We start from the raw sequence: 56,886 nt of genomic DNA on the forward strand, positions 1-56,886 counted from the left end.
GGCACGCTGGCTCACACTTACATCGATCCCCTGGGCTTCGAGTGCTTCGAGCAGTGCGAAACGGCGGTAGCCGCCCCAGTGCCGGCGGGCGGGGCGGTGGTGTTCTCGTCGCTCACCCCCCATCTGACCGGGCCGAATACCACCGATGAGGTGCGCAAGGCCTACATCCTCCAATACGCCCCCGCTGGGGCCGAGCTGCTCACCGGCGACCCGGCCCAGGGACCACCCACCGGCCGGGTGCCCTGCGACGCCCCGGAACGGCAGTACCCAGTTGCCCGCTCAGGGAGACCGATAACCCCCGACCGAATATGATCCCCTGAGCCGGGTCGGCCTGTCCGGCCCCGGCACCCATTAGGGGACCACAGAGGGGAAACCCCATGACCACCAAGACGACGCGCTGGTTGATCGCCATGCTCGTGGCACTATCCATGATCGCCGCGGCCTGCGGCGGCAACGACGACGATGACACCGGCACAGGTGAACCGGCGGCACCTGCCACCGAAGCCCCAGCGGCCCCAGAACCGGAGCCGGAAGCCGAGGAGCCAGAGCCAGAGGCCGAAGAGGCCGCTCCCCAAGAACCCGAGCCAGAAGAGTCTGAACCGGAAGAAGAGCCCGTGTTCGAACCGGCCCCCACCGAGGAGCCGGAGCCGGAGATCCCCCTAACCGCTACATGGCGAGGGGTTACCGCCGACACAATCACCATCGGCGTCACCTACCTCGACATGGAACAACTGGTCGAACTCGGTTTCTCCCCGGCCACCTGGGGCGACCAGGAGCTTGTCATCCAAGCACTGGCCGACGACATCAACGACCGGGGCGGCATAAACGGCCGCCAAGTCGAGGTCATCATGGACAAGTACAACCCCATCGGCGCGACCGAGGCCGAGGCCGCCTGCTTGCGGCTTACCGAGGACAACAAGGTATTCGCGATCTTGTTCGGGTTCCTCGGCCCTGCCGAGGTGGCCAACACCTGCATCGTCGGCACACAAGAGACGATCCTGGTAGGGGGAACCATTACCCCCGATCGGCTGGCCGATGCTCGGGCTCCCTGGGTTAACGAGCGGGTGACCCGCGACGTCAGTACCGGCGCCCTATTCACCCTGCTCGATGCGGAGGGGATGCTCCAAGGAAAGTCGATCGCGGTAGTCGCCGACATTTCTGCGGCCGCTCAGCTCGACGAGGTTGCCGGCCTGCTGCGGGAACGGGGAATCGAGCCGGTGCTTGAGATCTCCACCTCCTCCCAGGTAGCCGATCTAATCGCCCAGAACCAAGAGTGGTCTGCCCTGGCAGAACGCATCCGAGCCGCCGGATCAGACACGCTCTTGCTGGTTGGCAACGCATCGGCCGGCATCGAGAATGCCGCTCTCAACGGCCTCGAGGTAGATGTCTGGGCCACCGATGCCTCCGGGTTGGGCAGCAACATCGGCAGCAACGTCGACCCCGAGTCGGCCCGGGGTGTGATCACCGTGGGCGCCATGACCGGTTCCCAGATATACGAGACCGATCCCAGATTCAAGGAGTGTTTGGACGCGTTCAATGCCAAACATCCTGATATCGAGATCAAACACCCCGACACCCTTGAAGAGGGCGAGCCGCTGTGGTTCACCGCCCTGTCCGGCCACTGCCGGTTCTTCCAGATCTTCGAGTTGCTGGCCACCAAGGCCGGGCCCGACCTGACCCATGAGACCTTCGCCGAGGCCATCGCCAAGATCGGAGAGTTCTCGATTGCCGGCCAGCCCTACGCATCGTTGGGAACCGACAAATTGTCCAGCAACGACTCCTTCCAACTCTTGGAACAAGACCCCGACCTCGGCGCCCGAGGCCAGTTGGTTCCCATCGGCCCGATGCGCGACGCCACCCCCTGATCCGAAAGGAACTGTCCATGTCCGTCTTTGACGACGTCATCCCCACCCTCATAACCGCCACGCCGGCCGAGGGCCGTGAGCTGGCCATCATGATTGCCCGCAAGACCATCGGCGCCATCCAAACCGATGCCGACGTGCGAGGGAGCCTGCGCGACGATTACGCCCGCGACACCGCTCAACTCATCAGCTCGGCCCACGTCGTGGCCGTTGAGTTCCAGACCATCGCCGCGGCCAACAACTACTGGCGCTAGCCGACTGGTTGCCCCTGGCGGGGGATACGGTTGCAGCCATGAGCGACGCTGCACCCGCATCCCATCCGTTGGCCGATGCCTTCGCTTCGGGGCGCCCCGCGCTGGGCGCCTGGGCAGGGCTGCCCACGGCCATGGGCTGCGAGATCATGTCTAGAGCCGGTTTCGACTATGTGTGCATCGACATGCAGCACGGCCTGGCCGACTACTCCGACTCGCTGCCCATGCTGGCCGCTATAGACCTGGGCTCATCGACCCCGGTGGTGCGGGTGCCGTGGAACGAGCAGGGCATCATCGGCCGGATGCTCGACGCCGGGGCCATGGGCATCATCATCCCCATGGTCAACAGCCGGGCCGAGGCCGAGGCCGCAGTGCGATCGTGCCGCTATGCCCCCGAGGGGTCGCGCAGCTTCGGGCCCACACGGGTGGCACTGCGCGACGGAGCGGGCTATTTCGACGGGGCCAACCAGGCGGTGAAGTGCATTCCCATGGTGGAGACCATCGCCGCTCTGGAGAATCTCGACGATATCGTGTCCACCCCCGGAGTGGACGCCGTGTACGTCGGCCCGGCCGACCTGTCGGTGAGCCTGGGCCTGCCCCCCGGCAACAACGATGGCGAGGCGATGTTCGACGACGCCCTAGCAGCCATCGTGGCCGCCTGCCAGAACCACGGTGTCGTCCCCGGCATCCACTCCACCCCCACGCTGACCCCCACCCGGGTGGCCCAGGGCTTCCGCCTGATCACCGTCACCGCCGACAACGCCGCCCTCTCCGCCACCGTCGCCGCCCACCGCCAATCCGTCCTCGACGCCCTCAGCGGCAACACCCCGGCCACAGGCGCTGCCGGTGGAGAATCCCTCTACTGAGACGAAACAACCTCTGACGGCAGGCGTTTGGTCATCACGACGACATTGCAGCCCTGCTGCTGCTCGTACCTCACCGTGTCCATCACCTGGTAGACAAGAAACAGCCCCAGTTCGTCCAGACGCTCCTCATTAAGGGTCGGGTGTTGGCCGCCGCTGCTAGGCGGCCTCACCGAAAGCTCGATGCCGTCGTTGACGATCAACAGCATGATCTCCTGAGCATCCAAGTAGACCGCCACCTCGATTGGATGCACATCATCATCGTCATAGGCGTTTGCGATGCAGTAACTGAGGATCTCGTTGACCGACAGATCCACCGCGTAGCTGAGTTGCGTGCCCAATTCGCGGCCAGTGCAGAACTCGTCTATCGCCGCTGCTGCAGGTGCCAGCTCGCGCAGATCGTTGGTGAGGGAGAGCTCCAGCGCATTCTCGCTGCTCGGGCTAGAAGTGGGCACGGCCTGTTCGCCTCATTCTTCTCGGAGCGAGCGGTTGAAGAAATCCGTGATCGGCTTGACCAAATAGCTGATAACGGTACGCGACCCCGTGCTGATCTGGACCTCAGCCGGCATCCCCGGCACGAGGGCAAGCCCATCACCGTAGGCAACGGTGTCTGATAGAGGCTCGATGGCGAGCTCGGCCTCGTACCACGACTCGCCGACGTTGGGGTCGGTGAATGCGTCGGCCGAGACCCGCAAGACGCTCCCGGTCCGCTCGGGCGATGAGCGATAGGGAAAAGCCGTAAAGCGGATGGTCGCCTCCTGTCCGACACTGACCTGGTCGATATGGGCAGGACTGACCCGAGCCCGCACGATCAGCTCAGAGGCATCGGGCACAATCTGGAGCAGCGGCTCTCCTTTGAATACCACGTCGCCCGGTCCAGATACTGCGAGATCGAACACGGTGCCGGCCGTCGGAGCGTGCAGCGTGGCCCGTTGGATGCGGGCCGAGAGTTGGCGAATCCGCTCCTGGAGGAAATGCTCCTCAGGTTGAGCCGTGAGCAGCAGCTCCTCTGCCTCCGAGCTGCGGGCCGCCTCGAGCTGCGCTATCTGTGCCTGCATCTCCGCTAGCCGATTTCGGACTTCGAGGGCGTCGCCGGCTTCAAGCGCAGCGATTTCGGCCTCTGCTTGAGATACGTGCTCCTGCAAGATGGCGACCTGCCGCCGATGACTCGCCAGACCCTGATTGAACAGTGCTTGATCTTCGTCGACCAGTGCTTGCACTGCTGGATCGTCCTCTGCCAGCAGCAGCAGTGCTTCATCCCAGTCGATGGCGTCGCCACCGCGTTGTTCCGCCTCGAGGCGATTGCGCTGGGCCACCATGTCGGCATGATTCAGCTCAAGCCTGGCCAGATCGTCTCGCAGCGAGGCTTCGGCTATGCGAAGCAGCGGATCACCCCGGGAGACGCGGTCGCCGTTGCGCACGTAGACCTCGGCGACGGCACCGCCGTCTAGGTGTTCGACTGGCTGATTCCCTTCAGCGACCGCCACCTCGCCATTGGCGATCACCGCTCCGGCGATTTTGGCTGTCAAACTCCACACCACCAGCCCGCCGACCAGCACAACTATCCCCCCCAGCCCCAGCAGCACCGCTGACCGAGCCGAGTATCGCCGAGTCTCAGGCCCCTCGCTCACCGGTCGGCATCCCCGTCATTGGAGGCCTTATCGGTGTCGGATGAGGCGGCAACGCCGCGGCTTGCGGTGTGGGCCGATCCGCGGCGACGCCTTAACCGGGCAATGGCAGCGTCGGTGCGCTGCTGAGCCAGATTTGAGCCAGGATCGACGGGATCGGCAGCGTCATTTGAGCCGGAATTTGCGGGAGCGGCGGCGTCATTTGAGCCGGGATCGGCAGGCTCCTCAGGTGTGGCGTCTGCGTTTGGGGACGGGGATGACCCGGCTTTGTCCGACTCGGCACCCTCCAGGGAGCGGACGGGGTGGAAGCCGTCGCGTTGGCTGGCCGGCACGGGACGACCGTTCTCCATCAGATAGACCACATCGCACTGTGAGAAGGCACCGTGTCGGTGGGCAACGATTACCGCCGCACCACCGCGGCGTTTGTGACCCTCTACTGCCCGCGCCAATGCCATCGCGCCTTCCGCGTCGAGGTTGGAGTCGGGTTCGTCCATCACCACGATGACCGGTGAGCCGAAAAAAGCGCGGGCCAGCGCGATGCGCTGGCGCTGGCCGCCCGAGAGCGCTGCCCCACCAGCCGACACTCTGAAGTCATACCCGTCAGGCAGGCCAAGGATCATCTCGTGGGCACCGGTGCGCTTGGCGGCGCCAACTATTTCCTCATCGGTCGCATCAGGCGAGAGCCGGGCTATGTTCTCGGCCACCGTGCCGTCGAACAAGACCACCTCCTGCGGCAAATAACCGATGTGCTGGCCCAGATCATCGCCGTATTGGTCTAGTTCCGCGCCGTCGAGGCGAATCGAGCCGCCAACCGGAGCCCACACTCCCGCCAAGGCGCGGGCAAGCGTGGTCTTGCCAGATGCCGACGGCCCCGCGATACCGGCTGCTTGGCCTGGCTCCAGCCGCAGCGACGCGCCGCGCACCGTGGCATACCGCGCCCCAGGTGGCGCAACAACAACCTGCTGGGCCTCCAGCAGCGCTCGCGGCTTGGGCAAATTTGTGCGCGGCGTCGCGGCTGGGCTCTCTTGCAGCAACGAGGAGAGCGATCGATAGGCGGAGAGGGTCCGCTGAAGCAGAGGCCACTGGCCAATGGCCTGATCGATTGGCGCCAGCGCCCGGCCTAACAAGATGGAAGCGGCGATCATAAGCCCAGGAGTTATCTCGCCCCGAATAGCCAGCCAAGCGCCGATGCCGAGCATCAAAGACTGCAAGAACAACCGCAGCGTCTTGGACAACACACTGAAGAAACCCAGGCGGTCAGAGGCTGTCATGGTCTCGTCAAGCGCCGCACCGTTGAGTTGCCTCGAGCGGGCGACAACGGCATTCTGCATCCCCAGTCCGTGTACCGTTTCGCCACCGGCTCGCATCTGCTCAATGAAGAAAGTCGAGCGGTTGGCAGACTCCCAAAGCCTCTCCTGCAATCGCGCCGTGCGATATTGCCCAAACAGCGCAATCGCCACCAGCAAAAGGCCGGACAACACCGCCACCAAACCAAGAATCCAGTGGAAGACGAACAGGATGCCCAAAAAGACGGGCGTCCAAGGCATATCGAAGAAAGCGAACGGACCGGAGCTGGTAGCGAAGCGTTGGATCGCAGCGAGGTCTTGGGGACCGGTCGAGGGCAGCGAGCGTTCGCTGGGCGAGGTGGATCTGTCGATCACCGCACGCAGCACGCGGGGGTCGAGACGCTCATAGAGACGAGCGCCGGCGCGGGCCAGCACTCGACCGCGTGCATAGTCGAGCACGCCCATCATCATGAAGAGGAAGGCAACAATCGCGATCAGCGCCAACAGGGTGGCCTCAGAGCGCGAAGACAGGACGCGGTCGTAGACCTGAAGCATGAACAGCGGCCCAGTCAACATGAGCAGGTTGACGAAGACGCTGAATACGGCGCAGGCAGTGAAGAGCCTGCGGCTTTCCGATAGCACCCCCTGGATTTCTCGGGTACTGCCTCCTGAATCGGTCACCTTGGCTGGGGGCCTACTGGTCTGATCGGTTGACCTGACCCCGGTCGGCCATCGGCCAACTGAGGTTCTTGGTCAACAGCCCGGAACTAGCCGGCGTCTGCGTCGGACGCGCCGTTGAAGATAAAGTCACCCGAGTCCAGATCTGAGGCGTTGACGCCCAAAAGGTTAATCGTGCCACCGCCCTGCGCGTCTACGGAGACCACGGTGTGCTGGCCCTGCTGCTGGATGGTCAGGTCGGACAGCTCGGAGATCGAGCTGAAATGAGAAAGGTCGATTCGGTCTTCGTTGAGGTTGAAGTCTCGAACCGTGTCAGTCCCGTGGCCAGGCTTGAAGATGAAAGTGTCGAAGTCGGTTGCGCCCGCCAGCGCAATGTCTGAGCGAGTGCCGTCACCCCACAGGCTGTCGTCACCGGCCCCGCCGTAGATGCGGTCGTCGCCATCGCCACCAGCGATAGTGTCGGCACCCGCCCCGCCGTAGAGCTCGTCATCGCCTTCGTAGCCAAAGATGGTGTCATCCCCGGCTAGACCTCGTATCACATCGTCTTGCCGCTCCTTGCCCTTCAGAACGTCGTCGCCGCTTGTACCAGTTTGCTCAGCCATAGCTGCTCTCCTCTCAAGCCCATAGCTATCACCGTTTAGTCCCTTAAATGGTAGACGAACCCCCCCCACCGAAACAACAGAGGCTCTTGCCCTGTGCCGAGGCCATGCTCCGTGTCTCCAGTAGGCCACCCAGCGACATCGCGGGGCCGACACAACCGGTCTCCCAAACGTGAACGGCCGCAGCCACCACACTGGCACCGGAGGCTCACCCAACAGCGGAGCCAACAGCCTCCGTGGGCAATACAACTAACCAACCAGCCCGGTTAGCGGTAGCGGCGGATTATGGCGGTGGTGTCTAGGCGGTTTTCGCCGGCGGCTGCGGTTGCTTGGGTGTAGCGGCGGCAGAGTTCGACCAGGGGGATGGGGGCGCTAAGTTCGGCAGCGGCGTCGGCCACTAAGCCCAGGTCTTTGTTCATCCAGTCGATGGCGAAGCCGAAGTCGAACTCGTCGGCCACCATGGTGTGGCCCCGGTTCTGGAGGTACCACGATCCCGCTGCCCCTTTGGTGACGGCGGCCAGCACCTTCTCCATATCGAGCCCGGCCCGCTCGCCGAAGGCCAGCGCCTCAGCCGCTCCCTGGACTGCGCCGGCGCAGAGGATCTGGTTGACCATCTTGGTGAGCTGCCCGCTGCCTGCCGGTCCCAGGAGGGTGACCGCCGACGAATAGGCGCCCATCACCGGGCTGGCGGCATCGAAGTGCTCAACCTCGCCGCCGCACATCACCGTGAGCACGCCTTTCTCGGCCCCGGCCTGACCGCCGGAGATGGGGGCGTCCAGCCAGCCGACTCCCCTCCCGGCGCATACCTCGGCCAGCTCCCGGGCCACGTCGGCCGATGCGGTGGTGTGGTCCACCAGCACCGATCCCGCCCCCATGGTGCTCAGAACGCCGTCGTCGCCCAGTACCACCGCCCGCAGGTCGTCGTCGGCGCCCACGCAGGTGAACACGAACTCAGCCCCCTCAGCCGCCTCCGCCGGGGAGGTCGCCACCGTCCCCTCGTGCTGGCCAGCCCAGCGCTCGGCCACCGCGGCGGTCCGGTTGAACACCCGCACCTCGTGGCCGACGGCGGCCAAGTGCCCGGCCATGGGGAACCCCATATTGCCCAGTCCGATGAATGCGCACACGCTCACGTCGGCCACGATACCCGTCCCATTCCCCAGCACCCCGGGCGATAGGCGGCTGCCACAGCATTCCCATATCATCGGAGGCGATGAGCAATAACGGCTTCGACGTCTTCTCTGCCGACTCCCATGTGATCGAGCCCCACGATCTGTGGCAGATCTACACGGTGGAGGCCTATCGGGATCGGGCCCCTCGGCTGGTGAGCGAGCCCACCACCGACCGTCTGGTGTGCGACCAGGCCCGTCTCCCCCCGGTGGGGCTGTTGGCCGGGTGCATGCGCACCGACGACAACGTGCGGGCCAAGGGCCGCTGGGACGAGGATGTGCCCGATGTGGGCTGGGATCCCGAGGTCCGCATGAAGGCGCTGCGCACCGACGGGGTGACCGGCGAGGTGCTCTACCCCACCATCGCCATGCAGATGTACCCGATCCAAGACGTGGAGTTCCAGTGGGCCCTGTTCGAGGCTTACAACACCTGGGTCGGAGAGTTCGTGAGCCAGATCCCCGACACGTTCGTGGGCATCGGCCTTTTGTCGCCGGTTGATCTCGACCGGGCGGCCAAGGAGATCAAGCGCTGCCGCGACATCGGCCTCAAAGGGGTGATGATCCCGGTGATCAACGGCGAGGACAACCCCTACCAAGACCCGTCGTTCGACCCGCTGTGGGCCGCCGCGGTGGAGCACTCCATGCCTGTGAACCTCCACGCGGCCACCACCCGCGACCCCGACAAGTCCTGGGACAAGGGCACGTCCACCCGATCGGTGCTGCAAACGGTGGACATCCAAGAGGTGGTGCTCGACCTCATCTTCGGCGGCGTGTTCGACCGGTACCCCGACCTCATGATCGTCTCCGCCGAGAACGACGTGGGCTGGGCCGGAAATCTGCTGGAGCGGGCCGACTACTGGTTCCACCGCAACTCCCAGCTCCTCAAGGACATGAACTGCGAGCACGAGCCGTCGCACTACTGGCGCAAGAACTTCCGGGTCACTTTCATGCGCGACCTCACCGGGGTGGCGGCCCGAGAAGTGATCGGCACCGAGACCATGATGTGGGGCAACGACTTCCCCCACCACGTGTCCACCTGGCCCCACAGCCAGGCGGTGATCGCCGAGCACTTCGCCGACACCACCGACGATGTGCGCCACGCCATCGTGTCGGGCAACGTCCGCCAGCTCTACGACATCCAGGTGTAGGCAGCCCAAAGCTGGGCTGGATCGGCAGGGCAGGCGCCGTGGTCAAGCTCTCCGACATGGGGCGCATCGGGTTCACGGTGCGCGACACCCAGGCCGACGCCCACCCGGTGACCTTTTTGCCCGAACCCGAGCGCCGGGTGCGCCACAACCTGCTCATCTCGGTGGACGACCACGTGGTGGAGGCCCCCGATGCCTTCGAGGGGCGCATGCCGGCCCGGTTCGGCGACCGGGGCCCAACAGTGGTAACCGACGACGACGGCATGCACGCCTGGGAGGTGGACGGGCGCCGCTTCCCCACCGTGGGGATGAACGCGGTGGCCGGGCGACCGGTGTCGGAGTACGGCTTCGACCCGGTGCGGTTCGACCACATGCGCCGGGGCGCGTGGGACATCGACGCCCGCATCGCCGATATGGACCTCAACGGGATCTATGCGTCGCTCAACTTCCCCTCCGCGCTGCCCGGGTTCGCCGGCCAGAACTTCATGCGGATGACCGATGACGCGGAGCTGGGCCTGGCCTGCGTGCGGGCCTGGAACGACTGGATCCTGGAGGACTGGCACGGGCGCTACCCCGACCGCATCATCCCCTGCCAAATCCCGTGGCTGTACGACGCCGACGTGGCCGCCGACGAGATCTACCGCAACGCCGAGCGGGGCTTTCGGGCGGTGTCGTTCAGCGAGGCCCCCGAGAAGCTGAAGCTGCCGTCGCTGCACACCGGCCACTGGGACCCGTTCATCCGAGCCTGCGAGGACACCGGCACCGTGGTTTGCCTGCACGTGGGGTCGTCGTCGCAGGCTCCGTCCACCGCGCCTGACGCCCCTCCCGACACCATAGGGGTGCTGTTCTTCGGCTACGCCATGTTCGCCGCGGTCGACTGGCTGTACTCGCTGATCCCGGTGCGGTTCCCCAACCTGCGCATCGCCATGTCGGAGGGGGGCATCGCCTGGGTGCCGGGGCTGATCGACCGGCTCGACCACATCACCCGCTACCACGACATGTACGGCACCTGGACCAACATCGACATGAAGCCCAGCGAGGTGTTCCGGCGCAACTTCTGGTTCTGTGTGATCGACGACACCTCGTGCCTGTCGCTGCGCCACCACATCGGGGTGGGCCACATCATGATGGAGTCGGACTATCCACACGTGGACACCACCTGGCCCGAAACCCAAGAGGTGGTGCGCCGCCAACTAGTGGGGTTCGAGGCCGACGAGACTGAGAAGATCTGTTGGCGCAACGCCGCGGAGCTGTTCCGCTGGCCGGTTCCCGACGCGGTGGCTGCCGACCCGGAATTATTCTGAGGACTAGACCAAGGAGAAGCGATGACCAAGACGTGGACCGAAGACCACCCCGCCTTCCAGGTGGCCGCCTCCCGGCGCATCCTGGCCCGGGAGGGGTGCGAGAGCCGGGTGGCGGGCCACGTGTCGGTGCGCGACGCCGAGCGCGCCGACGCCTTTTGGGTGTCGCCGTTCGGCTACTTCAGCGAGACGCTGCCCAGCGACGTGAATTGCTATGACATGGAGCTCAACCTGCTCGACGGTGACACCCCGGCCTCACCGGCGGTGCGATTCCACGCCGGGTTCTACGAGGCCCGCCCCGACGCCAACTCGGTGATCCACACCCATTCCCACTACGTGGAGGTGCTGTCCACCACCGGCAAGGACGTGGGGCTGTACTCGGCCGACGCCTGCCTGTTCTACGAGGAGCAGGCCCACTACGCCGACAACGGCATCGACAACCCGGTGGACGGCCCTCGGATGGCCGATGCGCTGGGCGACCGGTCGGTGGTGCTCATCGGCAACCACGGGGCGTGCTTCGTATGCCCATCGCTGGAGGAGGCCACCATCAAGGCCATCGCCTATGAGTCATCGGCCCGGGCTCACTACGAGGCCCATGTGGTGGGCGGCCGCGAGATGCCCGAAGCCGAGGCGGCCCGGGCCAAAAAGGCCTACCACAAGTACTTCATCCCCATGATGTGGGAGGCCAACTACCGCCGGCTGCGCCGCACCGACGCCGACCTGTTCGAGACGCTGGCCGGCTAGATGGCCCCTCACGCTATGGCCCCTCACCCTATGGATGGCATCGGGGCCGTCGATCTCATGCTGGGGGTGCCCTCTGACCGCGACGCCTGGTACGCCAATTTTCAGGGGCTGCTGAAGGACACCGAGAGCCGCTCCTTCGGCCACGGCGCGGCCTACATGTTCAAAGACCTGCCCCAGGTGGACGGCACGGTGGACTTCATCGCCTACCTGCTGGCGGAGATGGACCGTTGGGGCGTGGACAAGGGGCTTCTGCCGGTGAAATTCGGCGACACCTGGGGCACCCGAGGCGTCACCGAGCATCCCGACCGCCTCTACGGCAGCTACCTGGTGGACCCCAACCTCGGGGTACAAGCAGTTCGAGACCTGCGCCGAGCAGTCGACGAGCTGGGGGTGATCGCCGCGGCGTGCTTCCCCACCGGGCTTCACCCCCAGGTCAACATCAGCGATCCGCTCATGTACCCGCTGTATTCGGCGTGCTGCGAGCTGGAGATCCCCATGTGCATAAACGCCGGGGTGCCGGGACCGAGGTTCCCGATGGGCCCCCAGCACGTCGAGCACCTCGACCGGGTGTGCTACGACTTCCCCGAGCTGGTGCTGGTAACCCGCCACGGAGCCGAGCCGTGGGAAGACCTGATGGTCAAGCTCATGCTGAAGTGGCCGGGGCTGCACTATTCGACTTCGGCGTTCGCCCCCAAGCACTACCCCACCGCCATAGTCCGCTACGCCAACACCCGGGGGGCCGAAAAGGTGATGTACGCCGGCTACTTCCCCTCGGGTCTGTCGCTGGAGCGGATCATGACCGAGATGCGCAATGTGGGTTTCCGCGACCACGTCTGGCCCAAATTCCTGCGGGACAACGCCCTGCGGGTGTTCAATATGGCATGAGCATGATTGAGCACATCTTCCGCCGGCGGGACCTAGGAGTGATCGACTCCTTCATCGGAGCAGGCATCCTGGTTGTCGCCGTGTTTACCTGGGCTGAACGATCGGTGGTGGTCCACCCCGACCCCAGCGCCGAGGTGGTTGACAACTGGAAGTGGCAGCTCTGGCAGATCGGCCCCGTGGTGTTCTCGGTCATCGGCGTATGGCTGCTGTGGCGCAACACCAGCAAGGTTCCGTGGTTCCGCACGCTGTGCCTGTCATCGCTGGCCCTGGCCATCCTGCTCAACCAGTACACCGACGTCTTCAAACACAGCGGCAACCTGTGGCTCACCATCGACCCATTGTTCGTAGCCTGCGCCACCGTGGCCATCTGTACCGGGTGGCGCCGGGTGATGGCCCAACGACAGGGCATGGAGCCCGCCAACCCATTCACCCCCATTGCCGCGGTCATCGCAACAGGACTGGGCGCGGCCGTGTTGGTAAACGCCTACCTCACCAACGACCCCGGCGCGTGGAACATCCTCGACCCTCTGATGATCCTGGCCCTGTTGACCTGGGCCATCGCCGCCCGCCGCACCAATGTGGGCGACGCCATCTGAACCTATACGCTGCCTGAAATCAAGCCGGGAACAGGCGAAGGGAGCACGGCCATGCCCGAGATAGACGGCTACGTCCACGGAGATTTCAGCTGGGTCGATCTGTGTACCGAGGAGCCCGACAAGGCCAAGGAGTTCTACTCGGCGTTGTTCGGGCTGACCTTCCACGACGAGCTCGAGGGCTCGGAAGTGGTCTACACCCTGGGACTGAAGGGCGATAAGCCGGTGCTGGGGCTGCTCGAGAAGCCCCAGCAGATGTGCGAGATGGGGATCCCCAACGTGTGGGAGACCTACATCTCGGTGGACAACGCCGACGATGCCCTGGCCAAGGTGGCGCCCGCCGGGGGCACCCCGATGGGCCCGGTGATGGAGCCGTCGGGCGCTGGCAGAATGGTGGTGGTGGCCGATCCCACCGGCGCCGTGGCGATTCTGTGGGAAGCGCTGGGCCAAGACGGCGCCGCGCTGAAGAGCGAGCACGGCACCCTGTGCTGGAACCAACTCCTCACCTCCGATGTGGACAAGGCCCTGGCCTTCTACTCCGAGCTGCTGGGCTGGACCCCGATACCCCTCGACGTGGATGGTTCTGTGGGCATCTCGCACAACGACGAGATGATCGCCAGCGCCGGCCCGCTGCCCGCGCCGGTCATACCTCCCCACTGGGCGGTGTACTTCGCAGTGGACGACTGCGACGCCACCGCCGCGCAGTGCCAAGAGCTGGGCGGCCATGTGGTCGTCCCGCCCATGGACACCCCACCGGGGCGCATGGCGCAGCTTGTGGACGACACCGGCGCCATGTTCTGGGTCATCACCCTCAACCCCGACTTCTCGATGGACTGAGCCAGCAGAAAGAGCACGAAATGCCAATGCCCGAGGGAATCGGCATCGTGGACCTGATGATCGGGTTCCCGTTCGCCTCCAAGAAGCAGGTGTACGCCAACCTCCAGGCCGGACTGAAGGACGACCAGTCCACCGAAGAGTTCGTGATGCCGGTGGAGTACATGTTTAAGGACATCCCAGAGGAGGCCAAGGAGGGCTCCGACCCCATCGCCTACACCATGGCCGAGATGGACCGGTGGGGCATCGACAAGGGGCTGTTCGGGCTGTCGGAGACCTCCATCGAGGCCAAGCGGATCCACCCCAACAGGGTGTACTTCGTGACCGAGGTGGATCCCAACGACGTGATGGGCGCCGTCCGCCACGTCAAGAAGCTGAAGGCCGACCACGACCTCAATGCGGTGAGCGTGTTCCCCTCCGGCCTCATGCCCCAGGTGGGGGTGTCCGATCCGCTCATGTACCCGCTGTACGCCACCGCCGTCGAGCTCGACATCCCGGTGATCGCCAACGCCGGCATCGCCGGGCCCCGGTTCCCCAGCGCCCCCCAGCACGTCGAGCACTTCGACCAGGTGTGCTACGACTTCCCCGAGCTGCGCCTGGTGATGCGCCACGGGGCCGAGCCCTGGGAGAAGCTGGCCATGAAGCTGATGCTGAAGTGGCCCAACTTGTACTACATGCCCTCGGCGTTCGCCCCCAAGCACTACCCCAAAGCCATAATCGACTACGCCAACACCCGAGGGGCCGACAAGGTGATGTACGCCGGGTACTTCCCAGCTGGGCTCACCCTGGAGCGCATCTTCGCCGACATGGCCAACGTGCCGTTCCGCGACCACGTGTGGCCCAAGTTCCTGCGGGAGAACGCCCTGCGGGTATTCAAGCTGGACGACTGACACTGCTACCAACAAAAGCGAGGGTCCGATGACCGACGAGACGGCAACCAGGCCTGAGCCCTATGAGGGATGGGAGGGGCGGGCGGGGCGGACCGTGGCTGGCTCTGACCCGTGGTGGCCCGAGGCGGTGCGGGCACCGCAGGGGGCGCCCAACATCGTGGTGGTGCTGGTGGACGACCTGGGCTTTGCCGATCTGGGCTGCTACGGCTCGGAGATCGACACCCCCCACATCGACAAGATGGCCGCCGAGGGGCTGCGCTACCTCAACTTCCACGTCAACCCCATGTGCTCGCCCACCCGGGCGTCGCTGCTCACCGGGCTCAACCACCACGACGTGGGCGTGGGCCATGTGTGCCACTCCGACCCCGGCTACCCCGGTTACACCTCCGAGCTAACCGAGCACTGCGCTACCGTGGCCGAGATATTACGGGCGGCGGGCTACGCCACCTTGATGGTGGGCAAATGGCACCTGTGCAAAGACTCCAACCTGGTGGGCCCCCGGCATTCGTGGCCGCTCCAGCGGGGATTCGACCGCTACTACGGCTTCCTCGACGGGTTCACCAACTTCCACCACCCCCACCGGCTGATCCGCGACAACAGCGTGGTGCGCACCGACCAATACCCCGACGACTACTACTTCACCGACGACATCACCGACGAGGCCATCGCCATGGTGCGCGAGCAGAAGGCGGCCCGGCCCGACCAGCCGTTCTTCTTGTACCTGTCGCACGGGGCGGTCCACGCCCCGCTCCAGGCCAAGCAGGCCGACATCGAGAAGTACCGGGGGGCCTACGACGCCGGCTGGGATGAGGTCCGAGAGCGCCGCTTCGCCCGCCAGATCGAGTTGGGGGTGATCGACGCCGACACCACGCTGCCGCCCCGCAACTCCGAGGAGCGCAACGACGTCGCCCCGTGGGACGAGCTGTCCAACACCCAAAAGGAGGTGTTCGCCCGCTACATGGAGGTGTTCGCCGCCATGGTGGACAACGTCGACCAGAACTTCGGTCGGCTGCGCGATGCCCTGGAGGAGTTGGGCGAGTGGGATAACACGCTGGTGCTGTTCACCTCCGACAACGGGGCGTCTCGCGAGGGCGAGGACACCGGCTGCTCGCAGTACTTCGAGGTGCTGTCACCCACCCAGGGCGATATCCACGACGACCACGCCCGGCTAGATCTGCTGGGCGGCCCCCAGACCCTGGCGCACTATCCCCGGGGCTGGGCCATGGCCGGCAACACGCCATTCCGGCTGTACAAGATCAACACCCACGCCGGCGGGCACCAGGTGGCCATGATCTCGTCGTGGCCCGGCCGGATTGCCGACCCCGGCGGGTTCCGCCGCCAGTACCTTCACATCACCGACGTGCTGCCCACTGTCTTGGACATCGTGGGCCTCGAGGCCCCCTCCGAGCGCAACGGCCAGCCGCTCAAGGGGCCGCTGGCCGGGGCCAGCTTCGCCCCCACATTTGCCGACGGCGATGCCCCCGAGCACCACACCGAGCAGTACTACGAGCAGATCGGCCACCGTGGCTACTACCGGGAGGGCTGGGAGGCGGTCACCCTGCATCTGCCCATGACTCCGTTCGGCGACCACGAGTGGGAGGTGTACAACCTGGACGACGACCCCACCGAGACGGTGGATTTGTCGGAAGCCGAGCCTGAGCGGCGCCAAGGGCTGATCGATGCCTGGGATGAGGCCGCCCACCGCTATCAGGTGTACCCCCTCGACGAGGGCTCGATGCTCAAGTTCGTGCAGCGGCCTCCTTCGGAAGAGGTGTACGAAACGCCAGTGCGGATCACCCCAGGCACCGACACGCTGGAGCGCTACCGGAGCATGAAGCTGATACAAGCCCGGTCATTCACCGTGGACATCGAGTTCGAATACTCACCGGGCGACGCCGGGATGCTGGTGGCGCACGGCGACCAGGGCGGCGGCTACGCCTGCTACATCGAGAATGGCGAGGTGGTCTACGTCCACAACGGCTACGGCCACATGCGCCTGCTCAACGGCGGCCCACTGGCCGAGGGCCGGCGCAGCGTGCAACTCGCCTTCACCATCACCGACGGCTTCGCCTGGGACCTGCGCCTGCAGGTGGACGGCGAAGAAAGAGCCGCCGGCGAGGAATTCACCGGCATGTGGACCATGGCCCCGTTCGAGGGGATCGACGTGGGCATCGACCGGCGCTCCCCCGTCTCTTGGGACATCTACCAGCGCCATGGGCCCTTCCCCTACTCCAACGCCATCGACTCCGTCACCTACACCCCCGGCCAACAAGGCCGCATGGCATCGGTCTACACCACCCAAATCCTCAAACAAATGGGTTCCCGCTTCGAGTAAGGCGAGTACGAGAGATGGTGCAAACTAAGGGAAATGGATCTCGCCCCTACTGTGGACCAGGAAGCCTTCCGGGCTGAGTGCCGACAATGGCTCAAAGGAAATCTCCCCTGGGAATACGGCCAAGGCCTGCCGCCCTTGTTCGACGACTTGGGCAAAGAAGTCGATTTCCTACGAGGCTGGCAGTCAGCCCTCGCTGAAGCCCGTCTCGTCGGCGTCTCCTGGCCGGAGGAGTACGGCGGCCGAGGCGCTGGCCCCTTGCACCACTACATTGTCCAAGAGGAGCTGGCCCGGGCTCGAGCCCCCGAGATAGTTGGCCGCATTGGCGTGAACCTCATTGGCCCCACCATCCTGGTCCACGGCACCCCCGACCAGAAACAGCGCTGGCTCCCATCGATCCTCCCCGCCGAGCAGCTCTTCTGTCAGCTGTTCAGCGAACCGGACGCCGGCAGCGATCTGGCCTCGGTGTCCACCCAGGCCACCCCTGTTGAGGGCGGCTGGCGGCTCAGCGGCCAGAAGGTGTGGACATCCTACGCCCAGTTCGCCGACTGGGGACTGTGCCTGGCCCGCTCTCACCCCGACGAGCCCAAGCACCGGGGCATTACCGCCTTCATGGTCGATATGCACGCTCCCGGCGTCGACATCCGCCCCCTGCGTCAGATCACCGACGAGTCCGACTTCAACGAGGTATTCCTCAACGACGTGCTCATCTCCCACGACCAGGTCATCGGCAACCCCGGCAATGGCTGGCGAGTGTCGCAATCCACCCTCGGCGTGGAGCGGGGCACCAACCCCCGCCAGCTCGTAATCCACACCCAATTGCTCGACGAACTCTTCCGACTGGCCGCCGAGACCGGCCGCAACCAAGACCCCGTGATACGCCAAGCTCTGGCCCAGGCATTCATCGAGGTCCGCCTTTTTCAGCTTCAGAATTGGAGGGTGCTGTCCCGGCTGGCCCACGGCCGCGATCACGGCTCCGAATCGGCCACCGCCAAGCTCTTCTGGAGCGAGATGAGCCAACGGCTCCATGAAACGGCCATGGATGTGCTGGGCCCCGCCGCCCCCCTGTGGAGGGGCGACCCCCACAACCCCGGCGGAGGCCGCTGGCAGCGGTCTTGGCTGTACTATCGAGCAGCGACGATCTTCGCCGGAACCAGCGAAGTCCAGCGCAACATCATCGGGGAGCAAACCCTGGGCCTGCCTCGGGAGCCCCGTTAGGAGCACTCATGGGCACCGCATTCGACACCATCAACTACAGCGTCGAAGGGGCCGTGGCCACCATTACCCTCAACCGTCCCGACGTGGCCAACGCCCAGGACACTCAGCTCATTGACGAGCTCGACGCCGCCTTCGACCTGGCCGAGGCCGACGACCAGGTGCGGGTGGTGATCATGGCCGCCAATGGGCGCCATTTCTCCGCGGGCCACGACCTGAAAGCTCTGGTGGGCGATGTGGAGCCCGACAAGTGGCGGCTCATGCGGGACACACCGGAGGGCAAGTTCCACCACGAGAAGACCATGTACTTCGACCGCTGCCTGCGGATCCGGGACTTCCCCAAGCCCACCATCGCCGCCGTCCACGGCAAGTGCATCGCGGCGGGGGTGATGCTGGCGGCCATGTGCGACTTGATCGTGGCCTCCGACGACGCCTCCTTCCAGAACCCGGTGCTGCGAATGACCGGCGCTGCGGTGGAGATCCTCATCGAGCCCTGGGAGATGCCGCCCCGCAAGGCCAAGGAGTTCCTGCTCACAGCCCAGACCATTACCGCGGCCGACGCTGAGCGCTTGGGCATGGTCAACCGGGTGGTGCCCCGCGACGAGCTGGCCACCGCCACCCAGGAGATGGCCGAGGCCATCGCCCTGGTGCCCCCGGCCACCGCCGCAGTGGTGAAGCGGTCCATCAACAAGACCCTGGAGCTGATGGGCCAAAAGGACGCCTGGGACTACCACTTCATGGCCCATCACTGGATGCACAACACCGACACCGCCCTGGGCGCGCTGGAGCGGCGCATGCAGAAGTTGTCGATGAAGGAAGTATTCGCCGAGCATCGGGATGCGTAAGCCCCTGGTCGGATTGCGGGTGCTCGACGTTGGCACCCGGATCGCTGCCCCGTTCTGCGCCGGCATCCTCGGCGAGCAGGGCGCTGAGGTCATCAAGATTGAACAACCCGGCACCGGGGATCCCATGCGCACCATCGGCCCGTTCGCCAAACCCGACGACAAGCCGGGGGAGGGCAGCGACCACCCCTACTCGCTGTTCTGGGCCGTCGAGGGCCGGGGTCGAAAGTCGATCACCCTCGACCTTCGCCAACCCCGGGGCCAGGAGCTGTTCCGACAGCTCACCGAACATGCCGACGTGCTGTGCGAGAACTTCCGCCCCGGCACCCTGGAGCGCTGGAACATTCACCCCGAGCTGCTGCCCCGCCACCTTGTCACGGTGCGCATAAGCGTCTTCGGCCAAGACGGCCCCAAGTCGCTGCGCCCCGGCCTGGACCGCAACGGCGTGGCCTACGGCGGACTGCTCCACCTCACCGGCGAGCCCGATCGCCCCCCGGTGCGCCCCGGTCTCACCATCTCCGACTACCTAACCGGGGTGTTCGCCGCCCAGGCCGCCACCGCCCTGCTCTATGAACGGGACGCCGGCGGCACCGGCGAGGGCGGGGTGATCGACGCCTATCTCTACGGATCGGTGTTGCGCATCCTGGAGTGGACCCACGCTGCCTACCACCACCTCGGCCTAGTGCGGAACCGCACCGGCAACCGGCTCGACCACTCCGCCCCGCTCGACAACTACCCCAGCCGCGACGGCCGCTGGGTGTGCATCGCCGCCGCCATGGAAGCCAACTTCGCCCGCCTCTGCACAGCCATGGACCGCCAGGACCTGCTGGACGACCCCAAGTTCGCCACCGCCGAGGTCCGGGCGGCCAATGGCGACGAGATCAACCAGATCGTGGCCGACTGGACCTCTGGTCTCGACGCGGCCGACATCGAGGCCCGCTGCGTGGCCTGTGACGTGCCCGTGGCCACCGCCTACGACGCCGCCGACATCGCCGCCGACCCCCACATAACCGCCCGCGGCGACCTAATCGCCATCGACGACCCGGTAATCGGCCCCCTGAACCAGCAAGCCCCCTTCCCCCGCTTCGATGGCCACCCCCCACCCATCCCCACCGGTGCCCCCCGCCTCGGCCAACACACCGACGAAGTCCTCACCGACCTCTGCAACCTCACCCAACACGACCTGGCCGCCCTGCGAGCCGACAACGTCATCTGAGTTGGGGCAGAGTAAGGGGGATGACTTCCGCCGCTGATGCCCCGGTGCTGGAGCTCGATGTCGGGCGGCTGCGGCGGGAGCGGTATGCCAAGCTCCAGGCCCAGATGGCTGCCGACGGGCTCGACGCCCTGGTGCTGCTTCACGGCCCCCACGTGGCCTACGCCACCGACTGCCTCCCCGAGGCCGTCGACGCCACCCACGTCGCGGCCAACCGCCCCGTCGCCGTGGTCCTCGCCGACCAGCCCCAGCCCTGCCTGCTGGGCGGCGACCCCGACGGTCTCGACGTCGACGCCCACCCCGCCGTCTGGCCCGATATCGACGAAGGAGCTGCCGACCTGGGCGCCCTGCTCGACGCCATACTCGGCCAGCACGCCCACGGGGGGCGCGTCGGCATCGACTTGATGTCCGGTGCAATGCTCCGCACCGGCGTGCTTTCGGGCGTCGAGATCGCCGATGCCGCCAACACCCTGGCCGCAGTCAAGCTTCACAAGACCGTCGACGAGCTGGCCTGCATCCACCAGGCCCAAATCCGCACCAGCCGGGCCATGGCCACCGTCCAGCAAGCCCTGGTCCCCGGCGTGCGCCGTAGCGAGCTGGCTGCCGTGTTCCTCCGCCGCCTCCGCGAAGAGGGCATCGACGCCAACATGATCGACGTCATCTTCCAGCCTATGGCCCGACGCATGGCCGACGGCCCCCGCACCACCACCGGGCACCTGGCCTTCCCCACCTGGTCGGGCGACCCCGTCTATGCCGAGGGCGACCTCATCTGGGTAGACGCCGGCAGCGACTACCACGGCTACGCCTCCGATTTCGGCCGTACCTGGGTGGTCGGCCGCCCGCCCACCCCCGGCGAGCAGCGCTGCTTCGAGCGGTGGCTGGCAGTTATGGACGCTGCCTACGCCGCCATCGCCCCCGGAGCCACCTTCGCCGAGGTGTGTGCCGCGGCCACCGCCGCCGACGCCCCTCACCGAAATGACGGCGACCAACCATGGATGCCGCACTTCTACCTCGTTCACGGGGTGGGCATCGAGAGCGCCGAGATGCCCTTTTTGGGCACCGACAACGGCCCCGACTTCGACGCCGCCAACACCCTAGAGCCCGGCATGGTCATGGTGCTGGAGCCCGCCATCTGGGAAGACGGCACCGGCGGCTTCCGGGCCGAGGAGATCGTGGCTGTCACCGACAACGGCTGGATCCCTCTGGGCGGTGGCCACCCCTACGACCCCTTCGAGGTGCCCGCATGAGCCTCCACCTCCAGCGCCGTGCCCGAGCCATCGACGCTCTCGATGCTGCTGGGATCGACTTCCTGGTCGCCGGGCGACAAGACCACATCAACTACTTCACCGGCGCCCACCAGCTCTGGACCGCCGGCGCCCGCCCGTTTGGCCCGGTCTGCACCCTGAACGTCGCCACCGACGAGATATTTCTGCTGTCCACCTGGGACGAAGGCGTCCCCGACGACATCGATCTCGACCATCTCCACGGCATCACCTGGAGCGGGGCGATCATCTACCAGCGCCTGGCCGCCACCCCGGGGATAGCCGAGGCGAATCGGGTGGGCATCGACGCCTGGTCGCCGGGCATGGCCGGTCTCCTCAGCGCGGTGGCCCCCAAAGCCGAGATCGTCCCCGCCGACGACATCCTGGCCCAAGCCCGCCGCATCAAACTGCCCTCCGAGGTCGACGCCATCCGGGCTTCCTGCGCTGTCGCCGCCGCGGGGGTGACAGCGGCCGTCGCCCACCCCGGCACCGACGCCCAGCGGCTGGCCGCCGGCGTGGAGGCCATGGCCCTGGCCGGGTCGTCCACTCCCGCCGCCGAGCCCCGAGTCGAAGGCCCCGTCGTCGACTTCAGCTGCATCCGATGGCACTACGAGGGCGGGCTAGGCCGCACCGCAAACGGCGACCCCGAGCTCACTGCCGGGCTCATCGCGGCCTGCGTCCCCGGCGCCGCCGCAGAAGACCTCCGCCGAGCTGCCCCCGACGGCCAATGGCTGGTGCGGGGATGCGGTATGGGCTATGAGCCGCCCGTCATAAACACCCGCTACGGTAAAGGGGAGGTACTGGAAGCAGACACTGTGCTGAGCGTGGGCGCCAGCATCGGCGCCGACCACCGGCGCGACATCGTTCTGGTCACCGAAACCACACCCGAGATCCTCTCTTTGGAGACGGCATGAACCTCAACTACGACGCATACGACGCCGACAACCACCTCTACGAGCCCATCGACTCGTTCACCCGCCATCTGCCCGAGCGGTACCGCACCGCCATCCGCTATGTGGATATCGAAGGCCGCACCAAGATCGCCATCAACAACAAGATCAGCGAGTACATCCCCAACCCAACCTTCGAGGTGGTGGCCGCCCCCGGCGCCTGGGAGGACTACTACCGGGGCAAGAACACCGATGGCAAGACCTTGCGGGAGCTCACCGGCAAGCCTATCCGCTGCCATCCTGGTTTTCGCCATCCCGATGACCGCATCAAGCTGCTCGACGAGCAAGGGGTGTACGGCACCCTGCTGTTCCCCACCCTGGCCTCGCTCCTCGAAGAGCGGATGAAAGACGACATCGAGCTCACCCACGCCGCGGTGTCCGCCTTCAACCGGTGGATGCTCGACGAGTGGACCTTCAACTACCAAGGCCGCATCTTCCCCACTCCGATCATCACCCTGCCCGATCCCCGCCGAGCCATCGAGGAATTGGAGTGGGCCGTCGACAACGGGGCCCGAGCCGTGCTCATCCGCCCTGCCCCGGTGCCTGGGCTGAGGGGCTCCCGGTCTATGGGGCTGCCCGAGTTCGACGACTTCTGGAATGTGGTTGAGCAGACCGGCATCTTCGTTGCCTGCCACGCCTCCGACTCCGGCTATGACGCCTACGCCAGCGACTGGGAGGGAGGCCGCGACGAGTTCCTGCCGTTCAAGCCCGCCGCCTTCCGACTGGTCATCAGCCATGGACGCCCCATTTTCGACACCATGGCGGCCATGATCTGCCACGGCTTGTTCGAGCGCCATCCCAATCTGCGGGTGGCCTCCATCGAGAACGGCTCCACCTGGGTGGCCCCGCTGCTGTTGGAGCTGTCCGATGCCTACTCCAAGATGCCCCAAGAGTTTGCCGAAGACCCGGTGGAGACGTTCCGCCGCCACATCTCGGTGAGCCCGTTCTACGAGGAGGACATCTCCGGCCTCATCGACAAAATCGGCATCGACCGGGTGCTGTTCGGTTCTGATTTCCCCCACCCCGAAGGACTGGGCAAACCACTCGACTTCGTCAAGGAAGTGGAAGACCGCAGTGCTGATGACCAGCGCAAGGTCATGTCCGAGAACCTCAAAGAGCTCCTCACTCTCCGACCTGCTGCATGAGCGAACCCACTGAGTCAACTGCGGATTCCAGCGTCTTCTCGCGGTCCGACACCGATGAGGCCTCCGAGGCCGAGCGCACCAAAGGCCTGATCGAACCCGTCGCGCTGGGGGAGTGGATGGACGCCCAAGGCCTCCCCGGCCAGGGCGAGCCGATCGCCAGCCGGTTCGTCTCCGGCGGGGCCTCCAACGAGATCTTCGAGATCTGCCGCGGTGGGCATCGCTGGGCCCTGCGCCGCCCGCCCCGCAAGGTCCCCGACGGCCGCAACGAGACCATGATGCGGGAGTACCGCATCCTCTCGGCTTTGGCCGACACCGACGTCCCCCACGCCCGGGCGGCGGGGGGCACCGACGACACCAGCATCATCGGGGCCGCCTTCTACCTCATGGACTTCGTCGACGGCTGGTCGCCCATCAGCGAGCCCGGCTGGCCCGAGCCGTTCGCCTCAAACATGGAAGCCCGCCCCGCCCTGGCCTACGAGCTGGTCGACGCCATCGCCCGGTTGTCCAAGGTCGACTGGCAGGCCAACGGCCTCGAAGGCCTGGGCCGCCCCGAGGGATTCCACGAGCGCCAGGTAGACCGCTGGTACGCCCACCTCAACCGCTTCAAGTTCCGCGATATCCCCGGCCTCGACACCGCGGGCGACTGGCTTAGGGGCCGCACCCCCCGCAGCTACACCCCGGGCATCATGCACGGCGACTACCAGTTCGCCAATGTCATGTTCCACCACGGGGGCCCCGCCCGGATGGCCGCCGTCGTCGACTGGGAGATGGGCACCGTGGGCGACCCGCTGCTCGACCTCGCCTGGGTGGTGATGAACTGGCCCGAAGACGAGGCCAGCCGCCCCTCGGTGGGCTACGTCGACTACGAGGGCCTGCCCTTCCGCGACGACCTGCTGGAGCGCTACGCCACCATGTCGGGGCGCGACGTCGACGAGATCGACTACTACGTGATCCTGGCCCGCTTCAAGCTGGCCATTGTGCTCGAAGGGGGCTACGCCCGCTTCGTGGCCGGTGGCGCCGACAATCCCCGCATGGAAGCCTTCGGCCGCGTCGTTCTAGACCTAGCCCGCGACGCCGCCGCCCTAGCCCAAACCACCCAGCTCTAGTCGTTCTCCGACTAATCGATTAGGCGTCCCACACCACCGGAATAGCCGCAGGGGCGCGAAAGGCCAGCCCGACTATCTCCGGCGGCTCGGCCTCGGGGTCGAGGCGCAGGCCGGGCAAGCGGTTGAGCAGGCATTCCAGCACTGCTCGCATCTCCATGCGGGCCAGGTGGATGCCCAGGCACAGATGCGGCCCGGTGGCGAACGCCAGATGCGCTTTCGGCTCCCGGAAGATGTCGAACTTCTCTGGGTCCTCCCAACGGCACGGGTCGTGGTTGGCCGAGCCCAAAGTGGTGTTCACCGCTGTTCCCGCCTCGATCTCGATGCCGTCCACCTCCGCATCGGCTGTCGCGGTGCGAGAGATCCCGGTCAGCGGTGCTTCCCACCGCAACGACTCCTCCACCGCCGCCGTCACCAGCGACCGGTCGGCCCGCACGGCGTCGAGCTGAGCCGGATCCGACAGCAGCCCCACCATCATGTTGCTGGCCGCCCGGTAGGTGGTCTCGGCCCCTGCGGGCAGCAACAACCGGCAAAAGGCGATGATCTCGTCGTTGGTCAGCCGCTGCCCGTCCAGCTCGGCGTGGGCCAGCAGGCTGATCAGATCCTCTTGCGGCTCGGCCCGCCGGTCCTCCACTACCGGTTCCAGGTACGCGTACAGCCATTGCGAGGCTGCGAACCCCCGCTCGATCTGGGTGGCCATGTTGGTGATCTCCACCGCTCGCCGGTAGAAGGCCGGCAGGTCGGCTTCCGGCAGCCCCAGAGCGATGGCGATCACGTGTACCGGGAACACGAACATCAGCTCGTGTACCAAGTCGGCCCGCCCCCGATCAACGAAGGCGTCGATGTAGTGGTTCAGCACCGGGTTCACTATCTCGTGTTCCCAGCGCTCCATCTCCCGGCGGGTGAACGCCTGCTGAAGCAGCCTGCGGTACTGCCCGTGCTCGGGCTCGTCCATCTCCAAGATGGTGTGCCCCATCACCAGGCCCATCGACTCGGCATAGCCCGCAGAGGAAAACGTGGCCCCGTCCCGCAGCGCCGCCTCCACTCCGTCGTACGACAGCACGTTCGCGATCTTGCGCTCCCCGGCCATCAGATCGCTCACGCTGACGGTATCCAGCACCTCCGACATGCTGCCCCAGTGGACCGGACACTGGGCCAAGAGCTCGGCGTAGATCGTGTAGGGATCGATCGAATGGTCAGCCCCCTGCGCCTGATCAAATGCGTCAAACGGGTCGTACCCTTCGTCGCCCGGCTCGGGGGCCCGGGCGGCCGCTAGAATCTCGCCCGGCGTCATCTCGAACTTCATATCGAGCCACTGTAAGTCCATCCCAGAGAGTGCGGTAGTCCTATGGCCATCGATTTTTCCGTCGAACCGGAGTTCCAAGAGAAGCTCGACTGGATGGACGCCTTCGTCACCGCCGAGATCGAGCCCATCGACCTCTATTTCCGGGGCGAGGTCAACCCCTTCGACCGCACCAACGAGACGGCCAACGCCCTGATCCGCCCGCTGCAAAAGCAGGTGCAAGACCAGGGCCTGTGGGCCTGCCACATGGGTCCCCACCTCGGCGGCCTCGGCTACGGCCAGGTCAAGCTGGCGTTGATGAACGAGATCCTGGGCCGGGCGCTGTGGGCCCAGGTGGTGTTCGGCTGCCAGGCCCCCGACTCCGGCAATGCCGAGATCATCGCCCACTACGGCACCGACGAGCAGAAGGAGCTCTACCTCCAGCCCCTGCTCGACAGCAAGATCTCCTCCACCTACGCCATGACCGAACCCCAGGGCGGATCCGACCCCAATTACTTCACCTGCTCGGCCCACCGCGACGGCGAAGAGTGGGTGATCAACGGCGAGAAGTGGTTCGCCTCCAACTTCAAGTACGCCAAGTTCATGATCGTCATGTTGATCACCAACCCCGATGTGCCGGTGTATCGGGGTTCGTCGATGATGCTGGTGCCCACCGACACCCCCGGCATTGAGGTGGTGGCCGACGTCGGCCTCGGCACCGAGGACTTGGAAGACGGCGACCACGCCTACCTCCGCTTCAACGATGTGCGGGTGCCGGCCGAGAACCTGCTGGGCGACGAGGGCTCGGGTTTCAAGATCGCCCAGACCCGCCTCGGCGGAGGCCGGGTCCACCACGGCATGCGCTCAGTGGGCGTGGCCCAGCGGGCCCTCGACATGATGTGTGAGCGGGTGCTGTCCCGGGAGACCAAGGGCTCGCTTATCGGCGAGAAGCAGTCCATCCAGCACTGGATCGCCGACTCGTGGATCCAGATCCAGCAGTTCCGCCTCCAAGTGCTCCACACCGCCTGGCTGATCGACAACGAGGGCGACTACGCCAAGGTTCGCCAGCACATCGCCGGCGTCAAGGTGGCTACCCCCAAGGTGCTGATCGATGTGGTGTACCGGGCCATGCACGCCCACGGCTCTCTCGGCGTCTCCAACCTCATGCCCCTCACCTCGATGTGGATGAGTGGCCCCGTCATGGGCATCGCCGACGGCCCCACCGAGGTCCACAAAGACACCATCGCCAAAACCATCCTCAAGGGCTACAAACCCTCCGACGCCCTCTTCCCCTCCCAACACCTCCCCACCCGAATAGCCACCGCCCGCCAATACATCGAATCCCGCATAGAGAACGAAATCGCAAATCTCTAACGCTCAAGAGAACGCTGGCGGTACACTTCTCATCAGAAGCCGGGGTGGGGCCAGAGCGGACGAATGCTGTTAGGAACCCCACCCCGGCTCCAGCGTTAAGATACCTGAAATAAGTCAGAATAAACTGAAATTATCTGACTTCTGGTTTTGGCAATGGCTTTGCCGTCGGCACCCGCCCAAAGATGTAGGCCAATCCGACGATCCCGACTCCGATCACGATGCCCCGCCACGTCCATGAACTGATCAGCAAACCCGTACTGATCCCCACCGCGACCACGATCATCGTTCCGGCGATCACCTTCGCCCGCCAAGGCATCCCCAAACCCGACCGGTAGTCAGCCACCAACTTGCCCACACCGGGAAGGTTCAAGACCCACCGCTCCATACGCTCGCTTGACCGCGAAAACGCGGCCGCCGCCATGATGAAGAACACCGTCGACGGCAGCCCGGGCACAATCACGCCGATGGCCCCCACCGCCACACACACCAGCCCGCCAACAACCCAAAGCCCCCGCACTAGCGGGTTATTGGCCACTTTGGAGTGACTGGAAGGAGCGGAGTCGCCGGGGTCAGCCGGCGAGTTCGATGAAGTCACCGACCGTCAAGTAGCACAGCAGGCCGATCACCAGTACGTTCACCGTGCTCACCGGCCACTTCAGCCGATGGTCGGCCCGCCAGAACCGCCGGATGCTCAGCACGTTGAACACGATGGCCACCAGCCCAATCGGCGCACTCAAAGCCGGCCCCACTGAATCGGACAACCCCAGCACCGGCAGCAGGAAGGGGAGCACCAGGTAGGTCAGAAGGCACCGGATTCCCGACACCACCATCGACTGGCTGAACCGTCGTTCGGCTGTGCTCGGGACATCAACCTCCGCTGGAGCGGTATCAACAGTCATTCAGGCCCAGTCTCCCACTTCGTGCCAATTCCCGCCTCACTCAACCTGAGCATTCATCTACGATTCCCGCTGATGCGCATTCGGGTAGACACCGAGCTTTGCCAGGGTCACGGGCGCTGCTACATGCTGGCGCCCGATCTTTTCGACCCCGACGACAACGGCTACTGCCAACCCACCGATGAGCGCATCGTGCCCGCCGAGCTGGCCGACCAGGCTCGCCGGGCATTCATGAACTGCCCCGAAGACGCCATCATCCTGACCGAGGAGACCTGATGTCCGAAAAGAAGTATTCGCTCGAACTCCCCGAGGTCGCCCGAAATCCCCACGACACCTACCGGAAACTGCGCGACAACGCCCCGGTGACTGAACTGTCCGGTCGGAGCAGCCTTGGCGCCGTCACCCTCAGTCGTCACGAAGACGTGATGCGGGCCTTTCAGACCCCCGAGGTGTTCTCCTCCGATCCGGGAGCGGTGGACATCGGCAACACCCGCCCGCTGGTGCCCCTCCAAATCGACCCTCCCCACCACCGCAAGCACCGCAAAGCACTCGACCCTCTGTTCGCCCCCCAGCAGATGGCCAAGCACGAGCCTCGCGTGCGGGAGCTGATCCGCGAGCTGATCGACAATGTGGCCGACGAAGGCCACTGCAACTTCCATCATGAAATCGCCGAGCCCATGCCGTCCACCATTTTCCTGGAGCTGCTGGGCTTGCCCGTAAGCCGGGTCGAGGAGTTCCTAGCCCTCAAAGACGGCATTGTCCGCCCACCGGCCCGCTCGATGGAGGAGCGCCGGGAGATGGTCAATGCCACCGGCCAGGAGATCTACGCCGTGCTCGAAGAGGTGGTGGACGCCCGCATGGCCGAGCGCCAAGACGATTTCTTGTCCACCATCCTCGACGCTGAGGTCGAAGGCCAGCCCCTCAGCCGAGACGACGTGGTCGACATCGGCTACCTGTTCTTCATCGCCGGACTCGACACCGTGTCGGCTTCGCTGGAGTGCATGGTGGCCTTCCTGGCCCAGAATCCCGGTCACCGCCAGCAGCTAGTAGACGACCCGTCGGTGATCCCCCACGCCATAGAGGAGCTGCTGCGCTATGAGAGCCCGGTGGCCAGCGCAGCCCGCATCACCGCGGTCGACACCGAGGTCAACGGCTGCCCCATCTCGGCGGGCACCCGCATCCACGTCTTGATCGGCTCGGCCAACACCGACGAGCGGACCTGGGATAACCCCGACGAAGTGAACTTCGGCCGGGAGTCCAAAAAGCACATCGCCTTCGGCGCCGGCGTCCACCGCTGCCTAGGCTCCCATCTGGCCCGCATGGAGCTGCGGGTCGCTCTGGAGGAATGGCACGCCCGTGTGCCCGACTACCGCCTAGCCGAGGGAATCGAGCCGAGGTTCAGCCAGGGCATCCGCCAGATCGACAACCTGGAACTGGTCTGGTGAGCGACCGCGAAGCCCCGCCCAGCCGCCCCCTCGAGGGCATCAGGGTGGTCGAGGTCGCCAGCTGGATGTTCATCCCCTCCGGCGGCTCGGTGCTGGTCGACTGGGGCGCCGACGTCATCAAAGTCGAGCACCCGGTCACCGGCGACCCCCAGCGGGGCCTCATCACCTCGGGACTCGTGCCCGGCGGCGCGGGTGGGGTCAACTTCATGATCGAACAGCCCAACCGGGGCAAGCGCTCCGTCGGGCTGAACTTGGCCCACCCCGACGGGCGGGAGATGCTGCTCAAGCTGGTGGAGACCGCCGATGTGTTCCTCACCAACTACATGCCCCCAGTGCGCCGCAAGCTCCGCATCGACACCGACGACCTGCGGGAGCGCAACCCCCAGATCATCATCGCCCGGGGCTCCGGCCAGGGGCCCCACGGCCCCGACGCCGAAAAGGGCGGATACGACGGCGCCTCCTTCTGGGCCCGGGGCGGCATGGGCGCCACCCTGCCGGCCCGCCCCGACGGCTGGCCCATGAGCCAGCCCGCCCCCGCCTTCGGCGATGTCATGGGCGGCATGGCCACCGCTGGCGCCATCGCCGCGGCCCTCTACCAGCGGTCCGCCACCGGCGAGCCCTCGGTCATCGACGTATCGCTTCTGGCCACCGCCATGTGGCAGCTCTCGCCCCTCGTCATCGCGGCCAAGCTCTTCGGAATGGACCGGCTCCCCACCGGCGACCGCACCAAGATGGTCAACCCCGTGGTGAACGCCTACCGCACCTCCGACGACCGCTACCTCAGCTTCATCCTGCTCCAAGCCGACAAGCACTGGGCCCAGCTCTGCGAGTGCATCGGCCGCCCCGAGCTGGCCACCGACCCCCGATTCGTCGACATGGCCGCCCGGGCCGAGAACAACGAGGCCTGCATCGCCATCCTCGACGACGTGTTCGAAGCCCAGCCCCTGTCGCACTGGAAAGAGGCCCTGGCCGACTTCAAAGGCGTGTGGGTCCCGTTCCAGACCCTGGGCGAGCTCTACGAAGACCCCCAGGTCGTCGCCAACGGCTATCTCCCCGCCATGACCACCGGCAACGGCCAAGAGGTGCAGCTCGTGGCCAACCCCGCCATGTTCAACGAGCAGCCGGTAACCGTAGACCGCGCCCCCGAACACGGCGAGCACACCGAAAGCCTCCTCCTAGAAGCCGGCATCGCATGGGACGACATAGCCGCCATGAAAGAAGCCGGCGCCATCCTCTAGCCCCTAACGCCTGCCTCAGCGGGCGGGTTCAGTCGCCGAACAAGGCGGTGGCGATAGAGGCGGCGATGCGGGGCGGGTCCTGAATGGGGCCGAAGTGGGTGAGGTCTTCGAAGGTTTCCAGGGTGGCGTTGGGCAGCGCATCGGCGATTTGGGGGGCCACCATGGCGGGGGGATCGGTGTCGGTGCCGGTCGCCACCGTTACGGCAGCGGCAATTTCGCCCAGCCGGTCAAAGGCCGATCGGTCGGGGTTCTCGAAGATGGTGGCCTCCACCTCCCGTGGGCACTTCATGGTCACCGTGCCGTCGGCCAACTCCAGAAATCCGTGGTCCAGGTAGGCCCACAGCACCTCGGGGTCCAACAAGTTGAAAGGAAGCCGGCTCGAATACCGCTCATAAGCCGCCTGGCGCGAGACGAAGAACTCCTTGCGCATTCGGGCTATGTCTCCCAGCGCCTTCACCCCCTCACGAGGGAGGGAGTATGCCGGAATGGTCACCGGCTCATACACCCAGGCCCGGTCGAAGGTCCCCGGCCGGGCCAGCTCGGCCTTCAAGATGGATGCCCCGCCCAAAGAGTGGCCCGCTGCCAGCCGGGGCGTCGGATAAATCGCGTCCACTGCGGCCAGCACATCGTCGGCAAACCCGTCCCATTCGTAGCCCTCATCCGGGGCCGACTCGCTGTCGCCGTGGCCTCGGAAATCCAACGCCCAGCAGTGGGCCACCGGCCTTAGGTCGCGTGCCGCCGCCTGCCACATCCGCCCGCAAAACCCGTTGGCATGGGTCAACAGCACCGATGGCCCGTCGCCCCCCAAGTCGTGCATCGCCACCCGCGCCCCCTTGGATGAGTCAATCAGCATCGGGCCGCTCATGGCCGAAAAACCTGGGCCGTTGGGGTGGGTCCGCACATCGGCCCGCAGGTTACGGTTGGCGGCCATGAACGACAACATCGTCTTGATCGACAATCCCCGGCCTCACGTCCGGCGCATCACCATGAACCGCCCCGAGAAGCGCAACAGCCTCATCCACCCGCTGCGGGGAGCTGTTCTCGATGCGCTGGCCGAGGCCGACCAAGACGACGATGTCAAGGTCAGCATCGTCTGCGGCGCCGGCCCCTCGTTCTCCGCCGGCTACGACCTGAGCGGGGGCAACGAGGGCTATGAGCTGCCGTTCTACACCCCCGGCGGCGAGGGCCAGTGGCCCCGCCACGTCACCGAGGGCTGGATGAGTATCTGGGATCTGGCCAAGCCGGTCATCGCCCAGGTCCACGGCTACTGCCTGGCCGGGGGCAGCGAGCTGGCCACCGGCTGCGATCTGGTCTACATGGCCGAGGACGCCAAAATGGGCTACCCCGCCGTCCGCTTCGGCGTGCCCGACATGCACTTCCACTCCTGGTTCATGGGCATGCGCAAGGCCATGGAGATGATGCTCACCGGCGACTATGTGTCTGGCATCGAGGCGGTGGAGAAGGGCTGGGCCAACGCCGCCTACCCCGAAGACGAGCTGGCCGACGCCGTGCTCGACATCGCCGAGCGCATCTCCCAGGTGCCCACCGAGCTGCTTCAGATGAACAAGCGGGTGGTCCACCGCCAGATGGAGCACATGGGCATGCGGGCCGGCATCCGGGCCGGCACCGAGCTGTGCGCGCTGGGCACCCACACCCAAGCCATGGCCGATTTCGTGGGCTCGATCCAAAAGAAGGGCCTCACCACCACGCTTTCCGAGCGCGACTCCAAGTTCGGCGACTACCGCACCAGCCACTGAGCTTCTCCGACCCTTTACCTGGGAGCGAGCTAGTTGGGCTAGTTTGACGGGGACAATCACGAGGGGGGAATCCTTGATGGCTGCTCGCTTTTGGAAACTGGCGCTGATTCTCGCCGCCCTTACCCTGGTGGCCAGCGCCTGTGGCAATGCGGGAAACGACGACGAGGGCGGCGCCCCGGCGCCCATCACCGCTCCCGCCGCTCCCGAAGAGACCGACGACGAGCCCGCCCCCGCGCCCGAAGCTGAACCCGAGCCTGCGCCCGTGCCGGAAGAGGCCGACGACGAGCCCGCCCTCGCGCCCGAGGAAGCTGGCGACGACGAGCCCGCCCCCGATGGCGAGCCCGAAGCTGAGCCCGAGCCCAAGGAGCCCGAGCACCGCCACACTTTCGTGCCCATCTCTGGTGTGCCCGGAGTGAACGACAACGAGATCAAGGTCACCTCCATCGTCACCATCAGCAACAACATGCTGGGCACCAACATCGCCGCCTACAACGACGGCATCGAGGCCTACTTCAACTACATCAACGACACCGGCGGCATCTACGGACGCGAGCTGGTGCTGGCCAACAAGCGCGACGACCAGCTGTTCTCGAACCAAGCCGAATCGCTGGCCATGGTGGAAGAAGACGACTCGCTGGCCGCCTTCGTGGCCACCCTGCTGTTCTTCGGGGCCGACACCCTCAATGACGCCGGCGTGCCGGTGTTCGGTTGGAACATCCACAACGAGTTCGCCGATCGATGGAACATCGTCGGCAACATCGCCCCCAGCTGCATCGGCTGCATCCACCAACTGTTCCCCTGGGTCGCCACCCAGGTGGGCGCCACCAAGGTCGGAATCTTCGGCTACGGCAACAGCGAGAACTCCAAGATCTGCGCCGAGGGCACCCGCGACTCCATCGAGCACTACAGCGCCGAGGCCGGCGGCATGACGGTGGAGTTCTTCGACACCTCCATCGAGTTCGGGCTGGCTGGCGGCGTCGCCCCCCAAGTCTCGGAGATGAAGGACAACGGCGTCGACTTCATCTTCACCTGCCTCGATCTCAACGGCATGCGCACCATCGCCCAAGAGCTGGTCAAGCAGGACTACCGCGACCAAGTCACCATGTATCACCCCAACACCTACAACCATGAGTTCGTCGCCGCCAATGCCGACTTGTTCGAGGGCGACTTGGTCTTCGTCCAGTTCGTGCCGTTCGAGGCCGAAATCGACAGCGAGCTGCAAAGGCGGTTCTTCGAGTACACCGAGGGCCTCAAGCTCGAAGAGCAGACCATCGTCGGCTGGCTCAACGCCCACCTGTTCTACGACGGGCTTTTGGCTGCGGGCCCCGAATTCGATCGGGCCTCTTTGATGGAGGCGGTGCGCTCGTTCGAGGACTACAGCCACGACGGGCTCACCAATCCCATCGACTGGAACCGCCAGATCCCTCTGCCCAACGACAACATCGACGCCGACTACGAATACCGCTGCGTGAACGGCGTGCAGGTGCAAGACGGTGCCTTCGTCCAGTGGACCGGCGAGCCCGGCGAGCCTTGGGTGTGCTGGGAGGTTGTCCGGGAAGACTGGCACGACCCCGAAGCCCTCTCGTTTGTGAACTGACACGGTCTGCTGAGCGGAGGCTGGGCCGACCATGACCGCCAGCGTCTTCGCCGCCGGGGTCCTGGAAGAGACCATCCGGGCTTTCTTCCAGGGCCTACCCATCGGCGCGGGCTTCGCCTTGGTGGCCATGAGCTTCGTGCTCACCTACAAGACATCCGGGGTGTTCAATCTGGCCTTTGGGGCCCAGGCCTTCATCAGCGCCGCCACCTACTTCGAGCTCCACGTACGGCGCGACTGGCCCATCTGGGCGTCGGTGCTGGTGGCGGTGGTGCTGGTCGCCCCGGCGCTTGGCCTGCTCTTGGAGCGGTTGATATTCCGCCACGTCCATGCCGCCTCCGCGGTGTCCAAGCTGGTCATCTCGCTCGGCCTGCTCGTCGCCCTGCCCGAGCTGTTCAAGCTCATCGTCGACTACAACCGCGAGCAGCCTTTTGGCGCGGTGGGCATCATCCCCGACGGCACCACCGTCTACCGGCTGTTCGGCCGATATCCCGTCACCCGCGACGAGATCGCCGCGTTCGTCATCGTGGTGGCCGCCGCTGTGGCCCTAGCCGCCCTGTTCCGCTACACCCGCTTTGGCCTGCGCATCCGGGCGGTGGTGCAGAGCCCCCGCATGACCGAACTCAACGGGGTCAACGCTGACTGGGTGTCGTCGGGTTCGTGGATGCTGTCCAGCCTCTTCGCTGGCCTGGCCGGGGTGCTGTTGGTACCCACAACCCCGTCGCTGGGCACGGTGCTCGAACCAACCGGCTACTTCCCTATCGTGATCTCCGCGCTGGCCGCGGCCGCGCTGGGCCGGCTGGTCAACCTGCCCGCCGCCCTGTACGGCGGACTAGCGCTGGGGGTCGTCACAACCCAGATGCGCACCCACGTGCCCCGAGACAACGTCATCTTGGCCGAGTTGCAGGGCCCCGCGCTGCCCTACGTGATGCTGTTCGCCATCATCGTGTTCTGGCCCGCCATCCGCCGTCAGGTGGCCGGGGCCGACCCGCTTTTGGGGGTGTCCCCGCCACCGCCCGCGCTGGCCGCCACCAGCCGCAGCCGGGGCATGACCATCTACACCCGGATCATGGCTCTGGCCTTTTTCACCGCGCTGGGCATCTTCACCTTCGGCTACGCCAACAACTTCTGGATCTCCCGCATCACCCAATCGGTGATCTTCTCCATCATTTTCTTGTCCATCGTGGTGTTCACCGGCCTCGGCGGCCAGATCGCGCTGTGCCAGGTGACCTTCGCGGCCATCGGCGCGTTCGGGGCCATGCAGTTCGCCCAGCGATGGGACATCTCGGTGATAGTTGGCATGGTGGCGGGCGCGGCCATCGCCGCCGCGGTGGGCGCGGTGCTCAGCATTCCGGTAATGCGCCTGGGCGGCATCTGGCTAGCCATCGCCACCTTGGCCTTCGCGCTCTTCTTCCACGACGTATTGGTGAAGTACAGCTGGGTGGGCGGCTCGTTGTTCCACGGCCGCAACGTGCCCCGGCCCGAGTTCTTCGGCGTCGACTTCTCCAGCCGGGAGAACTTCCTCATCTTGTGCATCGCCATCCTGGTGCTGGTGGGAGTGCTGGTGATTCTCATCCGCGAAAGCAGCACCGGCATGGCCCTGCGGGCGCTGCGGGGCTCGGAGACCGCAGCCGAGTCCATCGGGATCATTTCCTGGCGCTCCCGGGTCATCGTGTTCTCGGTGTCGGCCGCCATCGCTGCCATCGGGGGTGGGCTGTTGGCCATGGAGGAGCGCCTTGTGGGATACGAGGCCAACTTCGATCCCCAGACTGGCCTGTTCTGGCTGGTCATAGTGGTGGTGCTGGGTGCCCGCACCGTAGAGGGCGGCATCCAGGCTGGGGTGGCCTTCGTGATCTTTCCCGAGCTGGTGCTTCACCGCTGGTTCGGACTCGACGGGGCCTGGCGATTCGTTTTGTTCGGCTTCGCTGCCATCTCCTTCGCCCGCCATCCCGAGGGCCTCTTGGAGCACGGCAAGCGCCGCTCACAGGTCTTGATGCAGCGCTCCTTCGGCCGACGGGCACCGGCCGTGGCCGCGACCGGCGCCGGGCCAGCGGCCGATACTGGAAACGAGGCTTGGACCGACGCGGGGGACGAGCCATGAGCCTGCTGGTTGCCGAGGGCGTCACCAAGCGGTTCGCGGGCATCACCGCGGTCGACGACGTGCGCGTCGCTCTCAACGCGGGCGAGCGGGTGGGGCTGATCGGCCCCAACGGTGCGGGCAAGACCACCTTGTTCAACTGCCTTTTGGGCCTGCTGCGCCCCGACGCCGGCTCGGTGAGCTTCGACGGCGCGGACATCACCCGCCTGCCGGTCTACCGCCGGGCCCGCCTGGGTATCGGCCGCACCTTCCAGCGGGTGGAGCTGTTCAGCGGGTCGTCGGTGCGCGACCACCTGCTGTTCGCCCACCGCATCCGCAGCGGCACCGGCGCATTGTGGAAAGACGTTCTCGGCCTGGGCCTTCCCAAACCCGCCGAGATCGAGCGCTGCGACGCTCTGCTGGAGAGCCTCGGGTTGAGCGGCACGGGCGACGAGCCCATCGAAGCGCTCAGCCTGGGCCAGAGCCGGTTGGTGGAGGTGGCCCGGGCGCTCATGACCCAGCCCCGGGTGGTGCTGTTGGATGAGCCCTCCTCGGGCCTCGACCGGGCCGAAACCAACGCCTTGGCCGACACCTTGGCCCGCATCCAGGCTGAACAGGGATTTGGCCTTTTGCTGGTGGAGCACGACGTAGAGCTGGTGGCCTCATTCACCGAGCGCACCTACGTCCTGGACTTCGGCAAGCTCATCACCCACGGCCTCACCCCCGATGTGATGCGCGATCCCGAGGTGAGGACCGCCTACTTGGGCGATTTCGTAGCAGGCACGCCATGACTGACGCTGTTGAGCCCACCGCTGGCCCGATCCCTGGCGCCGCCATCGCGGCCGCCCCCGCCCCGCTACAGATCCCCGTGCTGGAGCTCCGTCACATCAACGCCGCCTACGGGCCGTTCCGAGCCCTGTTCGACGTGTCGCTGTCGGTGGGCGAGGGCGAGACGGTGGCCCTTTTGGGCCGTAACGGCGCGGGCAAGACCACCGTGGCCCGGGTGGCCAGCGGCCTGGTTGAGCCCACCGAGGGCGAGGTCATGGTCGACGGCAACGACTTCACCAAGGCTCGGACCCACCACTACGCCAAGGCCGGGGTGGTGCACGTGCCCGAGGGCCGGGCCGTTTTCTCCGACTTCTCGGTGGAGGAGAACCTCACCCTGGCCTTCTCCCGCACCCGCGACCGCTCTGGGGTGCGCGACGCTTTGGCCCGAGCCTTCGAGCTGTTCCCCCCCATCGCCCAGCGCCGCCGCCAGATCGCCGGCACTCTGTCGGGCGGCGAGCAGCGCATGCTGGCCATGGCCAGAGTGCTGGTGGAGACCCCCCGCCTGCTCATCGCCGACGAGCTCTCCCTCGGATTGGCCCCCATCGTCACCGACGAGGTCTACGCCGTGCTGGCCCGCATCCGCGACGCCGGCACCGCCCTGCTCATAGTCGAGCAGCACATGGGCCATGCCCTAGCCCTGTGCGACCGGGCCATACTCCTAGACCACGGCGCCGTCTCCTGGCAGGGCCCCGCATCCGATGCCGCCCAAGCCGTAGGCGCATCCCTGTTTGACACCGGCGGCCAGTAGTCAATACTGGGGACATGGACGCCGCTGCCGTTGAGTTCGATCCGTTCAGCCGGGACTTCTTCGACGATCCCTACCACACATACGCCGACCTGCGGGATCACGCCCCCTGCTATTACAGCGAGCAGTACGATTTCTACGCCCTGAGCCGGTTCGACGACGTGGTGGCCGGCCACCGCGACTACGAAACTTTCACCTCCACCCACGGCCAGACCTACGAGCAGCTGGCCTCGGGCAAGCCGTCGGACATGGGCTCCATCATCTCCATGGACCCGCCCGAGCACACCCGATATCGCAAGCTGGTGTCCCGCTCGTTCACCCCCCGCTCCATCGGCGACTATGAATCGCTGGTGCGGGAGATCATCAGCGGCTACCTCGACCCGCTCATGGGCCGCCGCCAGGTCGATATCCTCGAGGAGTTCGCCGCCCCGTTCCCCGTCGAGATCATCTCCACCATCTTGGGCGTGCCCCCCGAAGACCGCCAGCAGATTAGGCACTGGACCGACGCCATGCTCCACCGCGAGGAGGGTTCGGCCATGAGCGGCGCGGCCGCCGCCGAAGCGGGTATGGCCCAGGGTATGTACCTGTTCCAGCTCTCCCAGCAAAAGCGCGAAGAGCCGGCAAACGACATGCTCTCTGCGCTGATCGAGGCCGAGGTGGAGACCGAGGACGGCGATCTCACCCAACTAGACGATGCCGAGATCGCCGGATTCGGCACGCTTTTGGCTGCGGCCGGCTCTGAGACCGTCACCAAGCTGGTGGGCAACGCCGTGGTGCTGTTCCACCGCAACCCCGACCAGTGGGCCAAGGTGCTCGACGATCCCACCGTCATCGCCAACGCCGTGGAGGAGGTCCTCCGCTACTGGGCCCCCTCGCAGTACCAGGGCCGCTACTCGGTGGTCGACTCAACCTGGCACGGGGTGACCATCCCCAAGGACAAGCCAGTGTTCTTGATAACCGGGGCGGCCAACCGCGACCCCCGCCGCTACGACGATCCCGACAAGTTCGACATCTCCCGCGAGCCCGGCCTCGCTGTCGGGCTGGGCCACGGCCTGCACGTGTGTCTGGGCGCGGCCCTGGCCCGCCTGGAGAGCCGGGTGGCCATCGAGGAGATCGCCCGCCGCTGGCCCGCCTTCGAGGTGCAAGAATCCGGCCTGCGCCGGGTGCAGATGTCCAACGTGGCCGGCTACTCCTCGGTTCCGATCACCGTTTCCTAACCGCCGAACGTGCCGGTCTCGCCTTCGAAGGAGAGCACGTCGCTCACTGGTACGTAGCGGGCGCCGTCGGCATCTACCACTAGCTCTTCCATCCGTCCGGCTTCCACCATGTAGGAGTCGTTGGCCCCGTCCATGCGCCGCGGGGAATTGCCCAGCGCACCCCGGGAATCGAAGTTCATCTGCCACATGGCCCGCATCACGTTGGTGCGGTTGATGCCGCCGTCCATGCCGGCCGCGTCCAGAAGAACCTCATGCAGCACCTCGCCGAAGACGTAGCCCAAGGCGTGGGAGGCGGCTTCGGGATCTACCCCCTGGTCCTCCAGCGTCTCGCGCACGAACTGCACCCACTCGTCGTCGGCCAACGAAGAGTCAGACACGTCCTTTTGGGTGTTCACCATCCGGACCCCGTTGGCCAGCGGCCCAATCGGCGCCCAGAACAGGGCAATGCTCTGGCACCCGTTGGACACCAGCATCATCGGCTCCCACGCCACGCTGGCCACCGTGGCCACTGCCTGCGGGCAGAACGCCCCCGAAGAGGCGATCACGATGACGTCCGCGTTGCTGGCCGCCAGGTTGATCACATCGGCGCCAACCGAGTCGGCCTGCGGGTCGTGCTTGATCTCGTCCAATATCTCGATGCCGTGTTCAGGGGCGCATTCGTTGAAGGCCACTCGCCACGCTTCGCCGGCGTCGTTGCCCAGCGCCAACACGGCGGCTGTGGCACCCGAGCCGATTTCGTCGGCTATGTGCTGGCACCACACCCGCGACTCGGTCTCATACGACATCAGCGCGCCGGTGGTCCACGGATAGTTGGCGGGGTCGCCCCATTCGGGCAGCCCGGTCAGGTTGAAGAGCTGCGGTATGCAGTTCTCATTGAGTGTGTCGCGCACCGCCAGGTTGTTGGGGCTGCCCAGAATCCCGGCAAACCCCAGCAGGTTCTCGACGTCGATCATCTCCTCCACGTTGGTCACCGTGCGGGCTGGCACATAGCCGTCGTCTCGGGCCACCATCACCACGTTGCGACCATCGATGGGTCCGACCGCGTCGAAGTAGAGCCCGATGCCGTCGGCAATGGTGCCGAAACCGGCCAACGCACCCGACCGGGGCAGGCTGCTGCCAAAGCGGATCTCGGTGTCGGTCACCCCGGATTGGTTGTCCCATTCACTCGGGCACGCAGAGATGTCGATCACCGCACCGCCCCCTAGCTCCACGATGCTGAGATCGGAAGGCTCTTCGGGGGAGGGCTCAGGCTCATCGCTGGCCTCGGGCTCAGGGGCTGGGGCGGAGTCGGCATCATCGTCGTCTTCGGGCTCGGGCTCATCGTCGCCGTCGGGCTCGGGGGCTGGCTCATCGGGTGCCTCGGCAGGAGCAGTCGGTGCCGGCTCGGACACCGGCGCATCATCGTCGTCGTTACCGCAAGCGCTGGCCACCAGCGCGAACACCGCCACGAGGGCGATCAAGATTCGCCAAGACTTGGACATGGGGCAATCCCTCCTGAGATCGGTTCTCCATTTGGAGTGGTCCAGTAACCTTACGTGGACCAAGCGACAATTACTCCCCCGTACCCGTCACCTTCCCGGAGGCTGGGGCGCCACCGGCATGAGCCGAGACTTGATCTTGCGGAATCCGTGGGCTGCCCCGCCGGGCAGCGCGAAGATGATCACGATCAAAAGCCCCCCCAAGATGGCCGTGCCGTACGGCCCCTCCAGGGCCACGTCGGTGCCCGGCAGGGTCTGGGTCTGGCTCGACCAGTGGGGCACGAACTGGATGGCCAGCCCGCCCGCCACCGCCCCGTGCAGCGTGCCCGAGCCTCCCACGATCAGCCCCACGATCAGTAGAATGGCCATCGAGAAGCCGAACTCGTCGGGCCCCACGAACCCCGAGTGCATGGCCAGCATGGTGCCTGCCACCCCGCCCACCGCGGCGCTGATGCCGAAGCTCAAAGTCTTGTATGCGGCCAGGTTCACCCCATTGGCCGCCGCCCCCAGCGGATTGTCACGAATGGCCAACAAAGCTCGCCCCACCCGGCCGGCCAGAATGTTGCGCACCAGCCAGAAGCACGCCAGTGCCATGATCACCAGCAAGAAGTACTTGTACACCGCCTCTTCCTGGCGCCCGGTCAGCCCGTCGGGAACCCGAGAGCCCACTCCGGGGATGGCGTGCAGCCACTCGGTTGCCTTCTCGATGGGCGCCCATGTCGGCACCACCAGGTCGCTGTCGATCAGCAGCCCATTGCTGCCGCCGGTGCGGTCGGCCACATTGTCGAGCCGGATGATCGACGGGAACACCGCCGCCACCGCAAACGTCAACAGCCCCAGATACAGCCCTTGGATCCTCAGGGCGGGCACTCCGAACAGCACGCCGAACACGAACAGCCCCGGAACCACCACCCCGAGGGTGGACACATACGACCAGTGAAACTCGTTCACCAGCACCGCGGTGAGATACGCCCCCGACCCCACGAAGAAGCTGTGGCCCAAAGAGAGCTGTCCGCTGTAGCCGGTGGCGATGTTCAGCCCCAATATGGCCACCATGAGCCCGATGGCCTGGCTCAAGTTGCCCAACCCCACTGTGTAGCGGTTGCCGAAGATGGTTGGGCTATAGGTATCGGCGATCAGAAACGGGATCAGCACCACCACCAGGGCGAACAGCGCCCACCCGATGATCTGGCGCCTCCGGTGCGCCCGGCTGCCCGCGTCCACCACGCCCAGGCCCTTCACACCCGCTCCACTCTCGTCGATCCGAACAGGCCGGTGGGCCGCACCAACAGCACCATCAAGATCACCGCCACCGCGGTGGCCAGGGCCAGCTCGCTCAAGTCCAAGAAGGTCACCAGCAAGTTGCGGGCCAGCCCCACCACCAGCCCGCCGATCACCGCCCCCATCATTGAGTCGAGCCCGCCCAGCGCGGCGGCGGCCAAAGAGAAGATCAGCACCCGCAGCATGATGGAGGGCTCCAGCAGCAGGTCGGGCACCACCAGCGCCCCGCCCAGGGTGCCGATGGCCGCGGCCAGCGCCCAGCCGAACCCCAGCGTGGGCCCCACCCGGATGCCCACCAGGCGGGCCGACTCCAGATTCGACGACACCGCTCGAAACGCGAGACCGATCTTGGTGCGCGCCAACAGCAGATACAAGAGCCCCACCACCGCGAACACCGTGCCCAGGTTGCCGATGGTGCGCCAGGTGAGCTGGGCGATGCCCCACTCGATGGGCGCACCGCTGGGGAACATGGAGGGCAGGCTGCGGGTGCGGAACCCCCACACGATTCCTACCGCCGAGTCGATTATCAACAAAAGCCCCAGCGTCACGATCACCAGCGGCAGCACATGGTCGGGCGGGAACGGCCGGATGAACACCCGCTCGATGAACATCGCCACCGCTGAGCTGGCCACCATGGCGCACACCACCGCCACAGCCACCGGCAGGCCCTGCTCCACGCTGAAGACGTAGGCCAAATACACCCCCAACAGCGCCAATGAGCCCTGGGCGAAGTTGATGAACCCGGTCGACTTGTAGATCATCACCAGCGCCAGCGCCACCGAGGCGTAGGTGGCCCCGTCACTCAGCCCCCGGAAGAACTGCGCCAGCCACAGCTCGCCATCGGAGAGCTTGTCCAAGGTGATGTCGAACACCCCGAGCACAGAGGCCACGGCAACCATCGCTCAATACCCCAGGTACGCCCGGCGGACGTTGTCGTTGGCGGCCAGCTCGTCGGCGGGGCCCGACAGCGCCACTTCCCCGGCTTCCAGCACATAGGCCACGTCGGCCACCCCCAGCGCCAGGCTGGCGTTCTGCTCCACCACCAGCATGGTGGTGCCCGCATCAGCGTTGATGGCGGTGAGCTGCTCGAACAATGCCCGGGTGATCATCGGCGCCAACCCCAGCGACGGCTCGTCCAACAGCAATAGCGACGGCCGCAGCATCAGCGCCCGAGCGATGGCCAGCATCTGCTGCTCCCCCCCGCTCAGCGACCCGGCGGCCTGGTTGCGACGCTCGCCCAGCACCGGGAAGGTCTCGTACCACCGCTGCACGTCGGAGCGCACCTCGGCGTCGGAGCGCACGAACGCCCCGGCCATCAGGTTCTCCTCCACGTTCAGGTCGGGGAATGTCCCCCGACCCTGGGGCACATGGGCCACCCCCCGGCGCACGATGTCGGCGGTGCGGTGCCCGGCCAGCTCCTCGCCGGCCAGGCGGATCGACCCCTCGGTCGACACCATGGCGCACAGCGCCCGCAGCGTAGTTGTCTTGCCCGCCCCGTTGGCCCCCAAGATCACCGCGATCTGCCCCTCGGCCACCGAGAAGTCGATGCCGTGCAGCACCGCAATGTTCCCATAGGCCGCCTTCAGCCCCCGCACCTCCAGGTATTCGCCACTCACTGCGGTGCTCCCAGATAGGCCTCCACCACCGCCGGGTCGTTTTGCACTTCGGCGGGGGAGCCCTCGGCGATCTTGGCCCCGAAGTCCAGCACCACCACCTTGTTCGAAATCCCCATCACCATCCCCATGTGGTGCTCCACCAGCAGCAGCGTCAGCGAATGCTGCTCGGCCAGCGCCACCAAGAGCTCGCCCAGCTCGCCCACCTCGGTCTGGGTCAGCCCGGTGGCCGGCTCGTCCAGCAGCAACAGCCGGGGCCGGCCCACCAGCGCCCGGGCCAGCTCCACCCGCTTGAGCGTGCCGAACGGCAGCCCGGCGGCGGGGTGGAAGGCCACATCGGTCAGCGACAGCTCATCCAGCGCATCCCAAGCAGTGCGGGCCAGCTCGGCCTCCTCCCGGCGCGTCCCCCAGCGCACCGCCGCCCGCAACGCGCCGATCCGAGAGCGGTGGTGGGCGCCCACCATCACGTTCTGAAGCACCGTCATGCCCGGCCACAGGGCCAGGTTCTGGAACGTGCGCCCGATGCCCAGCCCGCTGATGGCATGGGCCGGGCGGCCCAACAGGTCGGCCCCGTCGAAGCCAACCGCCCCCTCCTGGGCGTCGTACACCCGGCTGACCACGTTGAACAGGGTGGTCTTGCCTGCCCCGTTGGGCCCGATCAGCCCGCAGATGCTGCCCTCGTCCACGGTGAACGACAGGTCGGCCAAGGCGGTAACCCCCCCGAACCGCACCGTGACCCCCGCCACTTCCAACAAGGCCATAACCCCCCCGACCCTACCCCGCCCGCCTGACGGGGCCGGGCAGGCTCACCCCCCGATGAGGCTGGCGATGGCCCAGATCACGATCACCGTGCCCACCACGATCATCACCACGCTGCGCCCCACCTTCGGCTTGGCCGGCTCGTCGGGAGCGCCCGGCGGGGGAGGTATGCCCTGTCGGCGCTGGCGAGGCCCATCAGGGTTGATCAACGCGGCAATATTCCCCACCGCCAGCGCCCCCCCCAGCGCCAACAGCAAGAAGGTGATGATCTCCGGCCCGCCCAGCACCTACTCAGTCTCGCGCCTATGGACGACTATGCACCGACACCGCATAGTCGCCGCCGTCCCACGCCCCCCGCTCCCAAGTCGAATACCGCTCCGACAGGGCCAATCCGGCCGCCGCGCAGTCGGCGTCGTATTGCGACAGTGAGTAGCCCCCGCCCCGCAACTGAAACCCGGCCACCAGGGCGCCGCCGGGGGAGAGGTGGGCCGCACACCGGGCTACCACCGCGGCCTCGGTGCCCGGCGCAGTGAACAGCAGCACGTTGCCCGCCATCACCACCGCGTCAAACGTCTCCCCCAAGTCGAAAACCATCAAGTCCATCTGGTGCCACCCCAACTTCGGCGCCTTGGCCCGAGCCCCCGAGATCATCTCCGAGTCGATGTCCACCCCGGCCACCGCAAACCCCCGCCGAGCCAGATCAATGGCCACCCGCCCCGTCCCACACCCCGCATCCAGCACCCGCCCGTCCCCGCCCAAAAGCGCGTCCACAAAGTCGGCCTCCCCATGCGGATTGTGCCCCTCAGCAGCCAGCCGCTCCCACCGAGCGTCATAATCCCGCCCCGACATCCGCCCACCCCAACTAGATCCCACCCTCGGAGTGTGTCACAGGCGGATTGTTTTGGCCCCACACCAGGATCCGGCAGATTCAGTTCGAGGCCTTTTGCCATTCCTCTTTGGTGATGCTTGCTTGCTTGAGGATTTGGTTGACCAGGCCGGGGCCGATGTCTCCTCGGTGTCCAGGATTCGGAATTGGAACTTTATGCTTCCCCTTCCGCATCACCTCGTGACGCTTGCCAGCAATTGGCCCCTCCCAGCCCAACTTCCATAGGCGCTTGATCAGGGCTCTCCTACTGACCGGGTCCAGCCTGCCGGTCATAGGGGTGGGGAGGGGTGAATGCCTTTCATTGGGGGGATGTCGTCGTCGCCATCGGCGAGTTTGATGGCAGCCCAGTCGCGCAAGACTGATTCCAACTCCTTGAGAGCCGCTTCCTTGGATTCCCCGAATGCCCAAGGACCTGCCAAACCAGAAATTGTGGCCACGAAACCGTCCGGGTCTTGGATCCATTCGACTGTGGCGCATGAGACAGCCGCCTGTGCCCACGGGCACACCAGCTCCTGGAGAACGTCTCCTTCAGCGGCAATTGATCCGAGATCGGTCTGGCTCAAAGCAACCTCCGCCACCAACTATACGCATTGATATGCAACATCAGGTAAGGAAATCCATGTTTTCTCCCCAACCAGCACCCACCCTCGGAGTGTGTCACACCCGCCCGGTACTCTTTGGCGGTGGCTTCCCCGATCCACGCTGAGAAAGGCGTGCTGGCTGATGTCGGCTATGAGTTCCATCCGGCGGTGGCGGCTTGGTTTGAGGGGCGGTTTCCGGGGGGGCCTACCGAGGCGCAGGCTCAGGGGTGGCCGGCCATAGCGTCGGGCAAAGACACGCTGATCGCCGCGCCCACCGGGTCGGGAAAGACCCTGGCCGGGTTCCTCATCGCCATTGACAACCTCTACAGGCGCCACACCGCCGGCCAAATGGTGGCCAAGGCCAGCCAGGTGGTGTACGTGTCGCCGCTGAAAGCCTTGGCCACCGACATCGCCGAGAACCTGGAACGCCCCCTAGCTGAGATCGCCGAAATTGCCCGACAACAGGGCCAAGAGCCCCCGCCGCTCACGGTGGCGGTGCGCACCGGCGACACCCCGGCCCACACCCGGGCCGCCATGATCAAAAGGCCGGCCAACTTCGTGGTCACCACCCCCGAGTCGCTCTATTTGCTGGTGACCGCGGCCAAAAGCCGCGAGGTGCTGCGCACCGTGGAGACGGTGATAGTCGACGAGATCCACGCCACCGCCCGCGACAAGCGGGGCAGCCACCTGTCCCTCACCCTCGAGCGCCTCGAGCACGTGGCCGACACCCGCCCCACCCGCATCGGCCTGTCGGCCACCCAGCATCCCATCTCCACCATCGCCAACCTTCTGACCGGTATCCCCAAATCCCGGACCCAAGACGCCAACGGCGCCAAAACTCCAGCCGAATCCGAACCCCACTGCACCATCGTCGACACCGGCCACCAGCGAAACCTCGACATCCGCCTAGAGCTGATCGACGACGAGCTCGAAGCGGTGGCCTCCCACGCCCAGATGGACCAGATCCTCGACCGCATGGCCGCCCTCATCGCCGAGCACCACACCACCATCGTGTTCGTCAACACCCGCCGCCTGTCTGAGCGCATCGCCCACCAGCTGGCCGAGCGCCTGGGCGAAGATGCGGTGGCCGCCCACCACGGATCGCTCTCAACCGAGCGCCGCTACCGCACCGAGCATCGCCTGAGGGCCGGGGAGCTAAAGGCCCTGGTGGCAACGGCATCGCTGGAGCTGGGCATCGACATCGGCCCGGTAGAGCTGGTGTGCCAGGTGGGCTCGCCCCGCAGCATCGCCACCTTCCTCCAGCGGGTGGGCCGCTCCAACCACAGCCGCCACGGCACGCCCAAGGGCCGCCTGTGGCCCCTCACCCGAGACGAGCTCATCGAGTCCCTCGCCCTCATTCACGCCGTTCACCAGGGCCAACTCGACGCCATCTGCCCCCCCGAGGCCCCCCTCGACATCTTGATCCAGCAGCTCATCGCCGAGGCTGCCGCCGCCGACGCCCACACCGTGGACGGCCTCTATGACATGTTCACCAAGGCCGCCCCCTATGCCAGCCTCACCAAAGCCCAGTTCCAAGAGGCCATCGAACAGGCCGCCACCGGTGTGGTCACCGGTCGGGGCCCCCGGGGCGCCTACCTCCACTACGACTCCATCAACCAAGAGGTGCGGGGCAAACGGGGCGCCCGCCTCGCCGCCTTAACCTCCGGCGGCGCCATCGGCGAGAACGGCGACTACCGGGTGGTGGCCGAGCCCGACGACACCTTCATCGGCACCGTCAACGAAGACTGGGCCGTAGAGTCGATGGCCGGCGACATCTTCCTGCTCGGCTCCCACTCGTGGCGCATCAAGCAGGTGGCCGCTGGCACCGTGCGGGTGGCCGACGCCGGCGACGCCCCGCCCACCGTCCCGTTCTGGCTCGGCGAGGCCCCCGCCCGCACCCCCGAGCTGTCGCAGCAGGTGTCCGAATTGCGCGCGTATATATGCGGGCTATTTCCCGACACCCCCGAAGCCGACCCCCTGAGCGACACAGCCCTGGCCCGCGCCTCCGAGCAATTCGCCCAATCCAACGGCGTCGAAGCCGAGATCGCCGAGCAGGCCGTCACCTACGTCGCCGCGGCCAAGGCCACCCTCGGCACCGTCCCCACCCACACCAACATCGTGTTCGAGCGCTTCTTCGACGACACTGGCGGCCAGCAGCTCGTGGTCCACTGCCCCTACGGCGGCCGCATCAATAGAGCCTTCGGCCTGGCCCTGCGCAAGCGCCTGTGCCGCCGCTTCGACTTCGAGCTCCAGGCCGCGGCCAACGACAACGCCATCATCTTGTCGCTCGGTCCCCACCACAGCTTCCCCCTCAGCGACGTCCCCCAATTCCTGCACCCCGACTCAGTTGAGGAGGTGCTGACCCAGGCCGTGCTGGATTCGCCCATGTTCACCGCCCGCTGGCGCTGGAACCTCAACCGAGCCCTGGTGGTGCTGCGTAGCCGGGGCGGAAAGCGCAACCCTCCCCCCATCCAGCGCATGGAGGCCGACGACATCATGGCCGCCGTGTTCCCCGGCGCGGCAGCCTGCCAAGAGAACATCGCCGGCCCCATCGAGATTCCCGATCACCTACTGGTGCGCCAAACCCTCCACGACACCCTCCACGAAGCCCTCGATGTGGAAGGCCTCAAACAACTACTCACCGACATCCGCTCCGGCCAAGTGAGCACCCGCTTCTGCGACACCACCGAGCCCTCCCCCCTAAGCCACGAGATAGTCAACGCCCGCCCCTACGCCTTCTTAGACGACGCCGAAATAGTCGACCGCCGCACCAACGCCGTAACCGTCCCCAGAGGCCTCCGCCCAAGAAGCGCCAACCAACAACAACCCCCCACCCTCGACCAATCAACCCTCTCCCAAATCACCCCTGACGCCATCGCCCAAGTAATCGAAGAAATCACCCCCGCCCCCCGAACCCCCGACGAACTCCACGACCTCCTAACCGCCCTGGTAATCACCCGCCCCACCCCCGCCTGGATTGACCTATACAACGAACTCCAATCCCGCGGCCGAGCCCAAACCATCAAGACCCAACCCAACACCCCCCTCTGGACCACCACAGAACTCTCCGAAACCGCCCTAAACCCCGAAATGGCCATAGAAAGGATCCGAGGTCACCTAGAAATAACCGGCCCCACCACCCCCAAAGAACTGTCAGAAAAGACAGGATTAGACCTCCTCACCGTCCAACAAGCATTGGCCGCCCTCGAATCCGAAGGCGTCGCCATGCGCGCCGACCACCTACCCGTCCTGGCAAGTCCAGACTCATCAGCACCTCCCGTTGTCGCTGGCCAAGGACGAGAGTCACGCTCCGCACCGGTGAGCGCCCAACAACCCCCCAACCAACAAGAAAAGGGGGGTGCCTCAGACATAGGCGTGGCGGATCTCCCGGCGAGCGCTGGTCCGGGAGGCGAGGTTGGGGGTGGCCCGACTCAGGGTGCCCGCCGCCCGGAGTTCATCGAGGACGGCGGGCTGGGCCGGGACAGGACCCGCAACCTCGCCGGACAAGCGCCCAACAACGTCCAGCAAAAGATCCGCCACGCCGGGGGATCGCGCGAAACATGGTGCTCAAGACGCCTGCTCCAACGCATGTCCTACCTGTCCCGAAGACAAAAGCGTCAGTCAGTCCAGCCCGCCAGCCCCCAAGACTTCATGCGCTTCCTCCTCGACCACCACCACCTAACCCCAGAGACAACAGTCCGCGGCCGCCCCGGCCTAACCAAAGTCTTAGAGCAGCTCCAAGGCCTAGACCTCCCCGCCGGCGCCTGGGAAAACCAAATCATCAAGAAACGCCTCCCCGACTACGACCCCCTATGGCTCGACGAGCTCTGCTACCGCGGCGAGCTCGCCTGGCTCCGCCTCACACCCCCCAACACCCCCGCCAAAGCCAACTCCATGGCCCCGAGAAAAGCCACCCCCATCACCCTCGTCTTCCGCGAAGACCTCCAATGGCTCCTAGCCACCGCCCGCTCCGGCCAACTAGAGCCCCCCGACGCCGGCCCCGTCCAAGAGATCGCCGAGCTCCTAGAGTCCCAAGGCGCCAGCTTCATGCCCGACCTGGCCCAAGCCACCAACCGCCTGCCCGACGACATCGAAAGAGCCCTGTGGAACGGCGTCGCCCTCGGCCTGTTCACCGCCGACGGCTTCGCCGCCGTGCGAGCCCTGCTCAACCGCACCAGCCGCCGTCCCACCCGCCACCGCCCCGACTCAAACCTCCGCTCCCAAGCCCTCAGAACACGGGCCATGCGAGCCAATCGTGCCTTAATAATGCGCTCTACCCCTCAAGCCCACGCCGCCCCCGGTCGCTGGGCCCTCGTTCCCCACCCCGAGCAGTACCCCACCGAGGATCTCGCCGAAGCCGTCGCCCACCAACTCCTAGCCTGCTGGGGCGTCGTGTTCAGAGACCTCGCCCACCACCCCGCCAGCCCCACAGCTACACCCTGGCGAGACATCCTCAAGGCCCTCCGCCGCTTCGAAGACCGCGGCCTGGTGCGAGGCGGCCGCTTCGTCACCGGAGCCAGCGGCGAGCAGTTCGCCCTCCCTGCCGCCGCCGACCAGATCCAAAAGACCCGTCGCCGCCCCCGCACCAGCCAACAGGTAACCATCGCCGCCTGCGATCCCCTCAACCTCACTGGCATCCTCTTCGAAGGCTCCCGAACCCCCGCCACCCCCAACAACACCCTCACCTACATCGACGGCCTGCCCAACCTTCCCGTGGGTCAACAATCAGTCTGATGACAGTGCGGACGGCGATGCCGTCCTTCTACGTTCCGCGGGCCATGTTGGCGAATCGGGTGTGGTGTTTGATGAAGGCCAGGCGGGCCTTGCCGGTAGGTCCGGTGCGGTGCTTGGCCACCATCACTTCGGCGGTGCCGGCGTCTTGGGTTTCGGGGTTGTAGATCTCGTCCCGGTACAAGAACATGACGATGTCGGCGTCCTGCTCGATAGAGCCCGACTCCCGCAGATCGGCGAGGATAGGCCTTTTGTCCTGGCGCTGTTCAAGATTTCGAGACAGCTGGGACAGCGCCACCACGGGGCACTGCAGTTCACGGGCCAAGATCTTGAGCCCCCGGCTTATCTCGGAAACCTCTACTTGGCGGTTCTCGGCGGTGTGGCGACCGGTCATGAGCTGGAGGTAGTCGACGATGATCATGCCCAATTCGCCGGTTTGGCTGCGCAGCCGCCGGGATTTGCCTCTGATCTCCATGATGGTCACTGCGGGGTTGTCGTCTATCCAGATGGGCGCCTCGGCTAGGCGTCCCAGAGCGTTGCTGATGTCAGTCCAGTCCTGGTCGGTGAGCTTGCCAGTGCGCACCCGGGAGGCATCCACCCGGGCCTCGGCGCACAGGATCCGCTGGCTTATCTCAAGCTGGCTCATCTCAAGCGAGAAGACCAGCACCGGCTTGTGGGCCCGGATGGCGGCGTGGGCGGCCATGCCCAGGGCGAAGCTGGTCTTTCCCACCGAGGGTCGAGCACCGACCACCACGAGGGTGTTGGGCTGGAGTCCGCTGGTGATCTCGTCCAAGTCGTTGTAGCCGGTAGCCGTGCCGGTAATGACCTCGCCTTGCTCGTAGAGCTTCTCAATACGCTCCAAGTTGGCCGGCAACAGCTCGGCCAGGCTGGCTGTGGTATCTCCCATGCGGTCGGCGGCCAGCCGGTAGACCATTGCCTCGGCGGAGTCCACCGTCTTGACCACATCGTCGGCACCCTCGTAGCCCAGATCGGCGATCTCCCCGCCGACTTCGATCAGCTTCCTCAGCGTGGCCGCCTCTTGCACGATGTTGGCGTACTTGGCCGCATTGGCCGACGCCGGTGTACCGGTCTGGAGTTTCACCAAAGCGGCGTTGCCCCCCACCTTTTCGGCCAAGCCCTGCCGATTCAGCTCGGCGGCCACCGTCACCGCATCGGCCGGCTCCCCTTTGGCGTACAGCGAGCACACCGCCTCGTATACATGAGCATGCGCTGGCCGATAGAAGTGCTCAGGGCGAATCAAATTCACCGCATCGGCGATGGCGTCGCGGCTCAACAGCATCGCGCCCAACAGCGCTTCTTCGGCGTCTAGGTCGTGGGGCGGAACCCGTCCCAAGCGCCCCGGTTGCGACAAGGAACTGCCGTTGTCGGGATAGTCGAATGGATCGCTCACCACTTGACCCCAAAGGATATAAACGACCGGTGACAGGTTCGGGGGATCCCCTGGGCGCTCACAGTGGCTTACTGTGGCAAACGCGCGAGGTATAACGCTAGGGGAAGCCCCGTGGAAAACGCGGTATAACCTGGGGATTTGCCAAAGTTGGTTTCCCCAGATCTATTCGGCGGCAATCACCTCAACAGTGATGGGGAACTCCACCTCGGGATGGGGTTTGGCTGTCACCATGTGACTGCCCAGTTCTTTGATGCCGTCGGAGAACAAGGCCTTGCGTTCGAGCATGATATTGGCCTGCTCGGCCACGGCTCGCACGATGTCGGCGGTGGTTACCGATCCGAACAGCTTGCCCTCTTCTCCAGCTCGAGCCGCGATGTGAATGGGAGTTGACACCAGCCGGCTGGCCATTTCCTGGGCTTCGGCCAACTCCTTGGCATCCCGCAACTCACGCGAGCGGCGCATGCGCTCCGCCTGGCGCTCAGCCCCGGTCGAGGACTTGAACGCCTTGCCAGCAGGGATCAAGAAGTTGCGGGCGTAGCCGTCGGCCACCTCCACCACGTCGCCCTTCTTCCCCAACTCGTCCACGTTGCCACGCAGTACGACCTTCATGAGGCTGTCTCCTCGTCGCCTTCCGTCGCGTCAGTTGACTGCTCGTCGCCCGCCTCCGAAACCGCTGCCTCCGCAATGACTGCTTCAGCACCCATCACCTCTTCGCCGATCTCCGAGATTTCCAACTCGTCGCCACCCATCTCCTCAGCCGCCCGCATGCCGGGTGGCGGTGCAGTGGGCTGGGGGGCCGGCCCGTCGACGCGGTTGTCATCGCGCATCCGTGTTGCGCTGCGCTGGGTGGTAATCCGGTTGTTGTAGGGCAACAGCGCCATCTCCCGAGCGTTCTTGATGGCCCGGGCGATCTCTTTTTGCTGCTGTTGGTTGTTGCCGGTCACCTGGCGGGCCCGGATCTTGGCCCGGTCTGACATGAACCGCCGCAGCAGGTTGATGTCCTTCCAGTCCACATAGCCAATGCCTTCTTGGGTGAGGACGCTGACCTTCTTCTTGCGGCGCCGGCTGATGTCCTTGGCCTTCGGCTTCTTGAGTCCCTTGGCCATTAGAACGGCTCCTCGTCAACTTCGTACCCCTGGGGCTGGCCGCGGACCGGACGGTTGCCTCCGCCGCCCTGCTGGCGGCCTCCACCGCCCCCATCGCGCCGTTCGTTCCTCGTTACCTCCACGGTGGCCCAGCGCAAGCTGGGGGACACCTCGTCGGCGATGATCTCGACTTTGGACCGCCGGTCGCCATCCTGGGTTTCCCACGACCGCTGCTCCAGTCGCCCGCTGACAATCACCCGAGTACCTTTCATCAAGCTCTCGCTGACGTTCTCGGCCAGCGTGTTCCAACAGGTCACATCGAAGAACGACACCTGTTCCTCAGTCTCGTTGGTCTGGCGGTTCTGCCAGCGTCGATTCCAGGCCAGCCCAAATGTGGCCACGGCGCTGCCGCCTGGGGTGAATCGAAGCTCTGGATCTCTGGTTATGTTTCCGGTCACGGTCACCGTGTTGTCAAATGCCATCTCAATCTCCTTGGGTTACCCGGCCGTAGCCAGGGGGGTACCGTCGCCTAGCAGGCCGCGTCGGGCTGCCTCTGCATCAGGCAGACGGATCAGCTTGTGGCGGACCACATCGTCCGCAAGTCGGAGGAGACGTTCAAGGGTGCCCATGTCGCGCGTCTCGGTCGCAAACTCGAGAACCAGGTAGTAGCCCTCGTGTTGATGGTTGATCTCATAGGCAAAGCGGCGCTTGCCCCACCGGTCTTCAGACATCACCTGACCACCGTGGGCGGTGACGTTCTCCGCAACCTGTTCGATGCGGGCGGCCACGTCGGATTCCTCCACGCCCGCGTCCAGAATGATCATCAATTCGTATGCCCGCATGGCGAGCTTCACCTCCCTACGGTCCCGGTGCTGACCGGGGCCCCGATCACCGGGGCAGGGTCTTGTTTGCGAGAAACTCTACCGGCTATCCCCGGTGTCCGTACAGGCCGAGCGCCATTTCTTCGTCGGGGTTCATCTCGTAGCACTCTGCGGGCTCAGGAAAGGCCCCGGAGCGCACATCGGCCGCGAACCGGGCCAGAGCATCCACACCGTCGGAGTGCATTGTGGCGTAACGGCGCACGAATCGGGGGAGCATTCGGGTCTCCAACCCCAGCACGTCGTGAAATACCAGCACCTGGCCGTCGCAATGGCCTCCTGCGCCGATCCCGATGGTGGGCACGTCGACTGCATCGGTGATCATCTGGCCTACCGCGGCCGGCATCCCCTCCAAAACGATGGCGAAACATCCAGCGTGGGCCAGCGCCTTGGCGTCGGCCACCAAGCCGAGGGCAGCCTCGCTGTCGCGCCCCTGCACTCGGAAGCCGCCCTGGGCCAGCACCGATTGGGGGGTCAACCCCAGATGGCCCATGACCGGCACCTGGGCTGAAACGATGGCCTCAATCATCGGGACTCGCTCGGCCCCGCCTTCCAGCTTCAACGCCTGGGCCCCAGCCCGCACCAGCTTGGCCGCATTGCTCACTGTGTCGGCCGTGGTCACGTGGTAGCTCATCCACGGCATGTCGGCCACCACCATCGCCTTGGGTCGGGTGCGGGCCACTGCCGCTGTGTGGTGGGCCATCTCGTCGACGGTCACGCTCATGGTGTCGTCGTGGCCCAGCACGACCATGGCCACCGAATCGCCCACCAAGATCAAATCGGCACCCGCCTCGTCGGCCATGCGAGCGCTGGGAGCGTCATAGGCGGTGAGCATGACAAGTGGATCGGCGCCCAGGCTGGTCTTTCGTCTGGAGATAGCCGGCGCGGAGAGCTTTGTGCCCATCGTTGTTCTCCTTCCCCGTCCAGCGCCCTTCGGCTGCCGGCGGTTGCTTTCACTCTAGCCCATCTCCTCGACTCCCATGCCAAACCCTCGCCTGCATCCGCCCGCTACCCGGCTACTAGGTTCGGTGGTCATGGATGACTTGTTAGACCGGACTGATGCGGTGGGACTGGCCGATGCCATTCGGGCAGGGGAGGTGTCGGAGGCCGAGGTGCTCGACGCCACGATGGCCCGCATTGACGAGCGAAACCCAGCACTGAACGCCATCACCACCTTGGTAGACCCCGAGCCGGCGGCCGAAGGGCGGCTGCGGGGCGTGCCGTTCGCCATCAAAGACCTGCACTTTGCCATGCGGGGTACGGTCACAACCCACGGGTCGCGGTATTTTGCCGACGCACCGGTAGACGACCACGACGCAGAGGTGGTGCGCCGCTACCGGGAGGCGGGGATGGTGCTGTTGGGCCGCACCAACTCGCCCGAGCTCGGCCTGTCGACCACCACCGAGCCCGCCCTGTTCGGCCCGTGCGCCAATCCGCTGGACGCAAGCCGCAGCGCGGGCGGCTCCAGCGGCGGGGCGGCATCGGCGGTGGCTTCGGGGATGCTGACGGTGGCCCATGCCTCCGACGGGGGCGGCTCCATCCGCATCCCGTCGTCGGCCTGCGGGCTGTTCGGGCTCAAGCCCACCCGGGGCCGGGTGAGCTTCGGCCCCGACGCCGGGGAGGGGTGGAGCGGCTACTCCTGCACCCATGTGATCTCACGCACGGTGCGCGACAGCGCCGTGCTGTTGGACCTCACCTCCGGCCTAGCCCCCGGCGACCCCTATGTGGCCCCTGCCCCCGACGGTACGTTCGAGGCGGCCATCGCCGCCCCGCCGCCCTCGCTGCGCATCGCGGTGTGGGATGGCTCGGCCGACGGTATTGAGCTCGACGCCACCGCCCGGGGGGCGCTCGACGCCGCGGTGGCGCTGTGCGAGGAGCTCGGCCACCGGCTCGAAGAGGCCGACTTGCCGGTGCGCCGGGGAATGGGCGGCCCCCAGGGGGTTATCACCTCCTCCAACATGGCTGCGCTGATGGTGCGTCGGGAGGCCCAGTGCGGGCGGCCCCCCGGCCCCGACGACCTGGAGCCAGTGGCCGCTTCGCTGGCCGCCCGGGGCGCCACCTTCACCGGCCCCGAATACGCCCAGGCCGTGCTGGACAGCCACCTGATGGGCCGGATGATGGGCCAATTCCACGAATCGGGGATCGACCTGGTGCTCACCCCCACCCTGGCCCGGGTGCCGCCTCCTCTGGGCGAGCTGGTGGCCACCGCCGACAATGTGGCCGAGTGGGGCGCCCGCCAGGGGGCCTACAGCCCGTTTTGCGCCATGGCCAACGCCACCGGCCAGCCAGCCATGTCGGTGCCGCTGCACTGGGACGACCGAGGCCTAACCGTGGGTAGCCACTTTATTGCCCCCTACGGCGGCGAGACCCTCCTGTTGCAGCTCGCTGCCCAGCTAGAGCAGGCCCAACCGTTCTGGAACGGCCCCCGCTGACCCGCAGCAATCAACAAGCTTTTTCAGCAGGGTCGCAGAACGTAGCTGCGAATGAGGTGGTTCCAGCGGCAGTCGGGGCACACCTCCACCTCGTAGCAGGTGAACCGGCCCTTGCGTTGGGCCAACTTGGCGATCTCTGCGGCGTAGCTGATGCAGCGGCCGTGGGCCGGTAGCCGGGGTCCGAACACATACGACACCAAGGCCAACTCGTCTCCCTGGCACACCGGGCACGGCTCCCCTGCCGCCGTGCCAACCTCCCGGCCGGCTCGCACAAGCTCCGGATGGGCATCGCACACATCGTCGGCCATCCGGGTGCCGCTCAAGAGCCGTTGCAGCACATGGGCTCGCACCAAGCGGTAATCCACCGTCGAGGCGGGCTCGGGCTGAATCCCTACTGCTGCGGCCATTGGGTCGGCCATCGCCACAGAGTAGCCACATCTGTCAAGCGCGCGGTCGCTCAAAGTGCCGACACGTCCTGTCGGTTCTCCGCTACAATCCGGCGGCCTTGCCG

The 56,886-nt window shown here is 66.1% G+C and carries 55 protein-coding genes and 1 pseudogene (1 of these 56 only partly in view); 31 read left to right on the forward strand and 25 right to left on the reverse strand.

The window, feature by feature from the left end; all coding sequences use genetic code 11:
- The 4 genes from ACOOGG_RS07600 to ACOOGG_RS07615 form a co-directional block, all read left to right on the forward strand.
- Positions 1-312 carry the final stretch of a phytanoyl-CoA dioxygenase family protein gene (locus ACOOGG_RS07600; RefSeq protein ID WP_420433891.1) on the forward strand. The gene continues 540 nt to the left of window position 1, outside the view, so the window shows 312 of its 852 coding nt (coding positions 541-852); its start codon lies beyond the left edge, outside the window; the stop codon is at positions 310-312.
- A 65-nt stretch (positions 313-377) separates the two neighbouring features.
- Complete coding sequence (locus ACOOGG_RS07605) at positions 378-1,865, forward strand: ABC transporter substrate-binding protein (RefSeq protein ID WP_420433893.1); 1,488 nt, start codon at positions 378-380, stop codon at positions 1,863-1,865.
- 17 nt (positions 1,866-1,882) lie between these two features.
- Positions 1,883-2,116, forward strand: a complete 234-nt coding sequence (locus ACOOGG_RS07610) for a hexameric tyrosine-coordinated heme protein (RefSeq protein ID WP_420433895.1) — start codon at positions 1,883-1,885, stop codon at positions 2,114-2,116.
- Positions 2,117-2,154: 38 nt separating this feature from the next.
- Positions 2,155-2,979, forward strand: coding sequence for an HpcH/HpaI aldolase family protein (locus tag ACOOGG_RS07615; RefSeq protein ID WP_420433897.1), 825 nt, complete (start codon positions 2,155-2,157; stop codon positions 2,977-2,979).
- Here ACOOGG_RS07615 and ACOOGG_RS07620 read toward each other — a convergent pair.
- The 5 genes from ACOOGG_RS07620 to ACOOGG_RS07640 form a co-directional block, all read right to left on the reverse strand.
- Entirely contained in the window at positions 2,973-3,431 is a 459-nt protein-coding gene (locus ACOOGG_RS07620) for an ATP-binding protein (protein ID WP_420433899.1), read from the reverse strand. The two genes, ACOOGG_RS07615 and ACOOGG_RS07620, sit on opposite strands and share 7 nt — an antisense overlap.
- Before the next feature lie 12 nt (positions 3,432-3,443).
- Positions 3,444-4,607 carry an HlyD family efflux transporter periplasmic adaptor subunit gene (locus tag ACOOGG_RS07625; RefSeq protein WP_420433901.1) on the reverse strand — a complete coding sequence of 388 codons (1,164 nt, stop codon included), beginning with the start codon at positions 4,605-4,607 and terminating at the stop codon, positions 3,444-3,446.
- Positions 4,604-6,571: a type I secretion system permease/ATPase gene (locus ACOOGG_RS07630; protein ID WP_420433903.1), complete on the reverse strand. Its 1,968-nt coding sequence runs from the start codon at positions 6,569-6,571 to the stop codon at positions 4,604-4,606. The genes ACOOGG_RS07625 and ACOOGG_RS07630 overlap by 4 nt, the downstream gene beginning before the upstream one ends.
- An 86-nt stretch (positions 6,572-6,657) precedes the next feature.
- Positions 6,658-7,170: a hypothetical protein gene (locus ACOOGG_RS07635; RefSeq protein WP_420433905.1), complete on the reverse strand. Its 513-nt coding sequence runs from the start codon at positions 7,168-7,170 to the stop codon at positions 6,658-6,660.
- A gap of 263 nt (positions 7,171-7,433) precedes the next feature.
- Positions 7,434-8,297: an NAD(P)-dependent oxidoreductase gene (locus tag ACOOGG_RS07640; protein ID WP_420433907.1), complete on the reverse strand. Its 864-nt coding sequence runs from the start codon at positions 8,295-8,297 to the stop codon at positions 7,434-7,436.
- A gap of 80 nt (positions 8,298-8,377) precedes the next feature.
- On the opposite strand from ACOOGG_RS07640, the gene ACOOGG_RS07645 reads away from it, so the two are divergent.
- From ACOOGG_RS07645 to ACOOGG_RS07715, 15 genes are read left to right on the forward strand one after another with little or no spacing between them, the layout of a single operon-like run.
- Positions 8,378-9,481, forward strand: coding sequence for an amidohydrolase family protein (locus tag ACOOGG_RS07645; RefSeq protein ID WP_420433909.1), 1,104 nt, complete (start codon positions 8,378-8,380; stop codon positions 9,479-9,481).
- A 56-nt stretch (positions 9,482-9,537) separates the two neighbouring features.
- Positions 9,538-10,782 carry an amidohydrolase family protein gene (locus ACOOGG_RS07650; protein ID WP_420435185.1) on the forward strand — a complete coding sequence of 415 codons (1,245 nt, stop codon included), beginning with the start codon at positions 9,538-9,540 and terminating at the stop codon, positions 10,780-10,782.
- 21 nt (positions 10,783-10,803) lie between these two features.
- Entirely contained in the window at positions 10,804-11,523 is a 720-nt protein-coding gene (locus ACOOGG_RS07655; RefSeq protein ID WP_420433911.1) for a class II aldolase/adducin family protein, read from the forward strand.
- Positions 11,524-11,538: 15 nt separating this feature from the next.
- Positions 11,539-12,408, forward strand: coding sequence for an amidohydrolase family protein (locus ACOOGG_RS07660; protein ID WP_420433913.1), 870 nt, complete (start codon positions 11,539-11,541; stop codon positions 12,406-12,408).
- Positions 12,405-13,004: a hypothetical protein gene (locus tag ACOOGG_RS07665; protein WP_420433915.1), complete on the forward strand. Its 600-nt coding sequence runs from the start codon at positions 12,405-12,407 to the stop codon at positions 13,002-13,004. Before ACOOGG_RS07660 ends, ACOOGG_RS07665 begins: the two co-directional genes overlap by 4 nt.
- A 51-nt stretch (positions 13,005-13,055) precedes the next feature.
- The gene (locus ACOOGG_RS07670) at positions 13,056-13,838 is read left to right on the forward strand and encodes a VOC family protein (protein WP_420433917.1); all 783 of its coding nucleotides are present in this window, start codon (positions 13,056-13,058) and stop codon (positions 13,836-13,838) included.
- Positions 13,839-13,858: 20 nt separating this feature from the next.
- Entirely contained in the window at positions 13,859-14,725 is an 867-nt protein-coding gene (locus ACOOGG_RS07675) for an amidohydrolase family protein (RefSeq protein WP_420433919.1), read from the forward strand.
- A 28-nt stretch (positions 14,726-14,753) separates the two neighbouring features.
- Positions 14,754-17,060 carry an arylsulfatase gene (locus ACOOGG_RS07680; protein ID WP_420433921.1) on the forward strand — a complete coding sequence of 769 codons (2,307 nt, stop codon included), beginning with the start codon at positions 14,754-14,756 and terminating at the stop codon, positions 17,058-17,060.
- Between the two features lie 33 nt (positions 17,061-17,093).
- Positions 17,094-18,275, forward strand: coding sequence for an acyl-CoA dehydrogenase family protein (locus tag ACOOGG_RS07685; protein ID WP_420433923.1), 1,182 nt, complete (start codon positions 17,094-17,096; stop codon positions 18,273-18,275).
- Between the two features lie 8 nt (positions 18,276-18,283).
- On the forward strand, positions 18,284-19,117 hold the full coding sequence (locus tag ACOOGG_RS07690; protein WP_420433925.1) for an enoyl-CoA hydratase: 834 nt from the start codon (positions 18,284-18,286) through the stop codon (positions 19,115-19,117).
- On the forward strand, positions 19,110-20,330 hold the full coding sequence (locus tag ACOOGG_RS07695) for a CaiB/BaiF CoA transferase family protein (RefSeq protein ID WP_420433927.1): 1,221 nt from the start codon (positions 19,110-19,112) through the stop codon (positions 20,328-20,330). The genes ACOOGG_RS07690 and ACOOGG_RS07695 overlap by 8 nt, the downstream gene beginning before the upstream one ends.
- 20 nt (positions 20,331-20,350) lie before the next feature.
- A complete protein-coding gene (locus ACOOGG_RS07700; RefSeq protein ID WP_420433929.1) occupies positions 20,351-21,574 on the forward strand; it encodes a M24 family metallopeptidase in 1,224 nt (407 codons plus the stop codon).
- Positions 21,571-22,503 carry an aminopeptidase P family N-terminal domain-containing protein gene (locus ACOOGG_RS07705; RefSeq protein WP_420433931.1) on the forward strand — a complete coding sequence of 311 codons (933 nt, stop codon included), beginning with the start codon at positions 21,571-21,573 and terminating at the stop codon, positions 22,501-22,503. Before ACOOGG_RS07700 ends, ACOOGG_RS07705 begins: the two co-directional genes overlap by 4 nt.
- On the forward strand, positions 22,500-23,684 hold the full coding sequence (locus ACOOGG_RS07710; RefSeq protein WP_420433933.1) for an amidohydrolase family protein: 1,185 nt from the start codon (positions 22,500-22,502) through the stop codon (positions 23,682-23,684). The genes ACOOGG_RS07705 and ACOOGG_RS07710 overlap by 4 nt, the downstream gene beginning before the upstream one ends.
- Positions 23,681-24,790 (forward strand): phosphotransferase family protein, encoded by a 1,110-nt coding sequence (locus ACOOGG_RS07715; protein ID WP_420433935.1) that lies wholly within the window; start codon positions 23,681-23,683, stop codon positions 24,788-24,790. The genes ACOOGG_RS07710 and ACOOGG_RS07715 overlap by 4 nt, the downstream gene beginning before the upstream one ends.
- 19 nt (positions 24,791-24,809) lie before the next feature.
- Here ACOOGG_RS07715 and ACOOGG_RS07720 read toward each other — a convergent pair whose 3' ends face one another.
- Positions 24,810-26,093 (reverse strand): cytochrome P450, encoded by a 1,284-nt coding sequence (locus ACOOGG_RS07720; RefSeq protein WP_420433937.1) that lies wholly within the window; start codon positions 26,091-26,093, stop codon positions 24,810-24,812.
- Positions 26,094-26,135: 42 nt separating this feature from the next.
- On the opposite strand from ACOOGG_RS07720, the gene ACOOGG_RS07725 reads away from it, so the two are divergent.
- Complete coding sequence (locus ACOOGG_RS07725; RefSeq protein WP_420433939.1) at positions 26,136-27,443, forward strand: acyl-CoA dehydrogenase family protein; 1,308 nt, start codon at positions 26,136-26,138, stop codon at positions 27,441-27,443.
- Between the two features lie 130 nt (positions 27,444-27,573).
- On the opposite strand, the gene ACOOGG_RS07730 is transcribed toward ACOOGG_RS07725, so the two are convergent.
- Together ACOOGG_RS07730 and ACOOGG_RS07735 are read right to left on the reverse strand one after the other, a co-directional pair.
- Positions 27,574-27,978, reverse strand: a complete 405-nt coding sequence (locus tag ACOOGG_RS07730; protein WP_420433941.1) for a YbaN family protein — start codon at positions 27,976-27,978, stop codon at positions 27,574-27,576.
- 34 nt (positions 27,979-28,012) lie between these two features.
- On the reverse strand, positions 28,013-28,342 hold the full coding sequence (locus tag ACOOGG_RS07735; RefSeq protein ID WP_420433943.1) for a hypothetical protein: 330 nt from the start codon (positions 28,340-28,342) through the stop codon (positions 28,013-28,015).
- A 72-nt stretch (positions 28,343-28,414) separates the two neighbouring features.
- Between ACOOGG_RS07735 and ACOOGG_RS07740 the strand changes: the two genes are divergently transcribed.
- Genes ACOOGG_RS07740 through ACOOGG_RS07750 form a run of 3 tightly spaced genes read left to right on the forward strand, consistent with a single transcriptional unit; the run spans position 28,415 to position 31,022 of the window.
- The gene (locus ACOOGG_RS07740; protein WP_420433945.1) at positions 28,415-28,615 is read left to right on the forward strand and encodes a ferredoxin; all 201 of its coding nucleotides are present in this window, start codon (positions 28,415-28,417) and stop codon (positions 28,613-28,615) included.
- Positions 28,615-29,784: a cytochrome P450 gene (locus ACOOGG_RS07745; RefSeq protein WP_420433947.1), complete on the forward strand. Its 1,170-nt coding sequence runs from the start codon at positions 28,615-28,617 to the stop codon at positions 29,782-29,784. Before ACOOGG_RS07740 ends, ACOOGG_RS07745 begins: the two co-directional genes overlap by 1 nt.
- The gene (locus ACOOGG_RS07750; protein WP_420433949.1) at positions 29,781-31,022 is read left to right on the forward strand and encodes a CaiB/BaiF CoA transferase family protein; all 1,242 of its coding nucleotides are present in this window, start codon (positions 29,781-29,783) and stop codon (positions 31,020-31,022) included. The genes ACOOGG_RS07745 and ACOOGG_RS07750 overlap by 4 nt, the downstream gene beginning before the upstream one ends.
- Before the next feature lie 28 nt (positions 31,023-31,050).
- Here the strand turns inward: ACOOGG_RS07750 and ACOOGG_RS07755 are convergent, their stop codons facing one another.
- Entirely contained in the window at positions 31,051-31,953 is a 903-nt protein-coding gene (locus tag ACOOGG_RS07755) for an alpha/beta fold hydrolase (protein WP_420433951.1), read from the reverse strand.
- Between ACOOGG_RS07755 and ACOOGG_RS07760 the strand changes: the two genes are divergently transcribed.
- From ACOOGG_RS07760 to ACOOGG_RS07785, 6 genes are all read left to right on the forward strand, one after another.
- Positions 31,952-32,779, forward strand: a complete 828-nt coding sequence (locus ACOOGG_RS07760) for an enoyl-CoA hydratase-related protein (RefSeq protein ID WP_420433953.1) — start codon at positions 31,952-31,954, stop codon at positions 32,777-32,779. The two genes, ACOOGG_RS07755 and ACOOGG_RS07760, sit on opposite strands and share 2 nt — an antisense overlap.
- Positions 32,780-32,855: 76 nt before the next feature.
- Positions 32,856-34,376 carry an ABC transporter substrate-binding protein gene (locus tag ACOOGG_RS07765; RefSeq protein ID WP_420433955.1) on the forward strand — a complete coding sequence of 507 codons (1,521 nt, stop codon included), beginning with the start codon at positions 32,856-32,858 and terminating at the stop codon, positions 34,374-34,376.
- Between the two features lie 31 nt (positions 34,377-34,407).
- The gene (locus ACOOGG_RS07770; protein ID WP_420433957.1) at positions 34,408-36,474 is read left to right on the forward strand and encodes an ABC transporter permease; all 2,067 of its coding nucleotides are present in this window, start codon (positions 34,408-34,410) and stop codon (positions 36,472-36,474) included.
- On the forward strand, positions 36,471-37,241 hold the full coding sequence (locus tag ACOOGG_RS07775) for an ABC transporter ATP-binding protein (protein ID WP_420433959.1): 771 nt from the start codon (positions 36,471-36,473) through the stop codon (positions 37,239-37,241). Before ACOOGG_RS07770 ends, ACOOGG_RS07775 begins: the two co-directional genes overlap by 4 nt.
- A complete protein-coding gene (locus ACOOGG_RS07780; protein WP_420433961.1) occupies positions 37,238-38,026 on the forward strand; it encodes an ABC transporter ATP-binding protein in 789 nt (262 codons plus the stop codon). Before ACOOGG_RS07775 ends, ACOOGG_RS07780 begins: the two co-directional genes overlap by 4 nt.
- Positions 38,027-38,040: 14 nt before the next feature.
- Positions 38,041-39,240: a cytochrome P450 gene (locus tag ACOOGG_RS07785; protein ID WP_420433963.1), complete on the forward strand. Its 1,200-nt coding sequence runs from the start codon at positions 38,041-38,043 to the stop codon at positions 39,238-39,240.
- Here the strand turns inward: ACOOGG_RS07785 and ACOOGG_RS07790 are convergent.
- From ACOOGG_RS07790 to ACOOGG_RS07830, 9 genes are all read right to left on the reverse strand, one after another.
- The gene (locus ACOOGG_RS07790) at positions 39,237-40,721 is read right to left on the reverse strand and encodes an ABC transporter substrate-binding protein (RefSeq protein WP_420433965.1); all 1,485 of its coding nucleotides are present in this window, start codon (positions 40,719-40,721) and stop codon (positions 39,237-39,239) included. The two genes, ACOOGG_RS07785 and ACOOGG_RS07790, sit on opposite strands and share 4 nt — an antisense overlap.
- A gap of 87 nt (positions 40,722-40,808) precedes the next feature.
- On the reverse strand, positions 40,809-41,960 hold the full coding sequence (locus tag ACOOGG_RS07795) for a branched-chain amino acid ABC transporter permease (RefSeq protein ID WP_420433967.1): 1,152 nt from the start codon (positions 41,958-41,960) through the stop codon (positions 40,809-40,811).
- Positions 41,957-42,898 (reverse strand): branched-chain amino acid ABC transporter permease, encoded by a 942-nt coding sequence (locus ACOOGG_RS07800; protein ID WP_420433969.1) that lies wholly within the window; start codon positions 42,896-42,898, stop codon positions 41,957-41,959. The genes ACOOGG_RS07795 and ACOOGG_RS07800 overlap by 4 nt, the downstream gene beginning before the upstream one ends.
- A 3-nt stretch (positions 42,899-42,901) precedes the next feature.
- Positions 42,902-43,615 carry an ABC transporter ATP-binding protein gene (locus ACOOGG_RS07805; RefSeq protein WP_420433971.1) on the reverse strand — a complete coding sequence of 238 codons (714 nt, stop codon included), beginning with the start codon at positions 43,613-43,615 and terminating at the stop codon, positions 42,902-42,904.
- Positions 43,612-44,373, reverse strand: coding sequence for an ABC transporter ATP-binding protein (locus ACOOGG_RS07810; RefSeq protein WP_420433973.1), 762 nt, complete (start codon positions 44,371-44,373; stop codon positions 43,612-43,614). Before ACOOGG_RS07810 ends, ACOOGG_RS07805 begins: the two co-directional genes overlap by 4 nt.
- Positions 44,374-44,418: 45 nt before the next feature.
- On the reverse strand, positions 44,419-44,658 hold the full coding sequence (locus tag ACOOGG_RS07815) for a hypothetical protein (protein ID WP_420433975.1): 240 nt from the start codon (positions 44,656-44,658) through the stop codon (positions 44,419-44,421).
- Positions 44,659-44,674: 16 nt separating this feature from the next.
- Positions 44,675-45,220: a class I SAM-dependent methyltransferase gene (locus tag ACOOGG_RS07820; protein WP_420433977.1), complete on the reverse strand. Its 546-nt coding sequence runs from the start codon at positions 45,218-45,220 to the stop codon at positions 44,675-44,677.
- 79 nt (positions 45,221-45,299) lie between these two features.
- Positions 45,300-45,530, reverse strand: coding sequence for a type II toxin-antitoxin system HicA family toxin (locus ACOOGG_RS07825; protein WP_420433979.1), 231 nt, complete (start codon positions 45,528-45,530; stop codon positions 45,300-45,302).
- Positions 45,527-45,820, reverse strand: a complete 294-nt coding sequence (locus tag ACOOGG_RS07830) for a type II toxin-antitoxin system HicB family antitoxin (RefSeq protein ID WP_420433981.1) — start codon at positions 45,818-45,820, stop codon at positions 45,527-45,529. Before ACOOGG_RS07830 ends, ACOOGG_RS07825 begins: the two co-directional genes overlap by 4 nt.
- A gap of 120 nt (positions 45,821-45,940) precedes the next feature.
- Here ACOOGG_RS07830 and ACOOGG_RS07835 point away from each other — a divergent pair, with 120 nt between their 5' ends.
- Complete coding sequence (locus ACOOGG_RS07835) at positions 45,941-50,572, forward strand: DEAD/DEAH box helicase (protein ID WP_420433983.1); 4,632 nt, start codon at positions 45,941-45,943, stop codon at positions 50,570-50,572.
- A gap of 28 nt (positions 50,573-50,600) precedes the next feature.
- Here the strand turns inward: ACOOGG_RS07835 and dnaB are convergent, their stop codons facing one another.
- The 6 genes and pseudogenes from dnaB to panB form a co-directional block, all read right to left on the reverse strand.
- Positions 50,601-51,980, reverse strand: a complete 1,380-nt coding sequence (gene dnaB / locus ACOOGG_RS07840; RefSeq protein WP_420433985.1) for a replicative DNA helicase — start codon at positions 51,978-51,980, stop codon at positions 50,601-50,603.
- A 162-nt stretch (positions 51,981-52,142) separates the two neighbouring features.
- Positions 52,143-52,589 carry a 50S ribosomal protein L9 gene (gene rplI, locus ACOOGG_RS07845; protein ID WP_420433987.1) on the reverse strand — a complete coding sequence of 149 codons (447 nt, stop codon included), beginning with the start codon at positions 52,587-52,589 and terminating at the stop codon, positions 52,143-52,145.
- A 254-nt stretch (positions 52,590-52,843) separates the two neighbouring features.
- Positions 52,844-53,086 (reverse strand): annotated as a pseudogene (rpsR, locus tag ACOOGG_RS07850) (30S ribosomal protein S18); the annotation flags it as partial.
- Positions 53,086-53,547: a single-stranded DNA-binding protein gene (ssb, locus tag ACOOGG_RS07855; RefSeq protein WP_420433989.1), complete on the reverse strand. Its 462-nt coding sequence runs from the start codon at positions 53,545-53,547 to the stop codon at positions 53,086-53,088. The pseudogene rpsR and the gene ssb, both read right to left, overlap by 1 nt.
- A gap of 15 nt (positions 53,548-53,562) precedes the next feature.
- On the reverse strand, positions 53,563-53,919 hold the full coding sequence (gene rpsF / locus ACOOGG_RS07860; protein ID WP_420433991.1) for a 30S ribosomal protein S6: 357 nt from the start codon (positions 53,917-53,919) through the stop codon (positions 53,563-53,565).
- Positions 53,920-53,992: 73 nt separating this feature from the next.
- The gene (panB, locus tag ACOOGG_RS07865) at positions 53,993-54,847 is read right to left on the reverse strand and encodes a 3-methyl-2-oxobutanoate hydroxymethyltransferase (RefSeq protein ID WP_420433993.1); all 855 of its coding nucleotides are present in this window, start codon (positions 54,845-54,847) and stop codon (positions 53,993-53,995) included.
- A 130-nt stretch (positions 54,848-54,977) separates the two neighbouring features.
- On the opposite strand from panB, the gene ACOOGG_RS07870 reads away from it, so the two are divergent.
- The gene (locus tag ACOOGG_RS07870) at positions 54,978-56,375 is read left to right on the forward strand and encodes an amidase (protein ID WP_420433995.1); all 1,398 of its coding nucleotides are present in this window, start codon (positions 54,978-54,980) and stop codon (positions 56,373-56,375) included.
- A 23-nt stretch (positions 56,376-56,398) separates the two neighbouring features.
- Here the strand turns inward: ACOOGG_RS07870 and ACOOGG_RS07875 are convergent, their stop codons facing one another.
- A complete protein-coding gene (locus ACOOGG_RS07875; protein WP_420433997.1) occupies positions 56,399-56,794 on the reverse strand; it encodes a DUF5318 family protein in 396 nt (131 codons plus the stop codon).
- Positions 56,795-56,886: the final 92 nt, after the last annotated feature.

Source organism: Candidatus Poriferisocius sp. (assembly GCF_965214065.1).
Lineage (GTDB): Bacteria > Actinomycetota > Acidimicrobiia > Acidimicrobiales > Bin134 > Poriferisocius.

Coding starts and splice junctions, on each gene's coding strand:
- ACOOGG_RS07800 (WP_420433969.1), bottom strand. CDS start 42,898: ATGGTTGCCGTGGCCTCTGTGCTCGGGGTGTTCGACATCACCTTGGAC.
- ACOOGG_RS07875 (WP_420433997.1), bottom strand. CDS start 56,794: ATGGCCGACCCAATGGCCGCAGCAGTAGGGATTCAGCCCGAGCCCGCC.
- ACOOGG_RS07720 (WP_420433937.1), bottom strand. CDS start 26,093: ATGAAGTTCGAGATGACGCCGGGCGAGATTCTAGCGGCCGCCCGGGCC.
- ACOOGG_RS07765 (WP_420433955.1), top strand. CDS start 32,856: ATGGCTGCTCGCTTTTGGAAACTGGCGCTGATTCTCGCCGCCCTTACC.
- ACOOGG_RS07635 (WP_420433905.1), bottom strand. CDS start 7,170: ATGGCTGAGCAAACTGGTACAAGCGGCGACGACGTTCTGAAGGGCAAG.
- ACOOGG_RS07780 (WP_420433961.1), top strand. CDS start 37,238: ATGACTGACGCTGTTGAGCCCACCGCTGGCCCGATCCCTGGCGCCGCC.
- ACOOGG_RS07615 (WP_420433897.1), top strand. CDS start 2,155: ATGAGCGACGCTGCACCCGCATCCCATCCGTTGGCCGATGCCTTCGCT.
- ACOOGG_RS07715 (WP_420433935.1), top strand. CDS start 23,681: ATGAGCGAACCCACTGAGTCAACTGCGGATTCCAGCGTCTTCTCGCGG.
- ACOOGG_RS07735 (WP_420433943.1), bottom strand. CDS start 28,342: ATGACTGTTGATACCGCTCCAGCGGAGGTTGATGTCCCGAGCACAGCC.
- ACOOGG_RS07760 (WP_420433953.1), top strand. CDS start 31,952: ATGAACGACAACATCGTCTTGATCGACAATCCCCGGCCTCACGTCCGG.
- ACOOGG_RS07695 (WP_420433927.1), top strand. CDS start 19,110: ATGCGTAAGCCCCTGGTCGGATTGCGGGTGCTCGACGTTGGCACCCGG.
- ACOOGG_RS07690 (WP_420433925.1), top strand. CDS start 18,284: ATGGGCACCGCATTCGACACCATCAACTACAGCGTCGAAGGGGCCGTG.
- ACOOGG_RS07755 (WP_420433951.1), bottom strand. CDS start 31,953: ATGGCCGCCAACCGTAACCTGCGGGCCGATGTGCGGACCCACCCCAAC.
- ACOOGG_RS07775 (WP_420433959.1), top strand. CDS start 36,471: ATGAGCCTGCTGGTTGCCGAGGGCGTCACCAAGCGGTTCGCGGGCATC.
- ACOOGG_RS07870 (WP_420433995.1), top strand. CDS start 54,978: ATGGATGACTTGTTAGACCGGACTGATGCGGTGGGACTGGCCGATGCC.
- ACOOGG_RS07665 (WP_420433915.1), top strand. CDS start 12,405: ATGAGCATGATTGAGCACATCTTCCGCCGGCGGGACCTAGGAGTGATC.
- ssb (WP_420433989.1), bottom strand. CDS start 53,547: ATGGCATTTGACAACACGGTGACCGTGACCGGAAACATAACCAGAGAT.
- ACOOGG_RS07745 (WP_420433947.1), top strand. CDS start 28,615: ATGTCCGAAAAGAAGTATTCGCTCGAACTCCCCGAGGTCGCCCGAAAT.
- ACOOGG_RS07650 (WP_420435185.1), top strand. CDS start 9,538: ATGGGGCGCATCGGGTTCACGGTGCGCGACACCCAGGCCGACGCCCAC.
- ACOOGG_RS07810 (WP_420433973.1), bottom strand. CDS start 44,373: ATGGCCTTGTTGGAAGTGGCGGGGGTCACGGTGCGGTTCGGGGGGGTT.
- ACOOGG_RS07605 (WP_420433893.1), top strand. CDS start 378: ATGACCACCAAGACGACGCGCTGGTTGATCGCCATGCTCGTGGCACTA.
- ACOOGG_RS07770 (WP_420433957.1), top strand. CDS start 34,408: ATGACCGCCAGCGTCTTCGCCGCCGGGGTCCTGGAAGAGACCATCCGG.
- rplI (WP_420433987.1), bottom strand. CDS start 52,589: ATGAAGGTCGTACTGCGTGGCAACGTGGACGAGTTGGGGAAGAAGGGC.
- ACOOGG_RS07710 (WP_420433933.1), top strand. CDS start 22,500: ATGAACCTCAACTACGACGCATACGACGCCGACAACCACCTCTACGAG.
- ACOOGG_RS07825 (WP_420433979.1), bottom strand. CDS start 45,530: ATGACCGGCAGGCTGGACCCGGTCAGTAGGAGAGCCCTGATCAAGCGC.
- ACOOGG_RS07790 (WP_420433965.1), bottom strand. CDS start 40,721: ATGTCCAAGTCTTGGCGAATCTTGATCGCCCTCGTGGCGGTGTTCGCG.
- ACOOGG_RS07675 (WP_420433919.1), top strand. CDS start 13,859: ATGCCAATGCCCGAGGGAATCGGCATCGTGGACCTGATGATCGGGTTC.
- ACOOGG_RS07705 (WP_420433931.1), top strand. CDS start 21,571: ATGAGCCTCCACCTCCAGCGCCGTGCCCGAGCCATCGACGCTCTCGAT.
- ACOOGG_RS07685 (WP_420433923.1), top strand. CDS start 17,094: ATGGATCTCGCCCCTACTGTGGACCAGGAAGCCTTCCGGGCTGAGTGC.
- ACOOGG_RS07700 (WP_420433929.1), top strand. CDS start 20,351: ATGACTTCCGCCGCTGATGCCCCGGTGCTGGAGCTCGATGTCGGGCGG.
- ACOOGG_RS07610 (WP_420433895.1), top strand. CDS start 1,883: ATGTCCGTCTTTGACGACGTCATCCCCACCCTCATAACCGCCACGCCG.
- ACOOGG_RS07785 (WP_420433963.1), top strand. CDS start 38,041: ATGGACGCCGCTGCCGTTGAGTTCGATCCGTTCAGCCGGGACTTCTTC.
- ACOOGG_RS07820 (WP_420433977.1), bottom strand. CDS start 45,220: ATGTCGGGGCGGGATTATGACGCTCGGTGGGAGCGGCTGGCTGCTGAG.
- ACOOGG_RS07680 (WP_420433921.1), top strand. CDS start 14,754: ATGACCGACGAGACGGCAACCAGGCCTGAGCCCTATGAGGGATGGGAG.
- ACOOGG_RS07670 (WP_420433917.1), top strand. CDS start 13,056: ATGCCCGAGATAGACGGCTACGTCCACGGAGATTTCAGCTGGGTCGAT.
- ACOOGG_RS07655 (WP_420433911.1), top strand. CDS start 10,804: ATGACCAAGACGTGGACCGAAGACCACCCCGCCTTCCAGGTGGCCGCC.
- ACOOGG_RS07725 (WP_420433939.1), top strand. CDS start 26,136: ATGGCCATCGATTTTTCCGTCGAACCGGAGTTCCAAGAGAAGCTCGAC.
- panB (WP_420433993.1), bottom strand. CDS start 54,847: ATGGGCACAAAGCTCTCCGCGCCGGCTATCTCCAGACGAAAGACCAGC.
- ACOOGG_RS07740 (WP_420433945.1), top strand. CDS start 28,415: ATGCGCATTCGGGTAGACACCGAGCTTTGCCAGGGTCACGGGCGCTGC.
- ACOOGG_RS07645 (WP_420433909.1), top strand. CDS start 8,378: ATGAGCAATAACGGCTTCGACGTCTTCTCTGCCGACTCCCATGTGATC.
- ACOOGG_RS07660 (WP_420433913.1), top strand. CDS start 11,539: ATGGCCCCTCACCCTATGGATGGCATCGGGGCCGTCGATCTCATGCTG.